Annotated in this window: 46 protein-coding genes (2 of these 46 cut by a window edge); 22 read left to right on the top strand and 24 right to left on the bottom strand. The window is 54.1% G+C overall.

Annotated features, from left to right (window positions below; all coding sequences use genetic code 11):
* The 6 genes in view from napB to napF are tightly spaced (at most 6 nt apart) and all read right to left on the bottom strand, a layout consistent with a single transcriptional unit that may run on beyond the window.
* Nucleotides 1–349, bottom strand: the 5' portion of a protein-coding gene (gene napB / locus WB371_RS06900) for a nitrate reductase cytochrome c-type subunit (protein ID WP_336219349.1). 101 nt of this gene lie to the left of the window's left edge; only the first 349 of its 450 coding nucleotides appear in the window; it begins with the start codon at nucleotides 347–349; the stop codon falls past the left edge of the window.
* Entirely contained in the window at nucleotides 346–1,209 is an 864-nt protein-coding gene (gene napH / locus WB371_RS06905; protein WP_336219350.1) for a quinol dehydrogenase ferredoxin subunit NapH, read from the bottom strand. Before napH ends, napB begins: the two co-directional genes overlap by 4 nt.
* Entirely contained in the window at nucleotides 1,196–1,891 is a 696-nt protein-coding gene (napG, locus tag WB371_RS06910; protein WP_336219351.1) for a ferredoxin-type protein NapG, read from the bottom strand. Before napG ends, napH begins: the two co-directional genes overlap by 14 nt.
* A gap of 6 nt (nucleotides 1,892–1,897) precedes the next feature.
* Entirely contained in the window at nucleotides 1,898–4,384 is a 2,487-nt protein-coding gene (napA, locus tag WB371_RS06915) for a nitrate reductase catalytic subunit NapA (protein ID WP_336219352.1), read from the bottom strand.
* Nucleotides 4,381–4,644 carry a chaperone NapD gene (gene napD / locus WB371_RS06920; protein ID WP_336219353.1) on the bottom strand — a complete coding sequence of 88 codons (264 nt, stop codon included), beginning with the start codon at nucleotides 4,642–4,644 and terminating at the stop codon, nucleotides 4,381–4,383. Before napD ends, napA begins: the two co-directional genes overlap by 4 nt.
* Nucleotides 4,634–5,125: a ferredoxin-type protein NapF gene (gene napF, locus WB371_RS06925; protein WP_336219354.1), complete on the bottom strand. Its 492-nt coding sequence runs from the start codon at nucleotides 5,123–5,125 to the stop codon at nucleotides 4,634–4,636. Before napF ends, napD begins: the two co-directional genes overlap by 11 nt.
* Before the next feature lie 413 nt (nucleotides 5,126–5,538).
* On the opposite strand from napF, the gene eco reads away from it, so the two are divergent.
* Nucleotides 5,539–6,030 (top strand): serine protease inhibitor ecotin, encoded by a 492-nt coding sequence (gene eco / locus WB371_RS06930; protein WP_336219498.1) that lies wholly within the window; start codon nucleotides 5,539–5,541, stop codon nucleotides 6,028–6,030.
* A gap of 133 nt (nucleotides 6,031–6,163) precedes the next feature.
* Here eco and mgtE read toward each other — a convergent pair whose 3' ends face one another.
* The 6 genes from mgtE to WB371_RS06960 form a co-directional block, all read right to left on the bottom strand.
* Nucleotides 6,164–7,600, bottom strand: coding sequence for a magnesium transporter (mgtE, locus tag WB371_RS06935; RefSeq protein WP_336219355.1), 1,437 nt, complete (start codon nucleotides 7,598–7,600; stop codon nucleotides 6,164–6,166).
* Nucleotides 7,601–7,741: 141 nt separating this feature from the next.
* Nucleotides 7,742–9,385, bottom strand: coding sequence for a multidrug ABC transporter permease/ATP-binding protein (locus tag WB371_RS06940; protein WP_336219356.1), 1,644 nt, complete (start codon nucleotides 9,383–9,385; stop codon nucleotides 7,742–7,744).
* 75 nt (nucleotides 9,386–9,460) lie between these two features.
* Nucleotides 9,461–10,111, bottom strand: coding sequence for a DNA oxidative demethylase AlkB (gene alkB, locus WB371_RS06945; protein ID WP_336219357.1), 651 nt, complete (start codon nucleotides 10,109–10,111; stop codon nucleotides 9,461–9,463).
* Entirely contained in the window at nucleotides 10,111–11,175 is a 1,065-nt protein-coding gene (gene ada, locus WB371_RS06950; RefSeq protein WP_336219358.1) for a bifunctional DNA-binding transcriptional regulator/O6-methylguanine-DNA methyltransferase Ada, read from the bottom strand. The genes alkB and ada overlap by 1 nt, the downstream gene beginning before the upstream one ends.
* Nucleotides 11,176–11,258: 83 nt before the next feature.
* Nucleotides 11,259–12,314, bottom strand: coding sequence for an FAD:protein FMN transferase ApbE (apbE, locus tag WB371_RS06955; protein ID WP_336219359.1), 1,056 nt, complete (start codon nucleotides 12,312–12,314; stop codon nucleotides 11,259–11,261).
* Between the two features lie 115 nt (nucleotides 12,315–12,429).
* Nucleotides 12,430–13,545 (bottom strand): porin OmpC, encoded by a 1,116-nt coding sequence (locus WB371_RS06960; RefSeq protein WP_336219360.1) that lies wholly within the window; start codon nucleotides 13,543–13,545, stop codon nucleotides 12,430–12,432.
* Nucleotides 13,546–14,283: 738 nt separating this feature from the next.
* On the opposite strand from WB371_RS06960, the gene rcsD reads away from it, so the two are divergent.
* Both rcsD and rcsB read left to right on the top strand, forming a co-directional pair.
* A complete protein-coding gene (gene rcsD, locus WB371_RS06965) occupies nucleotides 14,284–16,953 on the top strand; it encodes a phosphotransferase RcsD (RefSeq protein WP_336219361.1) in 2,670 nt (889 codons plus the stop codon).
* Nucleotides 16,954–16,968: 15 nt separating this feature from the next.
* Nucleotides 16,969–17,619 carry a response regulator transcription factor RcsB gene (gene rcsB, locus WB371_RS06970; RefSeq protein WP_042290573.1) on the top strand — a complete coding sequence of 217 codons (651 nt, stop codon included), beginning with the start codon at nucleotides 16,969–16,971 and terminating at the stop codon, nucleotides 17,617–17,619.
* A gap of 112 nt (nucleotides 17,620–17,731) precedes the next feature.
* On the opposite strand, the gene rcsC is transcribed toward rcsB, so the two are convergent.
* Nucleotides 17,732–20,578 (bottom strand): two-component system sensor histidine kinase RcsC, encoded by a 2,847-nt coding sequence (rcsC, locus tag WB371_RS06975; protein WP_336219362.1) that lies wholly within the window; start codon nucleotides 20,576–20,578, stop codon nucleotides 17,732–17,734.
* A gap of 173 nt (nucleotides 20,579–20,751) precedes the next feature.
* On the opposite strand from rcsC, the gene atoS reads away from it, so the two are divergent.
* From atoS to WB371_RS07005, 6 genes are all read left to right on the top strand, one after another.
* A complete protein-coding gene (gene atoS, locus WB371_RS06980) occupies nucleotides 20,752–22,578 on the top strand; it encodes a two-component system sensor histidine kinase AtoS (RefSeq protein WP_336219363.1) in 1,827 nt (608 codons plus the stop codon).
* A complete protein-coding gene (gene atoC / locus WB371_RS06985; RefSeq protein ID WP_336219364.1) occupies nucleotides 22,575–23,960 on the top strand; it encodes an acetoacetate metabolism transcriptional regulator AtoC in 1,386 nt (461 codons plus the stop codon). The genes atoS and atoC overlap by 4 nt, the downstream gene beginning before the upstream one ends.
* 188 nt (nucleotides 23,961–24,148) lie before the next feature.
* Entirely contained in the window at nucleotides 24,149–24,811 is a 663-nt protein-coding gene (atoD, locus tag WB371_RS06990) for an acetate CoA-transferase subunit alpha (RefSeq protein WP_336219365.1), read from the top strand.
* The gene (locus WB371_RS06995) at nucleotides 24,811–25,461 is read left to right on the top strand and encodes a 3-oxoacid CoA-transferase subunit B (protein WP_336219366.1); all 651 of its coding nucleotides are present in this window, start codon (nucleotides 24,811–24,813) and stop codon (nucleotides 25,459–25,461) included. Before atoD ends, WB371_RS06995 begins: the two co-directional genes overlap by 1 nt.
* The gene (locus WB371_RS07000; protein ID WP_336219367.1) at nucleotides 25,458–26,780 is read left to right on the top strand and encodes a TIGR00366 family protein; all 1,323 of its coding nucleotides are present in this window, start codon (nucleotides 25,458–25,460) and stop codon (nucleotides 26,778–26,780) included. The genes WB371_RS06995 and WB371_RS07000 overlap by 4 nt, the downstream gene beginning before the upstream one ends.
* Nucleotides 26,781–26,810: 30 nt before the next feature.
* Entirely contained in the window at nucleotides 26,811–27,995 is a 1,185-nt protein-coding gene (locus tag WB371_RS07005; RefSeq protein ID WP_336219368.1) for an acetyl-CoA C-acetyltransferase, read from the top strand.
* 45 nt (nucleotides 27,996–28,040) lie between these two features.
* On the opposite strand, the gene gyrA is transcribed toward WB371_RS07005, so the two are convergent.
* Nucleotides 28,041–30,677 (bottom strand): DNA topoisomerase (ATP-hydrolyzing) subunit A, encoded by a 2,637-nt coding sequence (gene gyrA, locus WB371_RS07010; RefSeq protein WP_336219369.1) that lies wholly within the window; start codon nucleotides 30,675–30,677, stop codon nucleotides 28,041–28,043.
* 146 nt (nucleotides 30,678–30,823) lie between these two features.
* Between gyrA and ubiG the strand changes: the two genes are divergently transcribed.
* The 4 genes from ubiG (at nucleotide 30,824) to yfaE (ending at nucleotide 35,787) form a co-directional block, all read left to right on the top strand.
* Nucleotides 30,824–31,552 (top strand): bifunctional 2-polyprenyl-6-hydroxyphenol methylase/3-demethylubiquinol 3-O-methyltransferase UbiG, encoded by a 729-nt coding sequence (ubiG, locus tag WB371_RS07015; protein WP_336219370.1) that lies wholly within the window; start codon nucleotides 30,824–30,826, stop codon nucleotides 31,550–31,552.
* 452 nt (nucleotides 31,553–32,004) lie between these two features.
* Entirely contained in the window at nucleotides 32,005–34,290 is a 2,286-nt protein-coding gene (gene nrdA, locus WB371_RS07020) for a class 1a ribonucleoside-diphosphate reductase subunit alpha (protein ID WP_336219371.1), read from the top strand.
* A 112-nt stretch (nucleotides 34,291–34,402) separates the two neighbouring features.
* Nucleotides 34,403–35,533: a class Ia ribonucleoside-diphosphate reductase subunit beta gene (gene nrdB / locus WB371_RS07025; protein WP_336219372.1), complete on the top strand. Its 1,131-nt coding sequence runs from the start codon at nucleotides 34,403–34,405 to the stop codon at nucleotides 35,531–35,533.
* Nucleotides 35,533–35,787, top strand: coding sequence for a ferredoxin-like diferric-tyrosyl radical cofactor maintenance protein YfaE (gene yfaE / locus WB371_RS07030; protein ID WP_336219373.1), 255 nt, complete (start codon nucleotides 35,533–35,535; stop codon nucleotides 35,785–35,787). The genes nrdB and yfaE overlap by 1 nt, the downstream gene beginning before the upstream one ends.
* 8 nt (nucleotides 35,788–35,795) lie before the next feature.
* Here the strand turns inward: yfaE and inaA are convergent, their stop codons facing one another.
* The 3 genes from inaA to glpT all read right to left on the bottom strand — a co-directional run bounded on the left by inaA (nucleotide 35,796) and on the right by glpT (nucleotide 39,090).
* Nucleotides 35,796–36,434 carry a lipopolysaccharide kinase InaA gene (gene inaA, locus WB371_RS07035; RefSeq protein WP_336219374.1) on the bottom strand — a complete coding sequence of 213 codons (639 nt, stop codon included), beginning with the start codon at nucleotides 36,432–36,434 and terminating at the stop codon, nucleotides 35,796–35,798.
* A gap of 217 nt (nucleotides 36,435–36,651) precedes the next feature.
* The gene (gene glpQ, locus WB371_RS07040; RefSeq protein ID WP_336219375.1) at nucleotides 36,652–37,728 is read right to left on the bottom strand and encodes a glycerophosphodiester phosphodiesterase; all 1,077 of its coding nucleotides are present in this window, start codon (nucleotides 37,726–37,728) and stop codon (nucleotides 36,652–36,654) included.
* Nucleotides 37,729–39,090, bottom strand: a complete 1,362-nt coding sequence (gene glpT, locus WB371_RS07045; RefSeq protein WP_336219376.1) for a glycerol-3-phosphate transporter — start codon at nucleotides 39,088–39,090, stop codon at nucleotides 37,729–37,731.
* A gap of 271 nt (nucleotides 39,091–39,361) precedes the next feature.
* Here glpT and glpA point away from each other — a divergent pair, with 271 nt between their 5' ends.
* The 3 genes from glpA to glpC are packed head-to-tail and all read left to right on the top strand — an operon-like array spanning nucleotide 39,362 to nucleotide 43,426.
* A complete protein-coding gene (glpA, locus tag WB371_RS07050; RefSeq protein WP_336219377.1) occupies nucleotides 39,362–40,990 on the top strand; it encodes an anaerobic glycerol-3-phosphate dehydrogenase subunit A in 1,629 nt (542 codons plus the stop codon).
* Entirely contained in the window at nucleotides 40,980–42,239 is a 1,260-nt protein-coding gene (glpB, locus tag WB371_RS07055; protein ID WP_336219378.1) for a glycerol-3-phosphate dehydrogenase subunit GlpB, read from the top strand. Before glpA ends, glpB begins: the two co-directional genes overlap by 11 nt.
* Entirely contained in the window at nucleotides 42,236–43,426 is a 1,191-nt protein-coding gene (glpC, locus tag WB371_RS07060; RefSeq protein ID WP_336219379.1) for an anaerobic glycerol-3-phosphate dehydrogenase subunit GlpC, read from the top strand. Before glpB ends, glpC begins: the two co-directional genes overlap by 4 nt.
* A gap of 38 nt (nucleotides 43,427–43,464) precedes the next feature.
* On the opposite strand, the gene yfaU is transcribed toward glpC, so the two are convergent.
* The 6 genes from yfaU to WB371_RS07090 all read right to left on the bottom strand — a co-directional run bounded on the left by yfaU (nucleotide 43,465) and on the right by WB371_RS07090 (nucleotide 49,705).
* Nucleotides 43,465–44,268 carry a 2-keto-3-deoxy-L-rhamnonate aldolase gene (gene yfaU / locus WB371_RS07065; protein WP_336219380.1) on the bottom strand — a complete coding sequence of 268 codons (804 nt, stop codon included), beginning with the start codon at nucleotides 44,266–44,268 and terminating at the stop codon, nucleotides 43,465–43,467.
* A 25-nt stretch (nucleotides 44,269–44,293) separates the two neighbouring features.
* Entirely contained in the window at nucleotides 44,294–45,583 is a 1,290-nt protein-coding gene (locus tag WB371_RS07070; RefSeq protein ID WP_336219381.1) for an MFS transporter, read from the bottom strand.
* Between the two features lie 56 nt (nucleotides 45,584–45,639).
* Nucleotides 45,640–46,845, bottom strand: coding sequence for an L-rhamnonate dehydratase (gene rhmD, locus WB371_RS07075; protein WP_336219382.1), 1,206 nt, complete (start codon nucleotides 46,843–46,845; stop codon nucleotides 45,640–45,642).
* Between the two features lie 14 nt (nucleotides 46,846–46,859).
* Nucleotides 46,860–47,642, bottom strand: coding sequence for an IclR family transcriptional regulator (locus WB371_RS07080; RefSeq protein ID WP_336219383.1), 783 nt, complete (start codon nucleotides 47,640–47,642; stop codon nucleotides 46,860–46,862).
* Between the two features lie 210 nt (nucleotides 47,643–47,852).
* Nucleotides 47,853–49,049 carry a nicotinamide mononucleotide deamidase-related protein YfaY gene (locus tag WB371_RS07085; protein ID WP_336219384.1) on the bottom strand — a complete coding sequence of 399 codons (1,197 nt, stop codon included), beginning with the start codon at nucleotides 49,047–49,049 and terminating at the stop codon, nucleotides 47,853–47,855.
* A 113-nt stretch (nucleotides 49,050–49,162) separates the two neighbouring features.
* The gene (locus tag WB371_RS07090) at nucleotides 49,163–49,705 is read right to left on the bottom strand and encodes a YfaZ family outer membrane protein (RefSeq protein ID WP_336219385.1); all 543 of its coding nucleotides are present in this window, start codon (nucleotides 49,703–49,705) and stop codon (nucleotides 49,163–49,165) included.
* A 311-nt stretch (nucleotides 49,706–50,016) separates the two neighbouring features.
* Here WB371_RS07090 and nudI point away from each other — a divergent pair, with 311 nt between their 5' ends.
* On the top strand, nucleotides 50,017–50,442 hold the full coding sequence (gene nudI / locus WB371_RS07095) for a nucleoside triphosphatase NudI (protein ID WP_336219386.1): 426 nt from the start codon (nucleotides 50,017–50,019) through the stop codon (nucleotides 50,440–50,442).
* A 49-nt stretch (nucleotides 50,443–50,491) separates the two neighbouring features.
* Here the strand turns inward: nudI and WB371_RS07100 are convergent, their stop codons facing one another.
* The gene (locus tag WB371_RS07100; protein WP_336219387.1) at nucleotides 50,492–51,097 is read right to left on the bottom strand and encodes a lipopolysaccharide core heptose(II)-phosphate phosphatase; all 606 of its coding nucleotides are present in this window, start codon (nucleotides 51,095–51,097) and stop codon (nucleotides 50,492–50,494) included.
* Between the two features lie 278 nt (nucleotides 51,098–51,375).
* Here WB371_RS07100 and arnB point away from each other — a divergent pair, with 278 nt between their 5' ends.
* The 5 genes in view from arnB to arnT are tightly spaced (at most 2 nt apart) and all read left to right on the top strand, a layout consistent with a single transcriptional unit that may run on beyond the window.
* Nucleotides 51,376–52,515 (top strand): UDP-4-amino-4-deoxy-L-arabinose aminotransferase, encoded by a 1,140-nt coding sequence (gene arnB / locus WB371_RS07105; protein ID WP_336219499.1) that lies wholly within the window; start codon nucleotides 51,376–51,378, stop codon nucleotides 52,513–52,515.
* 2 nt (nucleotides 52,516–52,517) lie between these two features.
* A complete protein-coding gene (gene arnC, locus WB371_RS07110) occupies nucleotides 52,518–53,498 on the top strand; it encodes an undecaprenyl-phosphate 4-deoxy-4-formamido-L-arabinose transferase (RefSeq protein WP_336219388.1) in 981 nt (326 codons plus the stop codon).
* Entirely contained in the window at nucleotides 53,498–55,480 is a 1,983-nt protein-coding gene (gene arnA / locus WB371_RS07115) for a bifunctional UDP-4-amino-4-deoxy-L-arabinose formyltransferase/UDP-glucuronic acid oxidase ArnA (protein ID WP_336219389.1), read from the top strand. The genes arnC and arnA overlap by 1 nt, the downstream gene beginning before the upstream one ends.
* Nucleotides 55,477–56,379, top strand: a complete 903-nt coding sequence (gene arnD / locus WB371_RS07120; protein ID WP_336219390.1) for a 4-deoxy-4-formamido-L-arabinose-phosphoundecaprenol deformylase — start codon at nucleotides 55,477–55,479, stop codon at nucleotides 56,377–56,379. Before arnA ends, arnD begins: the two co-directional genes overlap by 4 nt.
* Nucleotides 56,376–57,671, top strand: the 5' portion of a protein-coding gene (arnT, locus tag WB371_RS07125) for a lipid IV(A) 4-amino-4-deoxy-L-arabinosyltransferase (protein WP_336219391.1). Its footprint extends 360 nt past the window's final position; 1,296 of the gene's 1,656 nt are visible here — the first part of the coding sequence; its start codon is at nucleotides 56,376–56,378; its stop codon lies beyond the right edge, outside the window. Before arnD ends, arnT begins: the two co-directional genes overlap by 4 nt.

Consider the following 57,671-nt stretch of genomic DNA (forward strand, 5'->3'; position numbering starts at 1 on the left):
CCACTTCCGCCAGCACTTTGCCATCGCTGTCCATAAAGTGGGTTGGACTAATACGCGGCGCGCCCGTTGCCCGGTAGCTTTCCACGCCGTGGCATTGCAGGCAGCGGTTGGTGTTGGTGGTTACCTGGTAACCCTCAACGCTGTGTGGAATCATCGGCGGCTGATTCACGTAATTCAGCGGCATACGCTCTTGCTCTTTCTGAATGCGAATCGCCCCTTCCTGTGTCCCCGACACTTCCGGAGACTGGCTGAGATCCACTCCGTTTGCCGCCCAAACCGCACCACTCACCACCAGGGCCAGCAAGGCCGTCCATTGACACAGCGCTTTCTTCAGGTCATGGCTTTTCATGATTTCGCTCCCGAATTCCATCGTGTAGTTATTGTAAATACATCCTCAGAACAGACATCCACACAGCGACCGCAGGTCATGCAATCGCGGCTGGTGACCTGCACCGGGCTTTGCTCATCCAGCACCGGGGCACGTAGCACATGCGGTTCCGGGCAAACATGAAAACAGTCCATACAGCGGTTACATTTCTGTCTGTCTTTCGCCGCGACGGTCAACGCGCCCTGGCTACCCAGCACGCCATACAGTGCGCCTAAAGGACAAAGATGCCCGCACCAGCCGTGTTCAACGACCAGTAAATCAAATAAAAACAGAGCGATAATCAGCAGTGCGCCGCTACCGAACCCCATCACCAGACTACGACCCAGCAGTGAAACAGGGTTAATCCATTCCCACAGTAGCGTTCCGGTCAGCGCCGAACCCAGCAGCACAACAACCAGAAGCACGTACCGTATATGACGAGGAATTGTTGCGGACTGATTCAGGTCAAACCTTCTGCGTAACCAGGCCGCAAAATCAGTAATCGGATTCAGCGGGCAGACCCAACTGCAAAACAGTCGCTTTCCTGCCAGTGCGTACAGCACCGTAATGATGGCCGCCCCCGTCAGCGCCGCCACAGCAGGCAAATGACCGCTCGCCAGGCTTTGTAGCGTGATTAACGGGTCGGTGAACGGAATCGTATCCAGCAGCAGACTGCTGCTGTAGTTCCCGTGCAGGATCCACACGCCCAACCACGGACCGCTGAGAAACATCCCCAGCACGATAAGCTGGCTCAGACGGCGGAACACCAGCCAGCGGTGACTTCGCCACCAGCCCTTTTTCGCCTGCGCCTCTCGCCCGGTGTCTCGTTTACGATTTGCCATCGCTCCCCTCCAGCCAGCCGAAGCGGTAATGGTGGCCCAACTCCCCTTTCGCCATCGACAGCGGCAACACTTTTATGGCCGGTTGTTCAAGCACACAGACCTTTTCGCATTTCCCGCAACCGGTACAGGCATCGCTATGAACGGTCGGGAGGAATCGCGCATGTTTGCCGGTGCGCATATTGCGATCCAGCTCAAGCGTAATGGCCTCATCGATTTTCGGACACTCGCGGTAACAAACGTCACAGCGCAACCCCTGGAAGTTCAGGCAGTTCTCCTGATCCAACAGCACCGCGAGCCCCATCCGCGAGTCATCAATCGATTCAATATCTTTATCCAGCGCCCCACTCGGGCAAACTTTGGCGCAGGGAATGTCTTCGCACATTTCGCAAGGGATTTCGCGAGCGACAAAATAGGGCGTGCCTGCCGCCAGCCCCGACGCCAGCGTAGCCAGTTTCAACGTGTCATAGGGACAGGCCTGAACGCACTGACCGCAGCGCACACAGGCGCTGGCAAAAGCATTTTCACTCAGCGCGCCAGGCGGACGTAACCGCACGCCCGTTGCGTGCGCGGTTTGTTGCTGTAGCCCCAGCACTACGCCAACGGCAGCCAGTCCGCCCGCTGTGCGAACAACATCGCGCAGAAAGCGGCGGCGGCCATTTTGCGGTTTTGCCGACCGGGACATGACGTGTTACACCTTCGCCAGTTTCACAGCGCACTTCTTGAAATCCGTCTCTTTAGAGAGCGGATCCGTCGCATCCAGCGTCAGGTTATTCACCAGCTGTGCGGCATCGAAGAACGGCATGTACACCAGCCCCTGCGGTGGACGGTTACGCCCGCGGGTTTCGACAATCGAAATCACCTCACCACGGCGCGATACCACTTTGACCTTGTCGCCACGGCGCAGATCGCGTTTTTTCGCGTCCAGCGGATGAATAAACAGGACCGCTTCCGGGAACGCGCGGTGCAGTTCAGGCACACGGCGCGTCATGCTGCCGGTGTGCCAGTGTTCCAGCACACGTCCGGTTGAAAGCCACAGATCGTATTCCTGGTCCGGCGCTTCCGCCGCTGGCTCAAACGGCAGCGCGAAGATCACCGCTTTACCATCTGGCTTACCGTAGAACTTGTAGCCTTCCCCGGCTTTCACATATGGGTCATTGCCTTCGCTGTAGCGCCACTGCGTCTCTTTACCGTCCACCACCGGCCAGCGCAGACCACGGGCTTTGTGATAATCATCGAACGGCGCGAGATCGTGACCGTGCCCACGTCCAAACCAGGCATACTCTTCAAACAATCCTTTTTGCAGGTAGAAGCCCAGCTCACGGGATTCATCGTTGAGCTGATCGTCTTTCAGTTCCGTCAGCGGGAACTGACTGACTGCCGGGGTAGCAAAGAGCACGTCATACAGGGTCTTGCCACGCAACTCTGGTTTTTGCGCCAGCAGCGCTTCCGGCCACACCTCTTCCGTTTTGAACCGGCGTGCGAACTGCACCAGTTGCCACAGGTCAGATTTCGCTTCACCCGGCGCTTTAATCTGCTGACGCCAGAACTGCGTGCGACGCTCGGCGTTGCCATACGCCCCTTCCTTTTCAACCCACATGGCGGTTGGCAGGATCAGGTCTGCGGCCAGCGCGCTGACGGTCGGATACGGGTCAGAGACAATGATAAAGTTGCGCGGATCGCGCCAGCCCGGCATACGTTCCTGATTAATATTCGGACCGGCCTGCATGTTATTGGTACACATCGTCCAGTAGACGTTGAGCTTACCGTCTTTCAGCGCCCGGTCCTGCGCCACCGCATGTAAACCGATTTTCGCCGGAATGGTTCCCGACGGGATATTCCAGTGCTTCTCGCAGATATCACGGTGTTTATCGTTGGTGACCACCATGTCCGCCGGCAGACGGTGAGAGAACGTCCCCACTTCACGCGCCGTACCGCAGGCAGAGGGCTGACCGGTCAGTGAGAACGGCCCACAGCCCGGCTGGGCGATTTTGCCCGTCAACAGGTGAATGTTGTAGACCAGGTTGTTGGCCCACACGCCGCGCGTATGCTGGTTAAAGCCCATCGTCCAGTAGGAGATGACCTTCTTGTTCGGGTCGGCATACAGCTTCGCCAGTTGCTCCAGTTGATCTTTCGGTACGCCGGTCATTTCAGCGGTTTTGTCCAGCGTATATTCGGCGACAAACGCTTTGTAGTCTTCAAAGCTCATCGGCTCAGAGGCGTCAGATCCCGGATTTTTCGCCGCTTTCTCCAGCGGATGCGCTGGACGCAGGCCATAGCCGATATCCGTTACCCCTTTACGCAGGTTGACGTGCTTACTGAAGAAGTCCTGGTTAACCGCGTTGTTCTGAATGATGTAGTTGGCGATGTAGTTGAGGATCACCAGATCCGTCTGCGGCGTAAAGACCATCCCGTTGTCCGCCAGCTCAAAACTACGGTGCTGGAAGGTGGACAGAACGGCGACGTTGACATTGGGATCGGACAGACGACGGTTGGTGATGCGCGACCAGAGGATCGGATGCATCTCTGCCATATTGGCGCCCCACAGAACAAACGCGTCGGCATGCTCAATATCGTCATAGCAGCCCATCGGCTCGTCCATACCAAAGGTACGCATAAAACCAACAACCGCTGACGCCATGCAGTGACGGGCGTTCGGATCGAGGTTGTTGGAGCGGAAACCGGCTTTAAACAGTTTCGCGGCGGCATAACCTTCCCAGATGGTCCACTGGCCGGAACCAAACATACCGATAGATTCCGGGCCTTTCTCTTTCAGTGAGGTTTTGAATTTCTCTTCCATCACGTCGAAAGCCTGATCCCAACTGATCGGCGTAAATTCGCCGTCTTTGCTGTACTTACCGTCGCGCATACGCAGCAGCGGCTGCGTTAAACGGTCGTCGCCGTACATAATTTTGGGCAGAAAATAGCCTTTAATGCAGTTCAGACCACGGTTGACCGGGGCATCCGGATCGCCCTGACAGGCCACGATACGTCCTTGTTGTGTGCCCACCAGTACGCCACAGCCCGTCCCGCAAAAACGACACGGCGCTTTATCCCACTTAATGGCCTCTTCCTGCCCCACAACTGCGCGGGCAACGCCCGGCACGCTTAGCCCGGCAGCCGCCGCAGCGGCCGCAACGGCGTTAGCTTTCATAAAGCTACGACGACTGAGTTTCATGGTGTTTCCTCACCTTGCTCTTCCTGCTGGTGGTAAACCAGCGACACCGCCAGCACGCCCGCAACGTTGCGTACCGACTCAATTGTTTGCATCAGCGTTTCACTCTGTTCTGCTTCCGCCACGACGATAAGCTGCCCACTTTCGCGATCGCTTACCGCCACTTCGCAGCCCGGAAATGTGCATAACTGCGCGCTGATATCCTGTAAATTTTCGCCTTTGGCCTGAACAATCAGGCTACAGACCTGCCAGTTAGTGTGCATGGTTGTACTCCGCGATAATGGCCGACACCGGGCAACTGGCGACACATGCGCCACATCCGTCACACGCCTGATTATCAAGTTGTGGCTGATAAATGCCCGACAGCGTCGGACGAAACGTTATCGCCTGGGGTTCACAGCTATCCTGACAGCGGCGGCACTCGACGGACTGATACGCCAGACATCCTTGCCCGATAGTGAAATTCAAATCCCATGCCCTGGTGTGGCGTGGAGAAAAAAGAGATTCGGGGCAAACCTGCGCACAGGCGTAGCAGAAGCTGCATTCGTTTTGTCTGAAGTTAACGACTGGATAGCCGCCAGAACCGCGCTGTAAAACAGCATTTTCACAGGCCTGAATACAGGCGTCGCAACGGGTGCATTGAGACAGGAAATAAGACGCTTCCTTGCTCCACGGCGGACGAATCCCGATGTTGGCGTTGCGCCAACTGCCAGTCAGTATGCCTCGACGGGATAAATCAACCATGGCATCGCCCTTCCATAAACGACGCTCCCCCAGGCGGGGTGAACGACAATAAAAAAACCACATTACGACTACGTCATTATTATGATCGGTAAGATATTAAAGGATGTGTCAGAGGTGCATACCCCAATTGGGGTAAAACCTGTTGTTGGATCAAAAGAGAGTGAATGAAGCTTCTCAGAGTGTGCTTCTTCGCACATTTCAAAGTGTTATGTAATTTTTTATACATCGAAAAGATTAGCAATAAAATTATCTCATTTTTACGATAAATCTCAGCATAAAAACCCAGGCATTAGCTAAACAGACAGTGAATATACTTTTAAAAATACGTAAAGTCAGATTAATGGATCTGATGAATGTGTTAACCTGCGGTAAATCGTTCATGAGACAAGAAAGGAAACCCTGTGAACTCTAAAATGAAGACCATTGTCCCGGCCGTATTAGTCGCCGCTTTCGCCAGCACTTCGGTATGGGCGGCCTCTGGTGAAACCCAACCGCTGGAAAAAATCGCCCCTTACCCGCAGGCAGAAAAAGGGATGAAACGCCAGGTCATTCAATTACCCCATCAGGAAGATGAATCTACCCTGAAAGTGGAACTGATGATCGGTCAGACGCTGGAAGTCGATTGCAACCGGCATCGTCTGGGCGGCGAACTGGAAAGTAAAACGCTGGAAGGCTGGGGCTATGACTACTATGTCTTTGACAAAGTCACCTCGCCGGTATCGACCATGATGGCCTGCCCGGACGGGAAAAAAGAGCAGAAATTTGTGACCTCGTATCTGGGTGACGACGGTATGCTGCGTTACAACAGCAAATTGCCGATCGTGGTCTATACCCCGGCCAATGTTGACGTGAAATACCGGATCTGGAAAGCAGAAGAGAACGTGCAGAACGCAGTAGTACGTTAATTCAGAATGCCGGATAGCGCTGCGCTTATCCGGCCTACATTGAACAATAGTTCGTCATCGCTCAGCACCACCTGGCTCATCAGGTATTTCACGGGACTGACGCTATCCATCGGCATAATGCCAGACGTCGTGGCTACATCAGAAACAGCGTCGCCAGCCCCAGAAAAATAAAGAAGCCGCCGGTATCTGTAATCGCGGTGATCATGACGCTTGAGCCGACCGCCGGATCGCGCCCGAGTTTCACCATCGTCATCGGGATAATCACTCCCATCAGCGCCGCCATCAGCAGGTTCAGCATCATCGCCAGCGTCATCACCCCACCGAGCGCCATATCGTCATATAACCACCAGGTGATCCCGCCCATGATGCCGCCCCAGACAAGACCATTAACCAGCGCCACGCCCATTTCACGCAGAATCAAAAACGTCAGGTTACCCGGCTGGATATTTTGCAACGCCAGCGCCCGCACAATCATTGTGATGGTCTGATTGCCGGTGTTGCCGCCGATCCCCGCCACAATGGGCATCAGTGACGCTAATGCCACCAGTTGTGAAATGGTGTGCTCAAAACCGTCAATGACGCGCGAGGCGATAAACGCCGTACACAGGTTGATAGCCAGCCACGCCCAGCGCGTTTTCACCGCTTTAGGCACCGGCGCAAACACATCCTCTTCGGCGCTCAAGCCCCCCATCCGGCGCAGGTCGGTATCCGTTTCTTCATACACCACGTCGACGATCTCATCGATCGTTAAGCGTCCCATCAGTTTACCGGCGGGATCAACTACCGCCGCACTGACCAGGTTGTCACGTTCAAAGGTTCGCGCCGCGTTTTCCGCTTTGTCTTCTGGCGCAAAGGTCAGCGGATCGTCATCCATCACCTCGATGACTTTTCGCTGAACGTCATTAAGCAAAATACAGGTCAGGGTTAACTCGCCGACCAGCGTTTTGTCGCGACGCGTCACGAACAATTTATCGGTATTTTCCGGCATCTTGCCCAGCCGACGCAGATAGCGCTGCACCACTTCCAGCGTCACATCCGGACGAACGGTAATGACTTCGAACTCCATAATCGCGCCAACGCGATTCTTTTCGTAGTGCATTACCTGACGCACACGCGCCCGCTCTTCAGGCGGCAACGTGGCCAGTAACCGGCCCGTCAGGTTACGCGGCAGATGCTGAACGAGGTATATCTGTTCGTCGATATCGAGATATTGCAGCGCCTCAAGCAGTTCCCGGTCGGTCATTTCATCGATCAGGTCATCCCAGACGTTTTCGGAGGCTTCCAGCAGTACATAGCCGCGTTTATCACTTTGAACCAGTCGCCAGAGGGCGTGACGTTCCTCTGAAGGCAAGGCTTCAAGGGTATCCGCCAGGTCGGGGGGCGGAAGATGCTCGACCAGCGCGCCTACCTCAGCAATATCGTCGGCTAAAGTTCCGACATCATATTGCTCAGCCAGGGTGAGCTTGCCCAACAGGGTGGAAACAACAGCTTTATCAGTGGTGAGCAGCCAGATCAGGCGCGCACGCTCTTCATCACGCAGCCTTGCGCTGTTTTGGTGTTTTACAGACATTAATCATAAATCCATGATATGAGATACCATTAAGCATGGCGCGGGGTTATGTAAATAACAATAAACAGGTGCGTCAGATGCGTAAAAAAACAGCCATTAACCCGGCAAGCATTGCGCTTGCGGGCTAAACGTTAATTCAGACTAAGCGGTACGCGCCACGGCGTCGCGTGAGGCGGCATCGCGCTCATCACCGACCAGTTCACTTAACTGTCCGTTACGCATTTCCAGCAAACGGTCGGCGTGGATAAAGTAATGATCGTCGTGGCTGATGGCGAAAATCGTTTTCCCCATCGCCTGCATCAGCGGCAACAGCACCTGATAAAACTCACGACGGAAATGGGGATCCTGATCGGCCGCCCACTCATCAAGCAGAATGATGTCACGATCTTCTGCCAGCGCCAGCAGCAACGCCACGCGCTTTTTCTGCCCTTTTGACAGCTTCAGATTCAGTATCCGTCCGTCACTCAACTCCAGCTTGTGCGCCATTTTCAGGTGTTCCAGCCATTTCTCAACCAATAGCGGATCGGCCGGTTTGCCCTCTGGCCCCAGCAGACGATCGAACAGCCAGACGTCGGTAAACACCGCGGAGAAAAGCTTACGATAATCTTCCGGTTTCTCTGCGCTGACCGGCTGGCCGTCCAGCAGAATCTCCCCGGATTGCGGCTGATACAGCCCCGTCAGCAGCATCGCCAGCGTCGATTTACCACTGCCATTACCGCCAATCAGGAACAGCAATTCCCCACGATGAATCGTCAGATTCACCGGACCAATGGCGAACGCATTGTCCTGATAGTGGAATGTCACGTTACGCAGTTCGAGCGTTTTCCATCCCGGAAACGCCTGCGGGCGCGGAAACTCCGCATTAAACGAAGCCAGCGCAAATTTATTCAGTTTGTTGAAAGCGACCTGCGCAGTCAGTAGCGTCGGTAATGCCCCGACCGCCGACAGCAGCGGCGTGCGCAAAAACAGCAGCGTCAGTGAGTAGGTTGCGGCAACATTGGTATCGGCCCAGCCAAGACTGTTTGCCATCCAGAATACCAGGCCAATCGCCCCGAGCATCATAATGTTGGACCAGTTCACAGCGCTCAGATGGAAGGTATCTGCGCGAATGATATGGTGGCGATACTCTTTTGCATCAGGAATATACAGATGGTTGAAGATATGCTCGGCCCGCTCGCGGTTAAGCGTCAGCTCTTTGCGCCCTTCCAGCACCGTCTGGTAATCGTGATACAGCTTGTCCTCGGTTTCACGCAGCGTCGCCATATGCCTGTAAACTCGCGACACCAGCATAAATCCACCCCAGATAGTGATCACCATCCAGACAGCCGTCACCAACAGCATTTTGGTCGACAGCATCGCCAGATACGCAGCGGACCCTACCGTCAGAATGATCCCCTGCACCAGCTCAGGCAGACGCACAAAAGCGATAGTGATATTGCGAATGTCGCTGGTCAGCCCGGCAAGTAACGAGGCGCTACCCAGTTGTTCAATACGTTCAACGTGGGTATCCAGAATGCGCTTGATGAATTCACTGCGCAGGCGAAAGACAAAGTGGTGCCCTAACGTCGTGAGCGCCAGTTGTGAACCCAGCGTCACCGCCATCAGCAGCAACAGTAATCCCAGAAATTCCGGTAAAACCAGCAGAGAAGTATCAGCGGTTTCAATAAGGCGCTGATTGATAAAGGCGATGAGGCCAATCCCCAACGCAGCGCTGACAAGGCTGAGCGCCATCACGCTGATAAATGGCCAGCGATACTGCCGCCAGACAAGAAGAAGTAGTTCCATTCATACAACCCGGACAAGGAATAACAGCCCGCAGTTTAAACATCCCGACGCTTTCATCAATAATAATTCTTATTTTTATTCTTTTTTATCAACCTGCCGAAACGTCAGATTGTAACGACAGTCACCGGTCAGCGGATGAAAGCCGGCCTTCAGCGGCTGAATGCCATGATAAAACAGCCGCGATTCTTCGCCCCAGACCACCACATCACCGTGCTCCAGCAGAACGCGAATCAGCGGATCGTTGCGCCTGAGACCGCCAAACTGGAAGATAGCCGGTAACCCCAGGGAAACGGAAACAATCGGTGCGCGCAGATCCGCTTCATCTTTATCCTGATGCAGTGACAATTTCGCGCCGGGTGCATAACGATTGAGAAGGCAGACATCTGGCTGAAAGTCAGGATAGCCTGCCGCCGCTGCCGCCTGCTGATATAAGTGGATAAACGATGCCGGAAACGGCGGCCAGGCGTGGTTGGTCAACGGATCAATGGGGGAATAAAGGTATCCGTCTCTGTCGGTGGTCCAGCCCCGTTCGCCGCAGTTGGTCATCGCCACCGACATGGTGTAACCACCGGGCGTGACCATCTGACGAAATGGCGATCGGCTGGCGACCGCATCAATATCCTGCACCAGTTGCTGCGCCGCGCTGAAGGCAAAACGACGCAGGATCATAGCACCGGGGCCCAGCGGCTCCTGCCACGGCTGTGAGTCGGCAAAAAGATCGAGCATCAGGTTTCCTCTCCGGGCGATTCACGCCGCAGGAGTTGTGCTTTACGGGATACGCCCCAACGATAGCCAGACAGTGAACCGTCCCCGCGCACGACGCGATGACAGGGGATCACTATCGCCAGTTTATTCGCGCCACAGGCGCTGGCCACTGCGCGAACCGCTTTCGGTTTGCCAATGGATTGCGCCAGTTGCTGGTAGCTAATGGTCTCGCCACAGGGGATTGAGCGCAGCGCCTGCCAGACCTGCTGTTGAAACGCTGTCCCCTGGATATCCAGCGGCAGTGAAAGCGGTACGTTGCGCCCGTCAATGCTGGTAATCACATCGCGAACACGCTGTTGAAAACGGTGATTTGCAGGTTCATCAACGGCAGCGGGAAAGAGCGTATGCAACTCGGCAATCAGCGCCGCATCATCATCCCCCAACAAAATGGCGCAAATCCCGCGTTCACTTTCCGCCACCAGACAGCGGCCAAGCGAGCAGTCCGCCAGCGCATATCGCACAGAGAGTTTATCGCCGCCGCGACGAAACTGTTTTGCCGTCATGCCAAGCGTAGCATCGGCATGACGGTAGTAACTGCTGCTGTCAGGAAAACCGGCATTGAGAATGGCCGTTGTAACGCTTTCACCATGGCTCAACGCCTCACGCAGACGACGGGCGCGGTACGATTGTTGCCACGCTTTGGGCGTCATCCCCGTTGTGGCTTTGAATAACCGGTGAAGATGATACGGGCTCATCGCCACCTGTTCAGCCAGCGCATCCAGCGTAATGGGACGCTCCTGCTCAAGAAGCTGACAGGCATGAGTTATCTTATCCAGCCGATGCTGGCGCGCATTTTCTTTATCCGGCTGGCAGCGCTTGCATGGGCGAAACCCAGCGCTTTGCGCGGCCTGAGCGTCGGGAAAGAAACGAACATTTTTGCGCAGCGCATGTTTCGCCGTACAGGAAGGCCGACAAAAGATGCCGGTTGTCTGCACCGCGAAGACAAACTGGCCGTCTGCGGCTGAATCACGTTCTAACACCGACTGCCAGCGCTCATCGTCATTAACGCACAGAGAATTGTTCATTGTGGACTCCTTCATTAAGCCTGATACCTGCTTAGCTGCAGTGTGTCCGAAACCCAGCCCCCGAAAACCCGCAATCTTGCTTTTTAATTTTGTTCACGGATGAGAAAACTTTCAAACTGCGCAGACATCCAGGTTTTGAACTCCGCCCCTTCTTTCGTGATCATATATACCGCCAGCCCTTCCCGTCGCGCCACTTCTTTGGCTTTCTCCGCGCCGAGAACCATCAACCCGGTATCCCAGCCATCCGCTTCCAGTGCCGTCGGGGCGATCACCGTCACCGACACCAGGTGATGCTCAATGGGACGTCCAGTCTGAGGATCGATGACATGAGAGAGACGCTTGCCATTCAGCTCATAATAGTTGCGATAACTCCCCGACGTGCTAATGCCATGCCCGTTAATGTCCACCACCGCCTGAACCGCGTTCTCACGGTCGGTCGGTTTCTGAATCGCGATGCGCCACGGATGCCCTTCGGCGTTCATTCCACGACTGTTCAGCGCCCCACCGACAGAAACCAGATAGCGGGCAATCCCCTCCTGCTCCATTAACCGCGCCAGATGATCGGCAGCATAGCCCTCGCCAACCGTAGAGAGATCGACATATAAATCCGCCAGATCTTTTTGCAGGTACTGCTGTTTCGCCTGGTTGATCACCGTCAGGTGATGCAGCCCGGTTTTGGCTTTTGCCGCATCAATTTGCGTCTGTGTTGGCGTCTGAACCGGTTGCTTGTCGGGACCAAATCCCCACAGGTTCACTAACGGCCCTACGGTAATGTCCATCGCGCCGTCTGTTTTGTGCCCGATACGCAGCGCTGAGGTGACAATGTCCGCCATTGCCTCGCTAACCGGCCACGGAGAAAGGCTTTTTGACTGGTTAAAGCGCATCAGCGCGGAATCATTTTTGTACGTCGAGAGCAATTGATCGTCCGCATCCAGTTGCGCCTGAATTCGGCTGCGTAACGCCTTTGCCCGCGCCGCATCAATACCAACGACACTCACGCGCCAGAAGGTTCCCATCGTTTTACCTTCAAGCACTACGGGAACAGGGGGCGTTGTTTGCGCTGCATCCGGGGCGCTATCGCACCCGGTAAAAAGGATCGTTGCAGCCAGCAAGGCTACCCGCGCAAAATTCATTTCCATACGTGATTGTCCACCTGCGAAAGAAGCGCAAGATTATACTAAAAACTGGCGCCTGTACGCCGTATAAGCCCATAAAAAAAGGCCCCGCAGGGCCTTATGTCGACATAAAACGAACTTAGAACTGGTAAACCAGGCCCAGTGCAACAATGTCGTCGGTACCGATGCCAGCATCGCTGGTGAAACGGTTGTCATCCAGCAGGTTGATTTTGTAATCAACGTAGGTGGACATGTTTTTGTTGAAGTAGTAAGTCGCGCCAACATCAACATATTTCACGATGTCCTGATCGCCGTAACCGCGGCCCAGGTCTTTACCTTTGGACTGCAGGTAAGCGACGGACGGACGCAGACCGAAGTCGAACTGGTACTGAGCAACCACTTCGAAGTTCTGCGCTTTGTTTGCCCAGCCTAAGCTGCCAGCGCGGGTTGCGTTGTAGGTCTGAGTGTACTGTGCAGCCAGATAGACGTTGTTAGCGTCGTATTTCAGACCGCCGGTGTAGGTTTCAGCGCGATCGCCAGTACCGAAGTCCAGTTTGTTCTGTTCATCAGTACGTTTAGAGCTGGTAACTGCGGTACCCACACCGAAGCCTTCGCCGATGTCATAGGTCAAAGAACCACCGACACCGTCACCGTTCTGACGCAGTGCTTCACGGCCATTGTTGGTTACTCCAGTGTATGGCAAGCCGTCAGCGCCTTCGCCTTCCGGACTGCCGTTTTTGCCCTGATACTGCAGCGCGAAGTTCAGACCTTCAACCAGGCCGAAGAAGTCAGTGTTACGGTAGGTGGCAAAGCCATTACCACGCTGCTGCATGAAGTTGTCAGAACCGTAGGTATCACCACCGAATTCTGGCAGAACGTCGGTCCAGGAGGTGACGTCATAAACCACACCGTAGTTACGACCGTAATCGAAGGAACCTGCATCGCCGAATTTCACACCTGCGAAAGCAACACGGGTCCAGGAGTTGTTCTGGGACTCAGGCGCGTTGCCCTGAATCTGATACTCCCACTGGCCGTAGCCGGTGATTTGATCGTTAACCTGGGTTTCGCCTTTGAAACCGATACGCATGTAGGTCTGATCGCCATCAGCGCTTTTATCATCGGAGAAATAATGCAGACCGTCGACTTTACCGAACAGGTCTAATTTGTTGCCGTCTTTGTTGTAAATTTCAGCCGCATTTGCTGCACCTGCTACCAGCAGTGCTGGTACCAGGAGGGACAGTACTTTAACTTTCATATTATTAACCCTCTGTTATATGCCTTTATTTGCTTTTTTATGCCACTGCATACTGATTAACCCTCATTAACCAGTCGGCAACTTTATTCTCCGCAAAATTACAGAATAATCCAATGCGAATATGATACTAAAACTTTTAAGATGTTTCATTTATCCATATAGATGTTTCAATTTGTAAATATCACGGAACTTTTTTCTTCCTCAAAAAGGCGACAAATAAGCACGATTTCCCAAACAATATAAAAATACATTTAAAAACATATAGATAACCAAGCACCAGCCATAGCACTGAATGATAAAACAAAATCTTCACTCGCAATTAAAATAATCGCGCTATCATCATTAACTTTATTTATTACCGTCATTCATTTCTGAATGTCTGTTTACCCCTATTTCAACCGGATGCACTGCATTCGGTTTTTTTTACCCTTCTTTACACTTATTGTCATTTTATGTGCTACCGCATGAAAACAATAACGACTATTAATCATTTCGCCTTGTTAAATTACCGGGTGATATCAAAAATCAATTTCTTGTTATTTAGTGCTATTTTCAGTCGGGTCCGGAGAATATGTGTACGACAGGCAACGTTCTGTACACCTTTACACCATTCAAAGGATGAATATTTTTCCAGCAAAAAATGCGTGACAGGTATGGCGTGAGAATGTGGAAATTCACACCGTAGCCTTTATACTGCCCTTTCACCTTTTGCGTTGTTTTAACAGGTCATAACCACGAATGAGTCAGTCTGCTACAACGGCTACATCCCGATTTTCCCTTCTGCCGGGAAGCATTACCCGTTTCTTTTTGTTGCTGATCATTGTGTTGCTGGTAACGATGGGCGTAATGGTGCAAAGCGCGGTTAACGCATGGCTGAAAGATAAAAGCTATCAAATCGTCGATATCACTCATGCCATCCATAAACGCGTTGATACCTGGCGCTATGCCACCTGGCAAATCTATGACAACATCGCGGCAACCACCACTCCATCTTCCGGCGAAGGGTTACAGGAAACGCGCCTGAAGCAGGACGTTTACTATCTCGAAAAGCCGCGCCGTAAAACCGAAGCACTGATCTTTGGTTCACACGACAGTTCAACGCTGGAGATGACCCAGCGCATTTCAACCTATCTTGATACCTTGTGGGGCGCAGAGACCATCCCGTGGTCAATGTATTATCTGAACGGGCAAGACAACAGCCTGATTCTTATCTCCACCTTGCCGCTAAAAGATCTCTCTTCCGGTTTTAAAGAGTCCACTATTGGCGGTATTGTTGATTCACGTCGGGCCGAAATGCTCCAGCAGGCCAATGCGCTGGACGAGCGCGAAAGCTTCTCTTCGCTGCGTCGCCTGGCCTGGCAAAACGGATACTATTTCACGTTGCGGACCACCTTTAATCAGCCGGGACACCTGGCAACCGTGGTCGCCTTTGATCTGCCCATTAATGACTTAATCCCGCCGGGCATGCCGCTGGACAGCTTCCGCCTGGAGCCAGACACGACCCCCGCCAGCACGCGCAACGCAGAGAAAGAGTCACCGGACAGCGTCAGCATCAGCTTTAACAGCTCGAAAATTGAAATCTCGTCAGCGCTGAATTCAACGGGAATGCGCCTTGTCTGGCAGGTTCCGTTTGGCACTCTGCTGCTGGATACCTTGCAGAACATCCTGTTGCCGCTGTTGCTGAATATCGGGCTGCTTGCCCTTGCCCTCTTTGGCTACACGACTTTCCGTAATCAGCCAGGACGCTCAACAGAAGTGGCACCGAACACGGCAGCCAATAATGAGCTTCGTATTCTGCGCGCCATTAATGAAGAGATCGTTTCTCTGCTGCCGCTGGGTCTGCTGGTGCATGACCAGGAAGCGAACCGCACGGTGATGAGCAATAAAATTGCCGATCACCTTCTGCCGCATCTCAATCTGCAAAACATCACCAGCATGGCGGAACAGCACCAGGGCATCATTCAGGCAACGGTTAATAATGAGTTGTATGAGATACGCCTGTTCCGTAGCCAGGTAGCTCCGCGCACCCAGATCTTTATCATCCGCGACCAGGATCGCGAAGTGCTGGTGAATAAGAAGCTCAAGCAGGCACAGCGTTTATATGAAAAAAATCAGCAGGGTCGCGCCACCTTTATGCAGAACATCAGTGAAACCCTGAAAGATCCGGTTAAAACACTGGTGGCTGACGTTGCGCAAATAGAGAGTCCAGAGGCACAGAAACTGGCGAACCACGCTGACATATTGGTTCGTATGATCGATGAAATCCAACTGGCGAATATGCTGGAAAACGATGCGTGGAAGAGCGACCCCACCCTTTTTTCAGTTCAGGCGCTAATTGATGAAGTCGTACCAGAAGTACTGCCAGCCATGAAACGTAAAGGTCTGCAGTTACTCATCAATAACCATCTGAAGGCGAACGACGAGCGGCATGGCGATCGCAATGCCTTAAGGCGAATTCTGCTGTTGCTGATGCAATACGCCGTCACCACGACGCAGATTGGCAAAATCACCCTGGAGGTGGATCAGGACGAATCGGTGGCCGAGCGTTTGACCTTCCGCATTCTCGATACCGGTGAAGGCGTGACCCTGAGCGAAATCGACAATCTGCATTTCCCGTTCATTAATGAAACGCAGAAAGATCGCTACGGCAAAGCGAATCCGCTGGCTTTCTGGTTGTGCGATCAACTGGCCCGTAAACTGGGTGGCCATTTGAACATAAAAGCGCGGGAATCGCTGGGTACGCGTTACACTGTCCATGTTAAAATGACGCCGCTTGACCAGCATGTTGAAGACGAGGAACGTCTGCTGGATGATGTGAGCATCATGGTTGACGTGACGTCAAATGAGGTCCGCAACATCGTGCTTCGCCAGCTGGAAAACTGGGGCGCGACATGCCTCACTCCGGATGAAAGATTGATAAGTCAAGAATATGATCTCTTTTTAACTGATAATCCGTCTAATCTTACTGCCTCCGGCTTGCTTTTAAGCGATGATGAGCCAGGCGTGCGAAAAATTGGCCCCGGTCAGTTGCGCGTCAACTTTAATATGAGCAATGCTATGCAGGAAGCTGTACTACAACTAATAGAAGAGCAACTGGCGCAGGAAGACATTCCTGAATCCCCTCTGGGAGGTGATGAAAACGCTGAACTTCATGCCAGCGGTTATTACGCACTATTTGTAGACACAGTACCGGATGATGTTAAGAGGCTGTATACTGAGGCAGCAACCAGCGATTTTGCTGCGCTAGCCCAAACGGCTCACCGCCTAAAAGGCGTGTTTGCCATGCTAAATCTGGTACCCGGCAAGCAGTTATGTGAAACGCTGGAACATCTAATTCGTGAGAAAGATGCTCCAGGAATAGAAAAATATATCAGCGACATTGACGCCTACGTCAAGAGCTTGCTGTAGCAAGGTAGCCTTTACATGAACAATATGAACGTAATTATTGCCGATGACCATCCGATTGTACTGTTCGGTATTCGCAAATCACTTGAGCAAATCGAGTGGGTGAATGTTGTTGGCGAATTTGAAGACTCCACTGCACTGATCAACAATCTGCCAAAATTAGATGCACATGTGTTGATTACCGATCTTTCCATGCCGGGCGACAAGTATGGCGACGGGATTACCTTGATCAAATACATCAAGCGTCATTTCCCGAGCCTGTCGATCATTGTTCTGACCATGAACAACAACCCGGCGATCCTGAGTGCAGTACTTGATCTCGATATCGAAGGTATTGTCCTGAAACAGGGCGCGCCGACTGACCTGCCGAAAGCGCTCGCCGCGCTGCAAAAAGGCAAGAAGTTCACCCCGGAAAGCGTTTCCCGTCTGCTGGAGAAAATCAGCGCGGGTGGTTACGGCGACAAACGTCTCTCGCCAAAAGAGAGTGAAGTCCTGCGTCTGTTCGCAGAAGGGTTCCTGGTGACCGAAATCGCCAAGAAGCTCAACCGCAGTATCAAAACCATCAGCAGCCAGAAGAAATCCGCGATGATGAAGCTGGGTGTCGAGAACGATATCGCTCTGCTGAACTATCTCTCCTCCGTGACGCTGAGTCCGGCAGACAAAGAGTAATCCTCTCTCCACCACAAATGCCTGATGGCGCTGCGCTTATCAGGCCTACGGATTACGGACAAACGTCCCATTCAGTAGGCCGGATAAGACGAAGCCGCCGTCCGGTATTTTTTTATCCCCGCGTTTTCCTGACCCGCTCTGCATATACCGCCAGGGTCTGACTGATAACATCCAGCGTGACGGGTTTCGACAGACAACTGTCCATTCCGGATTCCAGACAACGCTGTTTCTCTTCAGCCAGCGCATTCGCCGTCACCCCGATGACCGGCAAGGTCAGCCCCAACTGGCGGATACGCTGCGTCAGGCGATAGCCGTCCATATTGGGCATATTGACGTCACTCAGCACAATATCAATGTGATTTTTACTCAGCACATTCAGGGCATCCACGCCGTCATTGGCGGTTTTACATTGATAACCCAGCGATCCGAGCTGGTCCGCCAGTAAACGGCGGTTGATAGGATGATCGTCCACCACCAGAATCATCATGTCATCGTTAGCAATCGCCGCTTTTTCCGGCGCTGGCAACGAGGCGGAAAGTTCTTCATTATCCAGCTCAATACGGTAGATACGCGCCAGTAGTGCGGGTAATTCATGAGGCGACGCCACGCTGTGGATCCATTCGCCTGGAGCCCTTTCCAGAGGAATACCAATATGGCGACGACAGAATATCACCGCTGCACGTCCCTGCCACGGCTGCTCCAGCGCATCATCCGTGATCAACAGATCGTCACTGGCAGGCTGCTGGCCTTCATATCGAATAACCTCCATGCCGCTACGCGTCAGGCTGTTTTCGATAAAATGACACAGCGAAGCATTACGCACAGCCAGCCAGCAGCGCTTTCTGGCAAGTCCATCAAGTCCTTTTTTCGCCGGATACTGCGCGCCATACAATGGAATACGCACCGTAAACTGGCTGCCCATTCCCGGTTCGGAATCGACGGAAATGTCGCCATCCATCATGCTAATCAGCTTTTCACAAATCGCCAGTCCAAGGCCTGTCCCCTGGAAATTACGCTGTACGCCCGTCCCGACCTGGAAGAACGGATCAAACAGGCGCACCACCTCTTTCGCCGGAATGCCAACGCCGGTATCCCGTACCCGAATGCTGAGATAGTCGCTGTCACGGCTGACATGCAGCACAATGCAGCCCATGTCGGTGAACTTAATCGCATTACTGAGCAGGTTAGAAATCACCTGCTGTAGACGCATCGGATCGCCATTCAGCGCAACGGGTACATCCGGTTCGATAAAACAGTACAGGCCAAGCTGTTTACGCACCACCAGCGGCAAATAGTTCGCCGTAATGTGACTCATCACTTCGCGAGGGGAAAATTCGCGTGGCTCAATTTTTAACTGCTCAGATTCAATTTTCGAGAAATCGAGGATGTCACTGATGATTTTGAGCAGCAGGCTGGAAGAGTTATTCATCGCCGTCACCAGACGATCCACACCCTTCGGCAGCACTTTGGTCTGCAACAGATCGAGGTTACCGATGATGCCATACAGCGGGGTGCGCAGTTCATGGCTGACCGTAGCAAGGAACATCGATTTCGACTGGCTGGCCTGCTCGGCCGCTTGCGCCATCTCCTGTAACGACTCTTCCATTTTGACGCGCGCAGAGACGTCCACCAGCACGCATATCGCCACGTTTTCATTGCGATAGCGGGAATGAACAAAGCTTATCTGCAGATTGGTATTGTTACTGGTCAGGACATCGACAAAGTTCACCTGCTGCCCGCAGATGATTTGCGTCAGTCGCTGGCGATCCTCATGGGTGAGCATATTGAGATAGGTGTGCGCCAGCTCATTACTCAGAATGTTGATACCGTCAACGGTACGCAGAATGCAGATACCCACCGGTGCCGACGCGACAATCTTCCGGTTAAACTGCTCATGTTCTTCCAGACGCTGGGCGTCGCTTTCCGCCGGTATAAAAATACGGCGTTCATACATCCTTGCGAGCGTAAACAGCGCCGCGCCCACCAGCACATTCAACAGAATGGCATTGAGAATCAGCATCCGAATCCGCTCCAGCACCAGATCAACCGGTACGGAATAGACGATACTAAGCGAAGAGGGCGGCAGGTTTTTCTTCAGCACCAGTTCACGATAGCCTGCCGTATAGCCAAACCAGGATCGCTCCTGCATCCAGCGAGGTTCCGCCTTGATGGCCCCTTCTGGCCCGGCCAGAGAGATCAGCGCATGACCATTTTCATCCAGAATCGTCACCCCCATCGGCAAGCTGCCTGGGGTGAAGAAATTCTCCATCCGGATGGACTGCTCAACGCCCAGCAGCGCCTGCAGACGATTGGCCAGATAGACCGGCGTCAGCGCGTAAAAATAACCAATCCCCGGACGCGCCCCCTGCCCCACCCAATAAAGATTGCTTCCGGACTCATCCTTCGGCGCATTGCGGTACTTCATGATGCGTTCGTGCAGCGTTTTCAATGCGCTGTCGCGCTCGACCGGCATATCGCGCAGGCCGAAATTCGCCATACAGAGATTATCGCTGCCAATCAGAAAGACACGGTTCAGATCATAAGCGGCAGAAAAATTGTCGCGCCAGTAGCGCATAAACCACGCCAGTGACTCCAGCGAGCCGCGCCAGGCGTTACCCATCGCCGCACAGTCGGAGTCGGCAAACAGCGGCTGGAAAGCCGGCACCTCAGTTTTATCGTCACGGGCGCGCGATGAGAGCACACCGTTCTCCGCCGTCAGGCGATTCTCCGCGATGTATTTAAGCTCTTTCATCACATCCGACGTACGCTGAATATAGCGCTGAGCCTGATCGGAACTGAGGTTAAACTCCTGACGTATCTCAGATTCCCGCTGATGCAGGGCATTCACGATGTAGAACACCGAGGCAAAGGCGATTAACAGCCAAACCAATAGCGCTAATGCTCTGAACAGATAGCGCGAGATTTTCAGGGTTGTGCGAAAGGAAGCAAGGTATTTCAAAAGGGCGAAGCTCCGCCTCTGGCGATAAAGTGAGTGTGGTTAAGGTAGCGGTAAATGGGCGACGTCGCAATGCCCGCGCCCCTCTTTGCGGGAATATGATACACCGCTGAGAAAGGATTTCCGCAACCTTCGATAATCGTCGTTTGCCTGAATTGGGCTACAGGGATGACAGTATGCGCTTTTTAAAAAGGTTAACCCCACGACGCTTACGCAATCAGATGATAGTGATGGCGATCCTGATGGTCATCGTGCCGACGTTGTCGATTGGTTATATCGTAGAAACCGAGGGTCGGGCAGCAGTCTTATCTGAAAAAGAGAAAAAGCTCTCCGCCGTTGTTCATCTGCTCGACCAGGCGCTCGGCGACCGCTTTACGCGTTTTGCAGCACTGCCACGGGATGAACGCATTCAGGCGCTGAACGCCGAACTCGGTCCTGTTACCGAACGAATTACCCACGCTTTTCCCGGCATCGGCGCGGGTTATTACAGCAAAGCGTTGGATGCGATCATCACCTACGCCCCCTCCGCGTTGTATCAAAACAACGTTGGCGTGACGATTGCTGCCGATCACCCCGGACGCGAAGTGATGCGTAGCGATGCGCCAGTGGTGTTTTCCGGTCGCCAGGTACGCGGCGACATTCTCAACTCAATGATTCCCATCCGCCGAAATGGTGAAGTCATCGGTTATATCTGGGCCAACGAACTGACAGAAGATATTCGTCGTCAGGCCTGGAAGATGGATGTGCGCATCATTGTAGTGCTGGCGGCAGGTCTGCTGTGTAGCCTGCTACTGATTGTGCTTTTCTCACGACGCCTCAGCGCCAATATCGACATCATCACGGAGGGACTATCGACGCTGGCGCAAAAAACACCCGCACAGCTTCCCAATCTCCCCGGCGAACTGGGGCAAATCAGCCGCAGCGTCAACGCGCTGGCGCAAACACTGCGTGAAACCAAAACGCTTAACGACCTGATTATTGAAAACGCCGCCGACGGCGTCATCGCCATCGACAGACAGGGCGATGTCACCACCATGAACCCCGCCGCTGAAACCATCACCGGCTATACGCTCGACGAACTGGTTGGTCGACCTTATGCCACCTTGTTCTCCGATCCCCATTTTGCCAGCCCTGTACTGGATACGCTTGCTCACGGCACAGAACATCTGGCACAGGAAGTCAGCTTCCCGGCGCGGGACAGAACCATTGAACTCAGCGTCACCACCAGTCGCATTCACAACCCCAACGGTGAATTGATTGGCGCGCTGGTGATTTTTTCCGATCTGACTGCCCGTAAAGAGACGCAGCGTCGGCTGGCGCAAACCGAGAGGCTTGCCACGCTGGGTGAACTGATGGCTGGCGTGGCGCATGAGGTGCGTAATCCCCTGACCGCCATTCGTGGCTACGTGCAGATCATCCGCCAGCAAACGACCTTGCCGGTACATCAGGAATACCTTGCTGTTGTGCTCAAAGAGATCGATTCCATCAATAAAGTCATCCAGCAGCTTCTGGATTTTTCTCGCCCACGACAAAGTCAGTGGCAACACGTACAGCTCAATGCCCTGATCGAAGAGACGCTGATTCTGGTGCAAACCTCCGGCGTTCAGGCACGAATTGTCTTCAACTGCGAACTGGATAAGGATTTACCCGAACTCGTTGCCGACCGTGAACTGCTGAAACAGGTTATCCTTAATATCCTCATCAATGCGGTTCAGGCCATCAACGCGCGCGGGGAAATTCGCATCCGCACGTGGCGATACGACGCCTCACAGCAGGCTGTCACCATTGAAGATAACGGTTGTGGCATTGATCTCGCGCTGCAGAAAAAGATTTTTGACCCCTTTTTCACCACCAAAGCCTCCGGAACCGGCCTCGGTCTCGCGCTCAGCCAGCGCATCATCAACGCCCATCAGGGGGATATTCGCGTTGCCAGTATGCCCGGCTGTGGCGCGACCTTTACGCTTATTTTACCGATTAACCCGCAAGGAAATCTGTCCGCATGAAAACCCGCTACCGCATTCTTATCGTCGATGACGAAGATAACGTTCGCCGCATGCTCACCACCGCGTTTTCGCTTCAGGGACATGAAACCCATTGCGCCTGTAACGGCGAGGACGCTTTACAACGCTTTGCCGACGCGCCCCCGGACGTGGTGTTGATGGATATCCGCATGCCAGAAATGAACGGCATCGATGCCCTGAAAGTCATGCGCACCCGGCAACCGCGCATTCCCGTGATTCTGATGACCGCGTACGCCGAAGTGGAAACCGCCGTCGAAGCGCTCCGCAGCGGCGCGTTTGATTACGTGATCAAACCTTTCGATCTTGATGAACTGAATTTGCTGATCCAGCGCGCATTGCAGTTGCAGGCCATGAAACAAGAAATTCGTCATCTGCACCAGGCACTGAGTACCAGCTGGCAGTGGGGGCATATCCTGACCAACAGTCCCCGCATGATGGATATCTGCAAGGACACCGCCAAAATCGCCCTGTCGCAGGCCAGTGTCCTGATAAGCGGCGAAAGCGGCACCGGAAAAGAGCTGATTGCCCGCGCCATCCATTACAATTCCCGTCGCGCTAACGGCCCGTTTATCAAAATTAACTGCGCCGCGCTGCCGGAGTCGTTACTCGAAAGCGAGTTATTCGGTCATGAGAAAGGGGCTTTCACCGGCGCACAAAGCCTGCGGCAAGGACTGTTTGAACGTGCTCATCAGGGAACCTTGTTGCTTGATGAAATCGGCGAAATGCCCCTGGTGTTGCAGGCAAAGTTGCTGCGGATCCTCCAGGAAAGAGAGTTCGAACGCGTAGGAGGGCACCAGACCATTCAGGTTGATATCCGTATTATTGCGGCGACTAACCGGGATCTTCAGGCGATGGTGAAAGAAGGCACTTTCCGCGAGGATCTGTTTTACCGGCTGAATGTCATTCATCTGCAACTGCCCCCTCTGCGCGAGCGGCGAGAAGACATTCCCCTGCTCGCAAATCACTTTTTACAAAAATTCAGCTCCGAGAATCAGCGCGACATTATCGAAATCGACCCCTCCGCCCTGTCCTTACTCACCGTGTGGCCCTGGCCCGGCAACATCCGGGAACTCTCCAATGTCATTGAACGCGCGGTAGTAATGAATACCGGTGCGGTGATATTTGCCGACGATTTGCCCGCCCCGCTGCGCCAGTCTGTCAGCGGTGTCTCTGAAGCAAAACCCACTCAACACGGCGAGCGAAACCTGAAAGAAGAAATTAAACGCGAGGAGAAACGGATAATTATGGAAGTGCTGGAACAACAGGAAGGAAACCGTACCCGCACCGCCCTGATGTTAGGGATCAGCCGCCGTGCGCTGATGTACAAATTGCAAGAGTATGGTATCGATCCAGCCGGACTCTAGTACCAGAATCTGCTATGCAGAATTTTGCACAGTGCGCAAAGTTCTGCATAGTTCCCGCCCGTTCCTCACGCTCGTCGTTGCAAAATAATTCCTTTTATTCAATAAGTTAAAAATACAAACCCATTCTGGCATCCCGCTTGCAATTCCCTCTGCGTACCCAAAACGGAGTATGCAAAAAGGGAAACATAATGAAAACAAAACTGATTACCTTACAAGACGCCACCCGTTACTTTCGTGACGGCATGACCATCATGGTTGGCGGTTTTATGGGGGTTGGCACCCCACCCCGACTTGTCGGTGCGTTACTGGAATCCGGCGTCAGAGATCTGACTCTTATCGCCAACGATACCGCCTTTGTGGATACCGGCATTGGCCCACTCATTGTTAATGGGCGGGTAAACAAGGTCATTGCGTCGCATATCGGCACCAACCCGGAAACCGGGCGGCGGATGATTGCCAAAGAGATGGACGTTCAACTGGTTCCGCAAGGCACCCTGATTGAACAAATCCGCTGCGGCGGCGCCGGGCTTGGCGGCTTCCTGACGCCTACCGGCGTCGGTACGGTCGTCGAAGACGGCAAACAGACCCTGACGCTTGACGGCAAAACCTGGTTGCTGGAACGTCCACTGCGCGCCGACCTCGCGCTCATCCGCGCGCATCGTGCCGATCCGCTTGGCAACCTGACCTATCAACTCAGCGCCCGTAACTTTAACCCACTTATTGCCCTCGCCGCCGATATCACCCTGGTCGAGCCTGATGAACTCGTAGAAACAGGCGAACTCCTGCCTGACCAAATCGTCACCCCAGGTGCGGTTATCGATCACATCGTCATGCCACAGGAGAGTAAATAATGGATGCGAAACAACGTATTGCGCGCCGTGTAGCGCAGGAACTTCGTGATGGCGACATTGTGAACTTAGGCATTGGTCTGCCGACCATGGTCGCCAACTATCTGCCAGAAGGCATTCATATCACCCTGCAATCAGAAAATGGCTTTCTGGGACTCGGACCGGTGACGACCGCTCACCCCGACCTGGTTAACGCCGGAGGTCAGCCCTGCGGAATTTTGCCCGGTGCGGCTATGTTTGATAGCGCCATGTCGTTTGCCCTGATTCGCGGCGGTCATGTCGACGCCTGCGTACTGGGCGGATTACAGGTCGATGAACAGGCCAACCTCGCGAACTGGGTGGTGCCGGGCAAAATGGTGCCCGGTATGGGAGGCGCGATGGATCTGGTGACCGGGGCGCGCAAAGTGATTATCGCCATGGAGCACTGTGCAAAAGACGGTTCTGCAAAAATTCTTCGCCATTGCACCATGCCGCTGACTGCCCAGCATGCCGTGCATGTCCTGGTGACGGAGCTTGCCGTCTTCCGTTTTATCGATGGCAAAATGTGGCTCACTGAAATCGTCGAAGGGTGTGACCTTGGCACCCTGCGGGCTAAAACAGAAGCGCATTTCGAGGTGGCTGTCGACCTGTTGATCCAGCGAGGTGATGCATGATTGGCCGTATCTCGCGTTTTATGACGCGCTTCGTCAGCCGCTGGCTTCCGGATCCCCTGATTTTCGCCATGCTGCTGACATTGCTGACGTTCGGTATCGCACTGTGGTTAACGCCGCAAACACCGATCAGCATGGTGCGCTTCTGGGGTGACGGCTTCTGGAACCTGCTGGCCTTTGGCATGCAGATGGCGTTAATCATCGTAACAGGTCATGCACTGGCGAGTTCGGGTCCGGTGAAAAACCTGCTGCGTACCGCCGCCTCTGCCGCGAAAACGCCCGCACAGGGGGTCATGCTGGTGACCTTCTTTGGATCCGTCGCCTGCGTCATTAACTGGGGGTTTGGCCTGGTGGTTGGGGCGATGTTTGCCCGTGAAGTCGCCCGTCGCGTCCCGGGCTCCGATTATCCGCTGCTGATTGCCTGCGCCTATATCGGTTTTCTGACCTGGGGCGGCGGCTTCTCCGGCTCGATGCCTCTGCTGGCGGCAACGCCGGGTAACCCGGTTGAACATATTGCGGGCTTGATTCCAGTCAGCGATACCCTGTTCACTGGCTTCAACATTTTCATCACCGTCGGGCTGATTGTCGTTATGCCGTTTATCACCCGCATGATGACGCCAAAACCGTCGGACGTTGTCAGCGTGGATCCGAAACTGCTGATGGAAGAACCCGATTTCCAGAAGACCTTGCCGGCAGATGCGCCCCCGTCTGAAAAGCTGGAAGAGAGCCGTATCCTTGCGCTGATCATCGGGGCGTTAGGTATCGCCTATCTGGTGCTCTACTTCGCCGAGAAAGGGTTCAATATCACCATCAATACCGTCAACCTGATGTTTATGATTGCCGGTCTGCTGCTGCACAAAACGCCGATGGCCTATATGCGCGCCATTAGCGCTGCCGCACGCAGTACCGCTGGTATTCTGGTGCAGTTCCCGTTCTATGCCGGGATCCAGTTGATGATGGAGCACTCCGGTCTTGGGGGGCTTATCACCGAATTCTTCATCAACGTCGCCAATAAAGACACCTTCCCGGTCATGACCTTCTTCAGCTCTGCGCTGATCAACTTCGCCGTGCCCTCAGGGGGCGGTCATTGGGTTATCCAGGGTCCATTCGTGATGCCTGCGGCCCAGGCGCTGGGAGCCGATCTCGGAAAATCAGTCATGGCTATCGCCTATGGCGAGCAGTGGATGAATATGGCGCAACCCTTCTGGGCTCTGCCCGCATTGGCCATCGCCGGGCTTGGGGTCCGGGACATTATGGGGTACTGCATCACCGCCCTGCTTTTCTCCGGCGTCATTTTTGTTGTCGGCCTGACCTTTTTCTGACCGCAACGACTCACTCTTAAGGAACAGAAGATGAAAAATTGTGTCATTGTCAGCGCGGCACGTACCGCAATCGGCAGTTTCAACGGCGCACTGGCGACCACCAGTGCTATCGATCTGGGCGCCACGGTCATTAAAGCCGCACTGGAACGCGCACAACTCGACCCGCAACGCGTCGACGAAGTGATCATGGGAAATGTGTTGCAGGCCGGTCTGGGACAAAACCCGGCACGCCAGGCGCTGTTAAAAAGCGGACTTAGCGAGACGGTCTGTGGTTTTACCGTCAACAAAGTTTGTGGTTCAGGACTTAAAAGCGTCGCGCTGGCTGCCCAGGCGATTCAGGCGGGACAAGCACAAGCACTGGTCGCCGGCGGTATGGAGAACATGAGTCTGGCCCCCTACCTGCTGGACGCGAAAGCCCGCTGGGGCTATCGCCTGGGTGACGGTCAGTTGTCAGATGTCATTCTGCGCGACGGTTTACTCTGCGCCACCCACGGCTATCACATGGGGATCACCGCCGAAAACGTTGCCCGTGAATATGGCATCAGCCGCGAAATGCAGGATGAACTCGCGTTGCGCTCTCAGCAAAAAGCGGTGGCGGCGATCCATTCCGGCGCATTTCAGGCTGAAATTGTGCCAGTCAGCGTTACCTCACGCAAAAAAACGGTGGTCTTCGAACGCGACGAATTCCCCAAAGCCGATTCAACAGCAGAAGGTCTTGCCGCGCTGCGCCCGGCCTTCGATAAAGCGGGCACCGTCACTGCCGGTAACGCCTCGGGGATCAACGACGGCGCGGCGGCGCTGGTGGTGATGGAAGAATCTGCCGCGCAGGAGGCGGGGTTGAAACCGCTGGCGCGCATTAAGTCATGGGCGAGTGGCGGCGTCGCACCTGCGTTAATGGGGATGGGGCCGGTACCCGCTACGCAAAAGGCGCTGAAACAATGTGGGCTACAGCTTTCTGACATCGACCTGATTGAAGCCAACGAAGCCTTTGCCGCGCAGTTCCTGGCAGTCGGGAAAACGCTGGGATTTGATCCGCAGAAGGTGAACGTTAACGGCGGCGCGATTGCGCTTGGGCATCCTATCGGCGCCAGCGGCGCGCGCATTCTGGTGACGTTGCTGCATGCGCTTCGCGCACGTGATAAAACGCTGGGACTGGCGACGCTGTGCATCGGCGGCGGTCAGGGTATTGCGATGATTGTGGAAAGGATGAATTAAATAAAAAGGGCCGGATACTCTCCGGCCCTTTTTTGTTAGGACTTATTACTCGTCAGCGTCATCTGCTGCATCGTCGTCGGTTTCCGCTTCCGGGGCGATATCATCATCCCCTTCCGCTGCGCTACCGTCGATGGAATCAAGCTCTTCATCATCCACCGGTTCAGCCACGCGTTGCAGACCGACCACATTTTCATCTTCCGCCGTACGGATGAGGATCACGCCCTGGGTGTTACGACCGACTACGCTGATTTCCGATACGCGCGTACGTACCAGCGTACCCGCATCGGTGATCATCATGATCTGGTCACAATCATCCACCTGTACCGCGCCAACAACGGAACCGTTACGCTCGGTCACTTTGATGGAGATAACGCCCTGGGTCGCACGCGACTTGGTCGGATACTCTTCGGCGGCGGTACGTTTGCCGTAACCGTTTTGCGTCACCGTCAGAATCGCGCCGTCGCCACGTGGGATAATCAGAGAAACAACTTTGTCTTCACCCGCCAGCTTGATGCCACGCACGCCCGTTGCAGTACGCCCCATTGCACGCACGGCGTCTTCTTTAAAGCGCACCACTTTACCGGCAGCCGAGAACAGCATGACTTCGTCTTTACCTGCGGTCAGATCGACGCCAATCAGTTCATCGCCTTCGTTCAGGTTCACCGCGATAATCCCGGCAGAACGCGGACGGCTGAATTCAGTCAGCGCCGTTTTCTTCACTGTACCGCTGGCGGTCGCCATAAAGACGTTTACGCCCTCTTCGTACTCGCGTACCGGCAGGATCGCGGTAATACGTTCGTCGGCTTCCAGCGGCAGCAGGTTAACGATCGGACGACCACGCGCGCCACGGCTCGCTTCAGGCAACTGGTAGACCTTCATCCAGTACAGGCGGCCCCGGCTGGAGAAGCAGAGGATCGTGTCATGGGTGTTCGCCACCAGCAGGCGATCAATAAAGTCTTCTTCTTTGATACGCGCAGCCGACTTGCCTTTCCCGCCACGACGTTGTGCTTCGTAGTCGGTCAGCGGCTGATACTTCACGTAGCCCTGGTGAGACAGGGTCACAACCACATCTTCCTGGTTGATCAGATCTTCAATATTGATATCGGCGCTGTTGGCAGTGATTTCGGTACGGCGCTCATCGCCAAACTGCTCGCGGATCAGTTCCAGCTCTTCGCGGATCACTTCCATCAGACGATCGGCGCTGCCCAGAATGTGCAGCAGTTCCGCGATCTGTTCCAGCAACTCTTTGTATTCGTCGAGCAGTTTTTCGTGCTCAAGGCCGGTCAGTTTCTGCAGACGCAGATCCAGAATCGCCTGGGCCTGCTGTTCCGTAAGGTAATACTGACCGTCACGCACGCCAAACTCGGGCTCCAGCCACTCCGGACGCGCGGCGTCATCACCGGCACGTTCGAGCATTGCCGCCACGTTGCCCAGATCCCACGGACGCGCGATCAATGCCGCTTTCGCTTCGGCAGGGGTCGGTGCACGACGGATAAGTTCAATGATCGGATCAATGTTCGCCAGCGCAATCGCCAGCGCTTCAAGGATATGCGCACGATCGCGGGCTTTACGCAGTTCGAAAATAGTACGGCGGGTCACCACTTCACGACGGTGGCGCACAAACGCTGAAATGATGTCTTTCAGGTTCATGATCTTCGGCTGACCATGGTGCAGTGCCACCATGTTGATACCGAAAGAGACCTGCAATTGAGTCTGGGAGTAGAGGTTGTTGAGTACCACTTCCCCGACCGCGTCGCGTTTGACTTCAATTACGATGCGCATACCGTCTTTATCAGACTCGTCACGCAGCGCGCTGATGCCTTCAACACGTTTATCTTTGACCAGTTCCGCAATTTTCTCGATCAGGCGCGCTTTGTTCACCTGATACGGAATTTCGTGGACGATAATGGTTTCACGACCGGTTTTCGCGTCCGCTTCCACTTCCGCGCGGGCGCGAATGTACACTTTGCCGCGACCAGTACGATAGGCTTCTTCAATACCGCGACGACCGTTGATGATCGCCGCCGTCGGGAAATCCGGGCCAGGAATATGCTCCATCAGGCCTTCAACGCTGATCTCTTCGTCATCAATATAGGCCAGACAGCCATTGATCACTTCCGTCAGGTTGTGTGGCGGAATGTTCGTCGCCATCCCTACCGCGATACCGGAAGAACCATTCACCAACAGATTCGGAATTTTGGTCGGCATAACGTCAGGAATTTTTTCCGTGCCGTCATAGTTGTCGACAAAATCAACCGTCTCTTTTTCAAGATCGGCCATCAGCTCATGGGCAATCTTCGCCAGACGGATTTCCGTATAACGCATTGCCGCCGCAGAGTCACCATCGATAGAACCGAAGTTACCCTGGCCATCCACCAGCATATAACGCAGCGAGAACGGCTGAGCCATACGAACAATGGTGTCATATACCGCAGAGTCGCCGTGCGGGTGGTATTTACCGATGACGTCGCCAACGACACGGGCCGATTTCTTATAGGCTTTGTTCCAGTCATTGCCCAATACGTTCATGGCGTAAAGAACGCGACGGTGTACCGGTTTCAGGCCATCTCGGACATCCGGCAGCGCACGGCCAACAATGACCGACATCGCATAATCCAGATAAGAGTTCTTCAGCTCTTCCTCAATGTTGACCGGTGTAATTTCTCTCGCAAGGTCGCTCATCTAACCGCTATCCCTCTACTGTATCCCGGATTCAAAGGTCGCAAATTATAACACAACCACGCAGATTGAGGTAAACCTTCACACTTTATTCGGAGTGAATGCCTGATATACTCATTCGTCTTGCCAAATAAGGAGTAAAAGCCCCGATGAATGCCGAAAAACACCCGGTAAACCACAACGTTGACCACGAGGAAATTGCGAAGTTTGAAGCAGTTGCGTCGCGCTGGTGGGATCTGGAAGGCGAATTTAAGCCGTTACATCGCATTAACCCACTGCGACTGGGTTATATTGCCGGGCGTTCTGGTGGTCTGTTTGGTAAAAAGGTGCTCGACGTCGGTTGCGGCGGCGGCATTCTGGCAGAGAGTATGGCACGCGAAGGCGCCAGCGTAACCGGTCTGGACATGGGCTTCGAGCCGTTGCAGGTTGCAAAGCTGCATGCGCTGGAGAGCGGGATTCAGGTCGATTACGTGCAGGAAACGGTGGAAGAACACGCGGCGAAACACGCGCATCAATACGATGTGGTGACCTGCATGGAAATGCTGGAACATGTGCCCGATCCGCAATCGGTGGTCAGGGCCTGCGCTCAACTGGTGAAGCCCGGCGGCGACGTGTTTTTCTCGACCCTCAACCGTAACGGTAAATCCTGGCTGATGGCGGTAGTCGGCGCAGAGTACATTCTGCGCATGGTGCCAAAAGGCACGCATGATGTGAAAAAATTCATTAAGCCGGCTGAACTGTTAGGCTGGGTGGACCAGACGGTGCTGCAAGAGCGCCATATGACGGGTCTGCATTATAACCCCATCACCAACGCCTTTAAACTTGGCCCTGGTGTGGATGTGAACTATATGGTGCACACTACCGCCAGGGTTGGTTAACCGCTCCTGTAGGCCGGATAAGGCGTTCAACGCCGCCATCCGGCATGCTAACGGGAACAATGCCTGATGGCGCTGCGCTTATCAGGCCTACGGCCGGATAAGACGTTTACGCCGCCATCCGGCATACAAAATTTGCGCCAGGTCATAAGAACTTTCTTTACCTTCGATGAAGAAATCAGCACTCGATCAAATTATCTATTTTTTTTATCGATTGTTGACATCCCCACCAGGCCTTATAAGACGCGCACTTAGCCTTTCTTACCCTTTTGCAACCTCAATTTAACCTCAAAATCAACTCTTGTACTGAAAAGAATCCCAACTAGAATACTCACCATATAGCGTTTATTTTAACACTGAACCCCTACATATAGTATTTATCCACAGAGTTAGTCACAGGGTGGCATTGTGGATAATGCAGGGGATATTTTTCTCTCACGGACAGGTAAAATCACATGAATCAGAGTCTGCTGGTGACAAAGCGCGACGGTAGCACAGAGCGTATCAATCTCGACAAAATCCATCGGGTTCTGGATTGGGCGGCAGAAGGACTGAATAACGTCTCGATTTCCCAGGTCGAGCTGCGCTCCCACATCCAGTTTTATGACGGTATCAAGACCTCTGATATCCATGAAACTATCATTAAAGCCGCCGCCGATCTGATCTCCCGCGACGCGCCGGATTACCAGTATCTGGCGGCGCGCCTGGCGATTTTCCACCTGCGTAAAAAAGCCTACGGTGAGTTTGAACCGCCAAAACTGTTCGACCATGTGGTGAAAATGGTTGAAATGGGCAAATACGACAATCATCTGCTGGAAGACTACACGGAAGAAGAGTTCAAGCAGATGGACTCGTTCATCGTTCACGATCGCGATATGACCTTCTCTTACGCTGCCGTTAAGCAACTCGAAGGGAAATACCTGGTTCAGAACCGTGTGACCGGTGAGATCTACGAAAGCGCCCAGTTCCTCTATATTCTGGTGGCCGCCTGCCTGTTCTCAAACTACCCGCGTGAAACCCGTCTGGAATATGTAAAACGCTTTTATGACGCCGTTTCCACCTTCAAAATTTCGTTGCCAACGCCGATTATGTCCGGCGTGCGTACCCCAACGCGTCAGTTCAGTTCCTGCGTCCTGATCGAATGCGGCGACAGTCTGGACTCAATCAACGCCACCTCCAGCGCAATCGTGAAATACGTCTCCCAGCGTGCCGGTATCGGTATCAACGCGGGACGCATCCGCGCGCTGGGCAGCCCAATTCGCGGCGGCGAAGCGTTCCACACGGGCTGTATTCCTTTCTATAAACACTTCCAGACGGCGGTGAAATCCTGCTCTCAGGGCGGCGTGCGCGGCGGTGCGGCGACGCTGTTTTACCCGATGTGGCATCTGGAAGTTGAAAGCCTGCTGGTGCTGAAGAACAACCGTGGCGTAGAAGGCAACCGCGTGCGTCACATGGACTACGGCGTGCAGATCAACAAACTGATGTACACCCGATTGCTGAAAGGTGAAGACATCACCCTGTTCAGCCCGTCTGACGTCCCGGGCCTGTACGATGCGTTTTTCGCCGATCAGGATGAGTTCGAACGTCTGTACACAAAATATGAAAAAGACGACAGCATCCGTAAACAGCGCGTGAAAGCCGTTGAGCTGTTCTCACTGATGATGCAGGAACGCGCCTCTACCGGCCGTATCTATATTCAGAACGTTGACCACTGCAACACCCACAGCCCGTTCGATCCTCAGGTTGCACCGGTTCGCCAGTCCAACCTGTGTCTGGAAATCGCGCTGCCGACCAAACCGCTGATGGATGTTAACGACGAAAACGGTGAAATCGCGCTGTGTACGCTCTCCGCGTTCAACCTGGGTGCGATCAGCAGCCTTGATGAACTGGAAGAACTGGCGGTGCTGGCCGTTCGTGCGCTTGATGCGCTGCTCGATTACCAGGATTATCCGATCCCTGCCGCCAAACGCGGTGCAATGGGTCGTCGTACGCTGGGTATTGGCGTGATCAACTTCGCTTACTATCTGGCGAAACACGGCGTGCGTTACTCCGACGGCAGCGCCAACAACCTGACGCACAAAACCTTCGAAGCCATTCAGTACTACCTGCTGAAAGCCTCTAATGAACTGGCGATTGAGCAAGGCGCCTGCCCGTGGTTTAACGAAACCACCTATGCGCAGGGTATTCTGCCGATCGATACCTATAAGAAAGATCTGGACGCGATCACCAGTGAAGCGCTGCACTACGACTGGGAAGCGCTGCGCGAATCCATTAAGACTCACGGCCTGCGTAACTCTACGCTCTCTGCTCTGATGCCGTCGGAAACCTCTTCGCAGATCTCCAACGCCACCAACGGCATTGAGCCGCCGCGCGGATATGTCAGTATTAAAGCGTCGAAAGACGGTATCCTGCGCCAGGTGGTGCCGGACTATGAGCATCTGGGTAACGCCTACGAACTGCTGTGGGAAATGCCGGGTAACGACGGTTATCTGCAACTGGTTGGCATCATGCAGAAATTTATCGATCAGTCGATCTCTGCCAATACCAACTACGATCCGACCCGCTTCCCGTCAGGAAAAGTGCCGATGCAGCAGTTGCTCAAAGACCTGCTCACCGCCTATAAATTTGGCGTCAAAACGCTGTACTATCAGAACACCCGTGATGGCGCGGAAGATGCCCAGGACGATCTGGTGCCATCCATTCAGGACGATGGCTGCGAAAGCGGCGCATGTAAGATTTAATATTGTATTGCCGGATGGCGCTTCGCTTATCCGGCCTACACTATCACGGCTTCAAGGCCGGATCAGGCGCTCGCGCCGCCATCCGGCATGACATTCCAGACAGGACTCATTCATGGCATACACCACTTTTTCACAGACGAAAAATAACCAGCTTCTGGAACCGATGTTTTTTGGTCAGCCGGTAAACGTTGCGCGTTACGATCAGCAAAAATATGACATCTTCGAAAAGCTGATTGAGAAGCAACTCTCCTTCTTCTGGCGTCCGGAAGAAGTTGACGTTTCCCGCGACCGCATCGACTATCAGGCGTTGCCCGAGCATGAAAAACACATTTTCATCAGTAACCTGAAGTATCAGACGCTGCTGGACTCGATTCAGGGACGCAGTCCGAACGTGGCGCTGCTGCCGCTGATTTCTATCCCGGAGCTGGAAACCTGGGTCGAAACCTGGGCTTTCTCTGAGACGATTCATTCGCGTTCATACACCCATATCATCCGCAATATCGTTAACGACCCGGCGATTGTGTTTGATGACATTGTCACAAATGAGCAGATTCAAAAACGTGCTGAAGGCATTTCCAGCTATTACGATGAGCTGATTGAAATGACCAGCTACTGGCATCTGCTGGGCGAAGGCACGCACACCGTGAACGGCAAAACCGTCACCGTGAACCTGCGCGAATTGAAGAAAAAACTCTATCTGTGCCTGATGAGCGTCAACGCGCTGGAAGCGATCCGTTTCTATGTCAGCTTCGCCTGCTCTTTTGCGTTTGCCGAGCGTGAACTGATGGAAGGTAACGCCAAAATCATTCGTCTGATTGCCCGTGACGAAGCGCTGCACTTGACCGGGACTCAGCATATGCTGAACCTGCTGCGCAGCGGCGTTGACGATCCAGAAATGGCGGAGATTGCCGAAGAGTGTAAGCAGGAGTGCTACGATCTGTTTGTTCAGGCGGCGCAACAGGAAAAAGAGTGGGCGGATTATCTGTTCCGCGACGGGTCGATGATCGGCCTGAACAAAGACATTCTTTGCCAGTATGTCGAATACATCACCAATATCCGCATGCAGGCCGTGGGTCTTGATCTGCCCTTCCAGACCCGTTCAAACCCGATCCCGTGGATCAACACCTGGCTGGTGTCTGATAACGTCCAGGTTGCCCCACAGGAAGTGGAAGTGAGTTCTTATCTGGTCGGCCAAATCGATTCAGAAGTCGATACCGACGATCTGAGTAACTTCCAGCTCTGATGGGACGTGTCACGCTGCGCATCACTGGCACACAGTTGCTGTGCCAGGATGAACACCCTTCCCTGCTCGCCGCGCTTGAATCGCATGACGTTGAAGTGGAATATCAGTGCCGCGAAGGCTATTGCGGTTCCTGCCGAACCCGCCTCGTCGCCGGTCAGGTCGACTGGATCGCGGAACCTCTGGCGTTTATTCAGCCCGATGAAATTTTGCCCTGTTGTTGCAGGGCAAAAGGCGATATCGAAATTGAGATGTGACGCACGCGTTACATCGCGTAGTAATACGCTTTGACCTGTTCCCAGTCTGCTTTCGGAATGGGACTCAGGTATTTCTCAAGCTGAGAAAAGTCGTGCTGTGCCGCTTTATGGCGACGCAAACGGCGACGGCTTTTTTCCAGATCCAGGAATCCGGCTTCTACTGTCCCTTCCGTTTTCACATAGATATGCCGGACATAACAACAGCCGTGCTGACGATTTACGCTGTGCATCTTTTTAAAGGCGAGTGCCACCGCTTTAAGCATCGCATCACGCACCTCATCAGGATAAGGCGCGATCGCATGCTGCTTATACCACTCGTCAATGCTCACAAACCCCTTCATATCTTCGGTGATCAGCAGCGCACGCCACTCGCCGTTAACTTTTGTCGCCTGACCATAGACAATTTTCGGGACGATGACGCCCGCCCGTTCGAGTTCACGAATCACCTGGATTTCGCGCACAATGGTTGGGCGACCAAAGGGATAGCGCGCGGAGTGAAAAAGATGCTGCGTCATCCGCTTCACATATAATTTCTTTCCGTCACGTTCGATGCATTGCACACCGCTCATCCCTTTGCGTCGATAATTCGGTTCTTCGACCCAATCGCCTTCCGTTGCCCACCAGTGATTAAACTCTTCCTGCACCATTTCGGCCTCATCCGTTACAATAACGGCATAAACTATTCAGACGTTTAATATAAATCTTCTGATTAAGGATTTCTTAAGATATTTATGCTATGGGCTGAATTTCTTGATCTGGTGCGTGCTTTTTAGCCTTTAGCAGGCAGGAAAAAAGATAAAAAAACTGCACCTTACTCAGCGGTTGTCCGCCTTTGGGGTGCAGTGGAGAGGGATAACGCGATTTTTACTCTTTACGTAAGAACATCACCGCTTTATCGGGGAAGTCGGTGAACAGCCCGTCCACTCCCGCTTTGTTATACAGAATGTCGTACAACTGGTTCACGTCCGTCGTGTAGTCCGGCAATTGATCGGCACGCACTGTATAAGGATGAACCGTCATCTTGTTCTGATGGGCATCCTGCACCATGCCAGTCAGCACGATATTGCCTTTCGTCGACTTCGCATCAATCAGCATGTGGTAATCCGGACCAATACCATCCGCATACTCTGCCACCTGCTTCATCGCCCCCGGTTTAAACATCCAGTCGTAGTTGTAATTCACCCAACTGCCGTCCGGCTTCTTCTCCTGGGTTTCATTCCAGTCGGTATACGCAATCAACTGTACCAGGTTAAGGTCCATCCCCATTTTGGGTTCCAGCTCATTTTTGATGCGCTTGAGTTCCGCCACATCAAAACTTTGCAGATACACTTTGTCCTGTTTGTTGCTGTAACCATACTTTTTCAGCACTTCCAGCGTTTTCGCCGCGATGTCTTTTCCTTCCTGATGATGGAACCAGGGCGCTTTGATTTCCGGATAGATTCCGATGTTCTTACCGGTAGAATGGTTCAGCCCCTGAACAAACTCGATCTCCTCTTCAAAGGTATGAACGCGGAAATCCGATTTTCCCATTGGGAAACGGCCAGGGTAAGTTTGCACTTTCTTGCCATTTTCCAGATCAAACCCTTCAGTGAACTTCAGGGATTTGATCTCATCAAGGGTAAAATCAATCGCATAATAGCGGCCATCTTTGCGCGCCCGATCGGGGAAACGCTCCGCAACATCCGTGACGCGATCCAGGTAATGGTCATGCAGAACGACCAGATGGTCGTCTTTGGTCATCACCAAATCCTGTTCCAGATAGTCCGCTCCCTGCGCGTAGGCCATCGCTTTTGCCGGCAGCGTATGTTCCGGCAAATATCCACTCGCGCCGCGGTGCGCAATCACCACTTTATCGGTGTTGCTGGCCGCCAGCGCATGGCTGCCCATTACCGTGCCCGCCATCAGCAGCGCCAGGCTGAGGTTTTTCAATGTTGTTTGCATTTACTGAGCCCCGTTGCGTTTCAGTTGCATCTCATCGTGATGGCGTTTTTCACCGATCATGACCACAACCAGCAGGATAACCGCCAGGATACTGCCGCCGATCATCACCATGAAGCCGCCGTCCCAGCCGAAGAAGTCAACCGTGTAACCGACGATGGCGCTTGCCGCCACAGAACCGCCAAGATAGCCAAACAGGCCGGTAAAGCCCGCTGCAGTACCTGCCGCTTTTTTCGGTGCCAGTTCCAGCGCATGCAGACCAATCAGCATCACCGGGCCGTAGATCAGGAAGCCGATAACAATCATACAAATCATATCGACGGTGGGGTTACCGGCCGGGTTCATCCAGTAAACGATGGTCGCGATAGTCACCAGCGTCATAAAGAACACACCGGTGGCGCCACGGTTGCCACGGAAGACTTTATCCGACATCCAGCCGCACAGCAGAGTGCCAGGAATACCGGCGTACTCATAGAAGAAGTAGGCCCAGGAGGATTTATCCAGCGCGAAGTGTTTTACTTCCTTCAGATAGGTCGGAGACCAGTCGAGGATGCCGTAGCGCAGCAGATAAACGAAGACGTTAGCAATAGCGATGTACCACAGCAGTTTGTTCGGCAGGACGTACTGCATGAAAATCTGCTTCGCAGTCAGTTCTTCTTCCGCTTTTTCGTTGTAGTCATCCGGATAATCGTTTTTGTACTCTTCGATAGGCGGTAAGCCACAGGACTGCGGCGTATCACGCATCAGCGCGAAAGCGAAAATAGCCACGAGGATCGCCCCGAAAGCAGGCATATACAGCGCGGCTTTCCAGTCGTTAAACCAGGCCATCCCGAGCAGGAACAGCAAAGGAGGGATCCCGCCGCCGACGTTATGCGCGCAGTTCCAGACGGAGACAATTCCGCCACGCTCTTTCTGCGACCACCAGTGCACCATGGTGCGTCCGCACGGCGGCCACCCCATTCCCTGGAACCAGCCACACAGGAACAGCAGCACAAACATAATAGCAATGCTCGATGTCGCCCATGGCACAAAGCCCATGAACAGCATGACTGCGGCTGCCAGAATCAAACCAGCGGGCAGGAAGACGCGCGGATTCGAGCGATCCGAGACCGACCCCATGATGAATTTCGAAAATCCGTAAGCGATGGAGATCCCCGACAGCGCGAAACCCAGATCGCCACGGGAAAAGCCCTGCTCAACCAGGTACGGCATCGCCAGCGCAAAGTTCTTGCGTACCAGATAGTACGCGGCATAGCCAAAGAATATCCCCAGAAATATCTGCCAGCGAAGCCGACGGTAAGTCGGATCGATCTCCGCTGCTGGCAAGCGAGCTTTGTGCGCCGCTGGTTTAAAAATACTCAACATAATGTAGCCTCCGTGGCCCGTCTTTTATAAGTGGTAAACACCGCAGGTAGTACAAACAACCCCGCTGCTTCCAGTGTGGTCGCGATGTTATGCAAAGATACCTGTCGTGAATGTGAATTACAGCACAAATTGTTACAGATTTATGACAAATGTTCAGAAAGGCGCACGAAATCACGTTTCATTTTCGAATAATGAGCGAATATGCGCGAAATCAAACAAACCATGCTTTTTATGTGGCTAAATGATAAAAAACGAACTGTGAGGGAAAACAATGAAAACTCGCGACTCGCAAACAAGTGACGTGATTATCATTGGCGGGGGGGCCACAGGTGCAGGGATCGCCCGCGACTGTGCGCTGCGCGGACTGCGCGTGATTTTAGTCGAACGCCATGATATTGCGACCGGCGCAACGGGGCGCAACCATGGCTTGCTGCACAGCGGCGCGCGTTATGCCGTGACCGACGCTGAATCCGCCCGTGAATGCATCAGTGAAAACCAGATTCTGAAACGTATCGCCCGCCACTGCGTTGAGCCAACGGACGGTCTGTTTATTACCCTGCCCGAAGATGAGCTTTCCTTTCAGGCGACCTTTATCCGCGCCTGCGAAGACGCGGGCATTCGCGCCGAAGCGATCGATCCGCAGCAGGCGCGGATCATTGAACCGTCAGTCAACCCGCAGTTGATTGGCGCGGTGAAAGTACCTGATGGCACTGTTGACCCGTTCCGCCTGACCGCCGCCAATATGCTGGATGCCAAAGAGCATGGCGCCGTCATTCTGACGGCCCACGAAGTGACCGGACTGATTCGCGAAGGCGCGACCATCTGCGGTGTTCATCTGCGCAACCATCTCAATGGCGAAACGCAAACCCTGCATGCGCCGGTGGTGGTTAACGCCGCTGGCATCTGGGGACAGCGTATCGCGGAATATGCCGATTTAAGTATTCGCATGTTCCCGGCGAAAGGGTCGCTGCTTATCATGGATCACCGCATCAATCAGCACGTGATCAACCGCTGTCGTAAGCCATCGGATGCCGACATTCTGGTGCCTGGTGACACCATTTCGCTGATTGGCACCACCTCCACCCACATTGATTACAATGATATCGACAGCAACCGCGTCACCGCTGATGAGGTTGATATCCTGCTGCGCGAAGGGGAAAAACTGGCGCCGATAATGGCGAAAACCCGCATCCTGCGCGCCTATTCCGGCGTTCGTCCGCTGGTTGCCAGCGATGACGATCCCACAGGGCGTAATGTCAGCCGCGGTATCGTGTTATTCGATCACGCGAAACGCGACGGTCTGGAAGGATTTATCACCATCACCGGCGGCAAACTGATGACCTACCGCCTGATGGCGGAATGGGCCACTGATGCGGTCTGCCGCAAACTCGGCAACACGCGTCCTTGCGTCACCGCCGACACGCCGCTGCCGGGTTCGCAAGAGCCAACGGAAAGCACGCTGAAGCGCGTGATCTCCCTGCCCGCGCCACTGCGTGGCTCAGCCGTCTATCGTCACGGCGATCGCACGCCTGCATGGTTGAGCCACGGCCGTCAGCACCGCAGCGTGGTATGCGAATGTGAAGCGGTCACCGCCGGTGAAGTGCAATATGCGGTTGAAAATTTAAACGTGAACAGCCTGCTGGATCTGCGCCGTCGAACCCGCGTGGGGATGGGAACCTGTCAGGGCGAACTCTGCGCCTGTCGCGCCGCCGGTTTACTGCAACGCTTTAACATCACCAGCGCAACACAGTCTGTCACCCAGCTTTCTGACTTCCTGAACGAACGCTGGAAAGGCGTACAACCCATCGCCTGGGGCGATGCCCTGCGTGAAAGCGAATTTACCCGCTGGGTGTACCAGGGATTATGTGGTCTGGAAAAGGAGCCCCACGATGAGATTTGATACGGTGATTATGGGCGGTGGTCTCGCCGGACTCCTGTGTGGTTTGCAATTGCAAAAAAGCGGCTTACGCTGCGCGGTGGTGACACGCGGGCAGAGCGCGCTGCACTTCTCTTCCGGATCGCTGGATCTGCTCAGCGCGCTGCCGGATGGAAATCCGGTGAACGACATTACAGCCGGTCTGGAGGCGTTGCGAGAACAGGCGCCTGCGCATCCTTACACAACGCTCGGCTCGCAACGTGTTCTGGCGCTCGCCGGGGAGGCACAGGCGCTGCTGACAGCTTCCGGCGCGCATTTACAGGGTCACGTTCAGCAGTCACATCAGCGAGTTACGCCTTTAGGAACGCTGCGTTCCACCTGGCTTAGTTCACCGGAAGCGCCGGTCTGGCCGCTCAGCGCAAAACGTATCTGCGTGGTGGGGATTAGCGGATTACTGGATTTTCAGGCGCATCTCGCCGCAGCCTCTTTACGCCAGCGCGAACTGGAGGTGGAAACGGCTGAAATCGATTTGCCGGAACTGGACGTGTTGCGCGATAACGCCACCGAATTTCGCGCCGTGAACATTGCCCGTTTTCTGGATAACGAAGATAAATGGCCTCTGTTGTATGACGCGCTTTTACCGATCGCGAAAACCTGTGAAATGATCATTATGCCCGCCTGTTTTGGCCTCACGGATGACAGCCTCTGGCGCTGGCTCAATGACCGTCTCCCCTGCGCGCTCACGCTTTTGCCAACGCTACCGCCCTCTGTACCAGGTATTCGTTTACACAATCAGCTTCAGCGTCAGTTCGTCCGTCAGGGCGGTATCTGGATGCCAGGCGATGAGGTGAAAAAAGTCACCTGTAAAAACGGCGTGGTGAGTGAAGTCTGGACGCGCAATCATGCGGATATCCCGTTGCGTCCACGTTTTGCCGTACTCGCCAGCGGAAGTTTCTTTAGCAGTGGGCTTATCGCTGAACGTGACGGGATCCGCGAACCGATTCTGGGTCTGGATGTTCAGCAAACGGCGACGCGCGCCGAATGGTATCAACGTGATTTCTTTGATGCGCAACCCTGGCAGCAGTTTGGCGTCACCACCGATGAGACACTGCGCCCGTCGCTGGCGGGGAAAACCATTGAAAATCTGTACGCCATTGGATCTGTTCTCGGCGGATTCGATCCGATTGCCCAGGGATGCGGAGGCGGCGTTTGTGCGGTCACCGCGCTACATGCCGCCCATCACATTGCAGCACGTGCAGGAGGTGAGCAATGAGTGATACGCGTTTTGAAAGTTGCATCAAATGCACGGTGTGCACCACCGCATGCCCGGTCAGCCGCGTTAATCCGGGCTATCCCGGTCCGAAACAGGCCGGTCCCGATGGCGAACGCCTGCGTCTGAAAGACGGCGCTCTGTATGACGACGCACTGAAATATTGCATTAACTGCAAACGCTGCGAAGTGGCCTGTCCGTCCGATGTCAAAATCGGCGATATCATTCAGCGCGCGCGGGCAAAATACGACACCACCCGTCCGTCACTGCGTAATTTTATCTTAAGTCATACCGACCTGATGGGCAGTGTCTCCACGCCGTTCGCCCCGGTCGTCAATACGGCGACCTCGCTGAAACCGGTTCGTCAGCTACTTGATTACGCGTTGAAAATTGATCATCGCCGCACTTTGCCTAAGTACTCTTTTGGCACCTTCCGCCGCTGGTATCGCAGCGTGGCGGCTCAACAGGCGCAGTACAAAGATCAGGTTGCGTTTTTCCACGGCTGTTTTGTTAATTACAACCATCCGCAGCTTGGTAAAGACCTGATCAAGGTGCTGAACGCAATGGGGACCGGCGTTCAGTTACTGAGCAAAGAGAAGTGCTGCGGCGTGCCGCTGATTGCCAACGGGTTTACCGACAAAGCGCGTAAACAGGCGGTGACTAACGTCGAATCCCTGCGCGAGGCCATTGGCGGGAAAGGGATCCCGGTTATTGCGACGTCGTCAACCTGCACTTTCGCGTTGCGCGACGAGTATCCGGAAGTGCTGGATGTTGACAACAGCGGTCTGCGGGAACATATCGAACTGGCCACCCGCTGGCTGTGGCGGAAACTGGACGAAGGCAAAACGCTGCCCCTGAAGACGTTGCCATTGAAAGTGGTTTACCACACGCCATGCCATATGGAAAAAATGGGCTGGACGCTCTACACCCTTGAACTGTTGCGGCGCATTCCTGGCCTGGAACTCACCGTACTGGACTCTCAGTGTTGCGGAATTGCCGGCACCTACGGCTTCAAAAAAGAGAACTACCCCACTTCGCAAGCTATCGGCGCGCCACTATTTAAACAGATTGAAGATAGCGGTGCAGATATCGTGGTGACCGACTGCGAGACCTGCAAATGGCAAATCGAGATGTCCACCAGCAAGCGCTGCGAACACCCGATCACCCTGTTGGCGAAAGCATTAGGTTAAGTGCATAGCCCGGTGGCGCAATGCCACCGGGCGTTTTCTTAATAGCTGTTTTTCACCGTTTTCCCCGTCGGGACTGACTTAAACATCGCCAGCCTTCTGTCCAGCGCCTCGGTATACAGCATAGTGTCGACGCCCACGGCAACAAAGTTTGCCCCCCATTCCAGACATTTCTGCGCCATCGCCGGATCGACCGCCAGGAAACCCGCCGCTTTCCCGGCACCGCGAATTCGCTTGATACTCGCTTCGATTATCCGCTGCACTTCCGGATGCCCGGCATTATCCGGGTAACCCAACGATGCCGAGAGATCCGCAGGTCCGATAAACACGCCATCGATCCCGTCCACATCGAGAATTTCATCCAGATTATCCAGCGCGGTTTTACTTTCCACTTGTACCAACAGGCAGAGCGACGCATTGGCCTGCGCCATATAATTTTCGATACGTCCCCAGCGCGCCGCCCGCGCTACGCTTGCCCCTACGCCTCGTTCACCCAACGGCGGATACCGGGTCGCAGCCACAATCTGGCGCGCCTGCTCAGCGCTATCGACCATCGGGATCAACAGCGTTTGCGCGCCAATGTCCATCACCTGCTTGATCAGGGCTTTCGTTCCTTCGACCGGGCGGATCACCGGCTGGCTGGCATAGGGCGCAATCGCCTGCAACTGATGATAGAGATCCTGCACCGTGTTTGGCGCATGTTCACCGTCGATTAAGAGCCAGTCATAGCCCGACGTTGCCGCGATTTCCGCCATGTAGGAGGTGGTCGAACTCAACCACAGTCCTATTTGTTCTTCCCCTTTACGAAGCGCTTCCTTAAAAGGGTTTACTAACAATGCGTTCATAATGATCCTTACCACATGGATAAAACTATTGATGCGCAGCACCCGGTTGCGACGCGGAACGATTCACGCTCAGCGAGAAGATAATCAGCGAGCCAATAATGGCGACACCCGCCAGCGTCAGCAGACCTGCGGCATCACTGGCAAACAGGGTTTCCGCTTTCACCCGCAGGATAGGCGCAATAAACCCGCCTACCGCGCCAAACAGGTTAACGAAGCCGATCCCCGCCGCCAGCGCCGTACCGGAAAGCAGTTGCGTTGGCATCGTCCAGAAGACCGGTTGTACGGCGATAAACCCGACCGCCGCCACGCAGAGCGCGAGGATAGCCAGCACCGGTGACACCAGGCCGGACAAACCAATGCCAATCCCTGCGGCAAGCAACGTCAGCGCAGCAACATTGCGACGATCGCCGGTTCGGTCGGAGTAGCGAGGGATAAGCCAGGTCCCGAACAACGCCGCCACCCACGGAATCGCGGTGACAACTGAGGCCGTGAATCCCACTTTGGTCCCCAGCAGCGCAGCAACCTGGGTGGGTAAAAAGAAGATCAGGCCGTAGACCGCCACCTGAATGGTCAGATAGATAATCGCCAGTTGCCAGACACGACCGTTACGCAACGCATCCGACAGTTTTGACGTTACCTTTTTCTCTTCTTCACTTGCCAGTTGGCTGATAAGCACCGATTTTTCTTCTGTACTGAGGAAACGCGCCTGTTGCGGCGTGTCATCCAGCCAGAAGAAGGTGAATACGCCTGCGCCTACTGCCAGCAACCCTTCGATAACGAACATCCAGAACCAACCAGGGTGACCCATAAAACCGTGCATTTCCAGCAGCGCACCGGAAAGCGGTGAGCCCAGCGTCAACGCCAGCGGCGCTCCCATGTAAAACAGCCCCATGATGCTGGCGCGGTTACGCTGCGGGAACCATTGCGAGGTGAGATAGATCATCCCCGGGAAGAAACCGGCTTCGGCGGCCCCCAACAGAGTGCGGATAATCAGGAATTTCGCTTCGGTGTCCGCCCACGCCATCGCCGCAGAGAGAAAACCCCATAGCAACGTGGTGGCGCCAATCCAGGTTCTGGCCCCCAGTTTGCGCATCAACAGGTTGGCGGGAACGCCAAGAAAGGCATAGACCACAAAGAAAATCCCCGCCCCGAGCGCATAGGCTTCATTGCTCAGCCCGGTATCAATCTGGTAGGTCTCTTTGGCAAAACCGATGTTTGAACGGTCCAGAAACGCCAGGACATACAGCGCCAGCATGAACGGAATTAAACGCGCGCGGTTTTTCTTCACCACGCCGTCAAGCAAAGTGGTACTCATAGCAAGTTCCTCAAAGAGATGAGGGCGTTGCCGTCAGTGCGGCAACGCACAGGTCATTAGTGGCTATAGGGGCGCTTCAGGTTGCAGTCCCGGTTGAGCTCAACGCCGAATCCAGGCTTATCCAGAACGGACTTGTGAATGCGGCCATTCACCGGCACTGGCTCATCCAGCAGAATTGGGTCGAATTGTGGACGCAGGGTCGAGCAGTCCGGGCTGGTCATCAGGAATTCGCTGAACGGCGTGTTCGTGAACGTGATCACCGCATGGTGCGAATAGACCGACGAGCCATGAGGCACAACCAGTTGCCCGCGCGATTTGGCAATCGCCGCGATCTCGACCAGCGTCGTTAAACCACCGCACCAGCCCACATCCGGCTGCATGATATCGATGCCGGTTTCTGCCAGCGTGCGGAAGGATTGCAGCGTACCGTGGTGCTCGCCGCTGGTGACCATCATGCCTGCCGGCACGTTGCGTTTCAGTTCCCGATAGCCCTCGTATTGCTGAGGCGGCAGACACTCTTCAATCCACTTCAGGTTGGACGGCGCGCAGGCGTAGGCCAGTTTCGTGGCGTAATTCACATCCTGGCTCATCCAGCAATCGAGCATCAGCCAGAAATCCGGGCCGCACTTCTCGCGCATGCCGGCCACCATGGCCGCATCTTGGCGAATCCCCGCATCGCCGTCATGCGGCCCCCAGTGCGTAGGCATTTTGCCGCCAATAAAGCCCATCTCTTTTGCCAGATCCGGACGTGCACCCGTGGCATAAAACTGAATTTCATCACGCACCGCGCCGCCCAACAGTTTGTAGACCGGCAGCCCCACCACTTTGCCAAACAGATCCCACAGCGCCAAATCGACGCAAGAGATGGTGTTCATCACCAGACCGCCAGAGCCGGAGTAGTACATGGTCGCGCCGAGCATCTGATCGTGAATGAGTTTGATATCGCTGACGCATTTTCCTTCGATAAAGCGGTTGAGGTGCTTCTCAACGATAAAGCAGCCCATCTCCCCTGCCGTGGAAACGGCAAACCCCGTCTGGCCGTTCTCGGCTTCCACTTCAACAATCAGCGTACCTAACACGTTGATCCCAAAAGACTGGCGTGATTGCTCGTACTCGCGGTATTTGCTCATTGGCGTGGCGATATGATCGTCAATCCAGTGGTTGGCGCCCTGATCGTGATAATCACCGCCGCCGGCACCTTTTTCTGCGGTAGCACCGCCGGTGAACCAGGCGCGAACGTGTTTAATTTTGGGTAGGGTCATGATGTTCTCCATTCTTATGAGGCGAGTGAATCGAAGGGACTTTTCCATCCCAACAGGCGTGAAATATCTTTCGCACAGGCAATGGCCTTGCCCGCCAGATAATCACGATTCTCTTCGTTGATTTGTAATCGGGTACCGACCACCGAAATGGCGGCGGCAGGGTCATTGTTGGCATTAAAAACGGGGGCAGCGACGCAGCGGACATCCGGATAATCTTCACCGTTGTCGAAGCTCCAGCCGCGCTGGCGGATGCGTTCCAGTTCCTCGTTGAGCTGCTGGGGTTGAGTGATTGTGGTCGGTGTCGCTTGTTCCCACACCAGTTGCTCAATGATGGCTTTACGCACCGCAGCAGGCTGCCAGGCCAGCAGACATTTACCAATGCCTGAGCGATACAGTGAAAGACTCTTCCCTTCATGGGAGCGCACGCTGATAGTCGATGGCGATTCCACCTTCAGGATGTAATAGGCGCTTTCATGATCGATGATCCCCAGATGGCACAACATCCCGGTCTCATCCATCAGTTGTGTCAGACGCGGTCGCGCCAGTTCACGCAGATCCATTTTGCTGAGCGCGTGACCGGAAAGCTCCACCAGCTTGGTCCACAGGCAAAAATTCTCCTGATGATCGACGCTAACGAATCGCTGACGCTTCAGCTCATTGAGCAGCAGATACGCGGTGCTCTTGGGGATCTTCAACGTTTCAATAATCGTCGCTGCGCTGCACGGGCCAATGCGGGCAATTAAATTGAGAATATCAATGGCCCGGGTGAGCGCCGGGACTTTACTTGATTCCAACATACTGGACTCCAGTCTGAGATACTGGAATCAGTGTGATCGGTCATCGGGCGTAAAGTTGTGAAGCGTGTCAAATCGTGCCCTTCTTCCAGCAGACTGGAAAAGTTACGGGCAGAAATGTGAATTAACGCACGGATTTTTTTACGGGGAGTACAACAGGTTGGACAAAAACGTATCGGCCCGGTCAGCGGCGCGCGACCGGGCGATGCCAGACTACAGGGTTAAGGACTCAACCACGTCGATCCAACCGTGCTCACTGGCAATATCCTGCTTATTCAGCCAGCGACGAAGCATGTTAAGGGCCATCATCGCGCAAACTTCCTGACGCACCTGCAGGCTGTGGCGCGTCACGCTGAAATGAACCCGCAGCGCAAACGTCCCGTCCGGCGTGGCGAGCGCAAAATTCAGGTGTTCGTTTTCCAGTCCGGAAACCGCCAGCGCCAGGCCGGCATAATGGTTACCACGCCGTTCCGACGTCCAGTGCGCGGTCTGCGCCAGCGTCTCTTCCTGGGAAGGCACCACTTCGCTGGCTAATAACGGCGCACCGACGCGAGAAAGCTGAAGCGCCAACAACCCGCCGGTAAACTGCTCGCTGAGCGTCAGACTGAGCTGTCGTTTCTGCAACTCACGCGCAATTTGCAGGGGGAGTCCTTCGGTGCCTTCAAAAATAAGGCTTTGCCCGGCTACGCGCTTCACCTCCTGCCACAGGCTGCGCATCGCTTCGCGCTGAGCCCAGGGACCGGTAAGCTTCAGCTCAATAATCGGCATGGATGAGCGATAGCCGAGAGTGACACCTTCGGGTAAGGACAGTGAATCAAGGCGTTGCGCCAGATCGCTTTCCGAGCGGCCAAAGGTGGTCAAACGCAGGCACAGCGGCGGTTCAGTGAGTGAGAATCGCTCACGTAAACGCGGCAGGATCTCATGCTCAACCATCACTTTGAATTCTGACGGTACGCCCGGGGTAAAAAACATCAGGCAACGATTGAGCTGTACGGCAAACCCGCAGGCGGTACCAACGGGATTATTGATAAATTCAGCGCTGGCGGGCAGTTCTGCCTGTTTGCGATTGCTGGGCGCCATCACCCGGCCCCGCTCACGGAAAAAGCGCTCCATCTCAGCAAGCCATGCCTCATGCAGCACCAATCCTTCGCCCTTCGCCGTCGCCGCAGCGAGCGCGCTGAGATCATCGCTGGTTGGCCCTAGTCCGCCGTTGACGATCAGCACATCAGCCTGCTGGCTGCGTTCGCGCAAAATGGCGACCAGATCGTCGAGGTTATCGCCCACCGTATTTCGGCGGGTCAGAGGTAATCCCTGATTAAAGAAAAAATCGGCCAGCCAGGCAGCATTCGTGTCGACGATTTGCCCGTGCAACACTTCATCCCCGGTGGACAACATTTCGACCTTTAGCATCGTGTTCTCCTGCTCTTATGATGAAAACACTATAACGCAAAGGGGGAAGTGGCGTGGTAGAGAAATATCCGCAAGGAAGTAAAGCGGCGCGACAGGACGTCGCGCCATCGGGATTAGAAGCTGGCGTTGACCCCGACATACGGGCCGTCAGCAAGGGCGTTGTCACGATTGCCGTCTTTCCCCGCCAGATTCAGGTAGCGGTAACCGGCCTCAATGCTCAGCGGACGCATGATCAAAAGGCGCGCGCCAGCATTCGCTTCCTGATAGCTCTCAATACCGCTGGAGAGCGAATCCGGAGAGTAATAGTACTCGCCGAACAGACGAACGCTGTCGCCAATAGGCCATTGTAATCCGCCACCGACTGCGGCGGCATAACCTTCATTACCATCGTTCGGATTGGTGTAAAGCCCTTTGCCACCCACCGTCGCCAGAAACGGTCCAAGTGGGAGATTCAGACCCAGGCCCAGGCCTGCGACGTCACCGTCGTCATCACTATGCGTCCAGTCGCCGCTCATCGCCAGCCCGGAGGATTCTGTACCAAACCCAACCGCCACGTTGGTATATTCTTTCCCCGCCTGGCCGCTAATGCTCATTGCACTCACAGAAGCAGAAATGAACAGCATTCCCGCCATTCCAAATAATACGCTCTTCTTCATTTTTACCGTTTCCATCAAGCAAATATGTAAACTGCTCCAAAACTGATGGATTGTACTGCCAGAGACAAAGGAATCAATGAATTAAAAAAGCGATAACCTATCGTTTTGTAAGAAAATAATACCAATAACAACCATGAATAGTACACTCCAAAACCATTTACGGAACGTTTGATTGGGAAAACGCTTTTTCTGTTCATAACCCCTTATAACAGTGAATTTTGCATCTCAATGGAAAATAAACATTTTTTCTTAGGTTATCAGGAGATAAACTTTTCCGTTTCCATGTTACCTCTGCTCTAAGGAATATTATTGTGCGCCAAAGGACTATTGTTTGCCCCTTAATAGAGAATGATGGATGTTATCTCCTGTGCCAGATGGCCGACGATCGGGGAGTTTTTCCGGGTCAATGGGCGCTGTCTGGCGGTGGGGTTGAGCCGGGAGAGCAGATTGAGGAGGCGCTGCGTCGTGAGATTCGTGAAGAACTGGGGGATGAACTGGTTCTGACTGCTATCAAACCCTGGACCTTCAGCGATGACATTCGTACCAAAACCTATCCTGACGGTAGCCAGGAAGAACTCTACATGATTTACCTGATATTCGATTGTGTCGCCGCCAATCGCGCCGTACATATCAACGAAGAGTTTCAGGCTTTCGCCTGGGTCCGACCGGAAGAGTTGTCGAAGTACGATTTAAATATCGCAACACGAAAAACCCTCACCCTTAAAGGGTTATTGTAATTATCGATGACAGCCGTTACGGCTGTCATGATGAATTGATCATTGCTGATTACGATGCCACATATTTACCATCAAGAAATAATTTCCCGTTCTGGACATGCATCACCAGTCCATCGAGATAATCCGGCGTAATTTTTACCCCACGCATATTTTTTGCGAGGTATGTCAGACAATGATTATGGGTAAAAATAACCACATTCTTATCTGCAGACATACTCGCGATACGTTTAATCGCCGACGCTGTCTGCCTCCCGCACTGGTGCATATCTTTATTCACAATCACTTTTTGTCCTGTAGAAAACCAGGTGGCTGACTGAATGGTGCGCACCGTATCACTGGCATAAAGATCATAGTCTTTTACCTCCTGACCAAACGACTGCCCAAGCATCCGGGCCTGTCTGGCTCCATACTCAGTGATACCAGTTTTATCCGACAGGCAGGTATTGTCTGAACGATCGCAGCGCTGCGCATGACGAAACAGCACGATAACCGGGTGCTGTTTTTCCAGACGGCCCAGCGTGCGGGAATCGATTCTCGGTAACCCATTACTGCTCCAGGCGTAACCACTACTCAGGCCGATTAACATGCCCAGCACAGACAACAGAGTAAACAGGCCTTTTCTGTATTTAACAAAAGAATGTGTCAATTTAAACACATAAAACCCCACATATTACCGATAAATAGAAATATAAAAACAGCAAACTGTTTAATGAGAACATGAAAGATGATGTGAGGAAAATGCCCTAAAATCACCGTCAATGCAAATATAAAAAAGTCAAAATAGTTTATTTATCTGCGACCTTAAGTTCTTAAGGTTAAATTAATATTCCTCTATTAGCATCTCGCTCCAGATGGGGTAATCCTTATTTAGCCTCCTGTTTAGCATTTAATAAATAAGAGGATCGCAGCATCCAAATGGCTAAAGGAAATATGATGTCTGACTTTCTGCCTTTCTCTCGCCCGGCGGTAGGTTCAGAAGAACTTAACGCGATCAAAGCGGTTCTCGACTCTGGATGGATCACCACCGGTCCGAAAAACCAGCAACTGGAAGACGCTTTCTGCCAGCTAACCGGAAATCAACACGCGATTGCCGTCAGTTCGGCAACGGCGGGAATGCATATCACACTGATGGCGCTGGGTATTGGCGCTGGCGATGAAGTCATTACGCCGTCAATGACGTGGGTTTCCACGCTAAATATGATCGTTTTGCTGGGGGCGACGCCGGTGATGGTGGATGTCGACCGCGACACGCTGATGGTCAGCGCAGAACAGATCGACGCCGCGATAACTCCCCGCACCAAAGCGATCATTCCCGTTCATTACGCGGGCGCGCCTGCCGACCTTGATCCGATTTACCGCCTTGCAAAACGCCATGGCATTCCCGTCATCGAAGATGCCGCCCATGCCGTGGGCACCCGTTACAAAGATCGCCACGTCGGCGCGCAAGGTACGGCGATTTTTTCCTTTCACGCCATCAAAAATATCACCTGCGCGGAGGGGGGGCTCATCGTCACTGATGACGAACACCTCGCCCAACGTTTGCGCAGCCTGAAATTTCATGGTCTCGGCGTCGATGCTTATGACCGTCAGACTTATGGCCGAGCCCCGCAGGCAGAAGTGCTGACACCGGGATACAAATATAATCTGACCGATATTAACGCCGCTATCGCCCTGGTTCAGTTAAGCAAACTTGAGGAAATAAATCGTCGACGCGCTGCGATTGCGCTGGAATATCAACACGCGCTGGCCGACCTTCCCTTTCAGCCGCTTAGCCTGCCGTCATGGTCGCATGTTCATGCCTGGCATCTGTTTATTATTCGCGTTGATGAAACACGATGCGGCATCAGCCGTGATGCGCTGATGGAAGCCCTCAAAGCACAGGGGATTGGTACCGGCCTGCATTTTCGCGCCGCGCATACCCAGAAATATTATCGTGAGCGCTTTCCTCATTTATCACTTCCCAACTCCGAATGGAACAGCGCACGGATCTGCTCCCTGCCGTTGTTTCCCGATATGACCCCGGCGGATACCACCCGCGTTATCAGCGCGCTTCGTCAGATTGCAGGTAAATAACGATGTTTGAAGCGACTCCGATTAAAAAAGTGTCAGTGGTGATCCCGGTTTACAACGAGCAGGAGAGCCTGCCGGAATTGCTTCGACGGACCACTGAAGCCTGCGAAAGCCTCGGAAAAGCCTGGGAAATCCTGTTAGTGGATGATGGCAGCAGCGATTACTCAGCACAGATCTTAAGAGAGGCATCAGAAGCTGAAGGCAGCCATGTCGTTGCGATTCTGCTCAATCGCAACTATGGGCAACATTCCGCCATTATGGCCGGATTCAGCCACGTAACCGGCGACCTGATCATTACCCTTGACGCCGATCTGCAAAATCCCCCGGAGGAGATCCCCCGACTGGTGGCGAAAGCCGATGAAGGTTATGACGTGGTGGGAACGGTGCGCCAGAATCGCCAGGACAGCCTGTTCCGCAAGACGGCGTCGAAGATGATCAACCATCTGATTCAACGCACAACGGGCAAAGCGATGGGCGACTATGGCTGTATGCTGCGCGCCTATCGACGCCACATTATTGACGCCATGCTGCATTGCCACGAACGCAGCACTTTTATCCCCATTCTGGCGAATATCTTTGCCCGTCGCGCAACAGAAATCCCGGTCCATCACGCGGAACGTGAATTCGGCGATTCCAAATACAGTTTTATGCGCCTGATTAACCTGATGTACGACCTGGTAACCTGTCTGACGACAACCCCTTTGCGCATGCTCAGCCTGCTCGGCAGCGTGATCGCGATAACCGGTTTTACCCTGTCGATATTGCTGGTCATTCTCCGACTAACGCTGGGACCGCAGTGGGCAGCGGAAGGTGTGTTTATGCTGTTCGCTGTCCTGTTTACCTTTATTGGCGCGCAGTTTATTGGGATGGGATTACTCGGTGAGTACATCGGGCGAATCTACAATGATGTCCGCGCCCGTCCCCGCTATTTTGTCCAGCACGTTATCCGCCCGGAAAGCCTGAATTCGACTGAGGAAAATCAATAATGAAAGCTGTTGTCTTCGCATATCACGATATGGGATGTCTGGGCGTTCAGGCCCTGATTGACGCGGGTTATGACATTGCCGCTATTTTTACCCATACCGATAATCCGGGAGAAAACGCCTTTTTTGGCTCCGTTTCTCGTCTGGCGGCTGACGCGGGCATTCCCGTTTACGCGCCCGATAACGTCAATCACCCGATCTGGGTTGAGCGCATTCATCAGCTTGCACCTGAGGTGATTTTCTCGTTTTACTATCGTCATTTGCTGAGCGATGCCATTTTAGATCTGGCCCCGGCCGGCGCGTTTAACCTGCATGGATCGCTGCTGCCGAAATATCGCGGCCGCGCGCCGCTGAACTGGGTGCTGGAGAATGGCGAAAGCGAAACGGGCGTTACCCTGCACCGCATGGTGAAGCGTGCCGATGCAGGCGCCATTATCGCGCAGCAGCGCGTTGAAATATCACCTGACGATATGGCCCTGACGTTACACCACAAACTGTGCCAGGCCGCGCGACAGATGCTGGGGCAGACGCTGCCCGCCATCATGCAAAAAGAGATTCATGAGGTGCAGCAAAACGAAAGCGAAGCGACCTGCTTTGGTCGCCGCACGCCCGAAGACAGTCGTCTTGACTGGAGTAAACCCGCGTCTACGCTGCACAACATGGTGCGTGCCGTGTCAGCCCCCTGGCCTGGCGCATTCAGCCATTCCGGTACGCAAAAGTTTACCGTCTGGTCGTCCCGTGTTCATCCTCAGACAGACGCCGCCCTGCCCGGAACGGTAATTTCGGTGTCTCCTTTGCTGATTGCCTGTTCGCAAGGTGCGCTGGAGGTCGTGACCGGACAGGCAGGTGATGGCATCACCATGCAAGGCGCACAGTTAGCGCAGGTGTTGGGGCTGGTGACAGGTTCACGTTTAAACAGCTCGACACTGGTCGCCAGTAAGCGCCGTACCCGCGTGCTGATTCTGGGCGTGAATGGCTTCATCGGTAATCATCTTACCGAACGCCTGCTGCGGGAAGATAACTACGAAATCTATGGTCTGGACATCGGTAGCGATGCGATTGACCGTTTCCTCAGCCATCCACGCTTTCACTTTGTTGAAGGGGATATCAGTATTCACTCTGAGTGGATCGAGTACCACGTTAAGAAGTGCGATGTGGTGCTACCGCTGGTCGCTATTGCGACGCCGATTGAATACACCCGCAACCCGCTGCGCGTCTTTGAACTGGATTTTGAAGAGAACCTAAAAATCATTCGTTATTGCGTGAAATACCGTAAGCGCATCATTTTCCCGTCAACGTCGGAAGTGTATGGGATGTGTACTGACAAGGTGTTCGATGAGGACAGTTCAAATCTGATTGTCGGCCCGGTCAACAAACCCCGCTGGATTTACTCTGTGTCCAAGCAGCTTCTGGACCGCGTTATCTGGGCATATGGCGAAAAAGAAGGGCTTCGCTTTACCCTTTTCCGCCCGTTCAACTGGATGGGGCCGCGTCTCGATAGCCTGAACTCCGCACGAATTGGCAGCTCACGCGCCATTACTCAGTTGATCCTCAATCTGGTGGAAGGTTCGCCAATCAAGCTTATCGACGGAGGCAAACAAAAACGCTGCTTTACGGACATTCGCGACGGCATCGAAGCGCTCTACCGGATCATCGAAAATGAAGGGGGACGCTGCGAGGGTGAAATCATCAATATCGGCAACCCGACAAACGAAGCCAGTATTAAAGAATTAGCAGAGATGCTGCTGGAGAGTTTCGACAAGCATCCGCTGCGCCATCACTTCCCGCCATTTGCCGGATTAAGAGTTGTCGAAAGTAGCAGCTATTACGGTAAGGGCTATCAGGATGTGGAGCACCGTAAGCCCAACATTCGCAATGCCAAACGCTGCCTGAACTGGGAACCCACTATCGACATGCGCGAGACGGTTGAAGAAACCCTGGACTTCTTCCTGCGCAGCGTGGAACTCACGGATCAAACATCATGACAAACGTGGGCTTGCGCATTGATGTCGATACCTTTCGTGGCACCCGCGAAGGCGTACCTCGTCTGTTAGAGACATTGAACCGATATAATATTCGGGCAAGTTTTTTCTTCAGCGTTGGGCCAGACAATATGGGACGCCATCTCTGGCGTCTGATAAAGCCTCAGTTTCTGTGGAAAATGCTGCGTTCCAACGCCGCATCGCTCTATGGCTGGGATATTCTGTTAGCGGGCACGGCCTGGCCGGGCAAAGAGATCGGCCGGGCAAATGCCGCGATTATCCGTGAAACGGCGCGCCATCATGAAACCGGGTTGCATGCCTGGGATCATCACGCCTGGCAATCCCGCAGTCCCCACTGGAGCGAGCAGCAGCTCACCGAGGATATTTCACGCGGTATCTCGGCGCTGGAGGCCATAACCGGCCAGCCGGTCACCTGCTCGGCGGTTGCAGGCTGGCGCGCTGACCAGCGCGTCGTGCGGGCCAAACAGCCGTTCTCGCTGCGATACAACAGCGACTGTCGCGGCAGTGCGCCGTTTCGCCCGCTCCTCGGGGATGATCTCTTTGGCACACCGCAAATTCCGGTGACGCTCCCCACCTGGGACGAGGTTGTTGGCGTCGAGGTTCATGCTGAGGATTTCAATCCCTGGATCCTCGCGCGTATGCAGCGGGATAGAGGCACGCCGGTCTATACCATTCATGCCGAAGTCGAAGGCTGCGCATACCGCAGCCAGTTTGAAGATCTCCTCCAGCGCGCCGTTGATGCAGGCATTACGTTCTGCCCGCTTGGCGATTTATTGCCTGACGATCGACAGACATTACCGCCCGGGCAAATTGTCCGCGGGAAAATGGCAGGAAGAGAAGGCTGGCTTGGCTGTCAGCAATCTGTGAGCATCAGACAATGAAGAATATACGTCACTCACTGGCATTGATTGCATTTATCGCGTTGGGTTATCTGATCCCTGTCAACCTGCGTCTGCTCTGGCAGCCGGATGAAACACGCTACGCCGAAATCAGCCGTGAAATGTTAGCCTCCGGCGACTGGCTGGTCCCCCACTTTTTGGGACTGCGATATTTTGAAAAACCGATTGCTGGCTACTGGATCAACAGCATCGGGCAATGGCTGTTTGGCGCAAACAACTTTGGCGTTCGTGCTGGCGCGATTTTTGCGACGCTACTGACCGCCCTGCTGATCGCCTGGCTTGCAATGCGTTTATGGCAGGACAGACGAACAGCGCTGTTATCAGCCATTATCTTCCTGTCGTTGTTTATCGTGTATAGCATCGGCACCTACGCGGTACTCGATCCGCTGATTGCGCTCTGGCTGGTGGCAGGAATGTGCAGTTTCTGGCTGGCAATGCAGGCCACCACGTGGAAAGGCAAAAGCGCCGGATTTCTGCTGCTGGGGCTCACCTGCGGGATGGGGGTGATGACCAAAGGTTTTCTTGCGCTCGCCGTCCCGGTGCTCAGCATCTTACCGTGGGTAGCGGTCCAGAAACGCTGGAAAGATCTGTTTCTGTTTGGTGGCCTGGCTGTCATCAGTTGTGTCGCCATTATCCTGCCGTGGGCGCTGGCCATCGCCCGCCGCGAGCCCGATTTCTGGCACTATTTTTTCTGGGTCGAGCATATCCAGCGTTTCGCGAAAGACGACGCGCAGCACAAAGCGCCGTTCTGGTACTATCTGCCCGTGCTGATCGCCGGAAGTTTGCCGTGGCTTGCGCTACTGCCGGGAGCACTGAAAACTGGCTGGCAGTCGCGCGATGAGTCCCGTAGCGCCCTGTATCTGCTGGGCTGGATTGTGATGCCGCTTGTCTTTTTCAGCATCGCCAAAGGTAAGTTACCCACCTATATTCTCTCGTGCTTCGCGCCGCTGGCGATGCTGATGGCGAGATACGGACTGAGCGCCGCAGAAAAAGGAGGTAAGGCACTACGCATCAACGGCTGGCTCAACATTCTGTTCGGTATCATCGGGATTATCGCCACGCTGGCCATCTCCCCTTGGGGGCCGCTCAAGTCGCCTGTCTGGGTTTATATTGAGATTTATAAAGTCTTTTGTTCACTGGGTATTTTCTCGGTGTGGGCATTCTTCGGCTGGTATACGTTGAGCAACCCCGAAAAAAGCTGGATTTACTCAGCGCTTTGCCCAACCGGGCTGGTGTTGCTGTTTGGTTTTTCCATACCGGACAGGGTGATGGAA

It is taken from the genome of Citrobacter amalonaticus, assembly GCF_037053465.1.
GTDB lineage: Bacteria > Pseudomonadota > Gammaproteobacteria > Enterobacterales > Enterobacteriaceae > Citrobacter_A > Citrobacter_A amalonaticus_H.

Excerpts from the sequence above, each read along its gene's own strand:
- nrdA (WP_336219371.1), top strand. The coding sequence starts at position 32,005 with ATGAATCAGAGTCTGCTGGTGACAAAGCGCGACGGTAGCACAGAGCGT.
- glpT (WP_336219376.1), bottom strand. The coding sequence starts at position 39,090 with ATGTTGAGTATTTTTAAACCAGCGGCGCACAAAGCTCGCTTGCCAGCA.
- atoD (WP_336219365.1), top strand. The coding sequence starts at position 24,149 with ATGAAAACAAAACTGATTACCTTACAAGACGCCACCCGTTACTTTCGT.
- napA (WP_336219352.1), bottom strand. The coding sequence starts at position 4,384 with ATGAAACTCAGTCGTCGTAGCTTTATGAAAGCTAACGCCGTTGCGGCC.
- WB371_RS06940 (WP_336219356.1), bottom strand. The coding sequence starts at position 9,385 with ATGGAACTACTTCTTCTTGTCTGGCGGCAGTATCGCTGGCCATTTATC.
- arnB (WP_336219499.1), top strand. The coding sequence starts at position 51,376 with ATGTCTGACTTTCTGCCTTTCTCTCGCCCGGCGGTAGGTTCAGAAGAA.
- atoS (WP_336219363.1), top strand. The coding sequence starts at position 20,752 with ATGCGCTTTTTAAAAAGGTTAACCCCACGACGCTTACGCAATCAGATG.
- WB371_RS07080 (WP_336219383.1), bottom strand. The coding sequence starts at position 47,642 with ATGTTGGAATCAAGTAAAGTCCCGGCGCTCACCCGGGCCATTGATATT.
- rcsD (WP_336219361.1), top strand. The coding sequence starts at position 14,284 with ATGAGTCAGTCTGCTACAACGGCTACATCCCGATTTTCCCTTCTGCCG.
- eco (WP_336219498.1), top strand. The coding sequence starts at position 5,539 with ATGAAGACCATTGTCCCGGCCGTATTAGTCGCCGCTTTCGCCAGCACT.
- napD (WP_336219353.1), bottom strand. The coding sequence starts at position 4,644 with ATGCACACTAACTGGCAGGTCTGTAGCCTGATTGTTCAGGCCAAAGGC.
- glpQ (WP_336219375.1), bottom strand. The coding sequence starts at position 37,728 with ATGCAAACAACATTGAAAAACCTCAGCCTGGCGCTGCTGATGGCGGGC.
- yfaU (WP_336219380.1), bottom strand. The coding sequence starts at position 44,268 with ATGAACGCATTGTTAGTAAACCCTTTTAAGGAAGCGCTTCGTAAAGGG.
- atoC (WP_336219364.1), top strand. The coding sequence starts at position 22,575 with ATGAAAACCCGCTACCGCATTCTTATCGTCGATGACGAAGATAACGTT.
- nrdB (WP_336219372.1), top strand. The coding sequence starts at position 34,403 with ATGGCATACACCACTTTTTCACAGACGAAAAATAACCAGCTTCTGGAA.
- alkB (WP_336219357.1), bottom strand. The coding sequence starts at position 10,111 with ATGCTCGATCTTTTTGCCGACTCACAGCCGTGGCAGGAGCCGCTGGGC.
- napF (WP_336219354.1), bottom strand. The coding sequence starts at position 5,125 with ATGGTTGATTTATCCCGTCGAGGCATACTGACTGGCAGTTGGCGCAAC.
- ubiG (WP_336219370.1), top strand. The coding sequence starts at position 30,824 with ATGAATGCCGAAAAACACCCGGTAAACCACAACGTTGACCACGAGGAA.
- napH (WP_336219350.1), bottom strand. The coding sequence starts at position 1,209 with ATGGCAAATCGTAAACGAGACACCGGGCGAGAGGCGCAGGCGAAAAAG.
- WB371_RS07070 (WP_336219381.1), bottom strand. The coding sequence starts at position 45,583 with ATGAGTACCACTTTGCTTGACGGCGTGGTGAAGAAAAACCGCGCGCGT.
- inaA (WP_336219374.1), bottom strand. The coding sequence starts at position 36,434 with ATGGTGCAGGAAGAGTTTAATCACTGGTGGGCAACGGAAGGCGATTGG.
- WB371_RS06995 (WP_336219366.1), top strand. The coding sequence starts at position 24,811 with ATGGATGCGAAACAACGTATTGCGCGCCGTGTAGCGCAGGAACTTCGT.
- WB371_RS07085 (WP_336219384.1), bottom strand. The coding sequence starts at position 49,049 with ATGCTAAAGGTCGAAATGTTGTCCACCGGGGATGAAGTGTTGCACGGG.
- glpB (WP_336219378.1), top strand. The coding sequence starts at position 40,980 with ATGAGATTTGATACGGTGATTATGGGCGGTGGTCTCGCCGGACTCCTG.
- WB371_RS07000 (WP_336219367.1), top strand. The coding sequence starts at position 25,458 with ATGATTGGCCGTATCTCGCGTTTTATGACGCGCTTCGTCAGCCGCTGG.
- arnA (WP_336219389.1), top strand. The coding sequence starts at position 53,498 with ATGAAAGCTGTTGTCTTCGCATATCACGATATGGGATGTCTGGGCGTT.
- arnD (WP_336219390.1), top strand. The coding sequence starts at position 55,477 with ATGACAAACGTGGGCTTGCGCATTGATGTCGATACCTTTCGTGGCACC.
- glpA (WP_336219377.1), top strand. The coding sequence starts at position 39,362 with ATGAAAACTCGCGACTCGCAAACAAGTGACGTGATTATCATTGGCGGG.
- arnC (WP_336219388.1), top strand. The coding sequence starts at position 52,518 with ATGTTTGAAGCGACTCCGATTAAAAAAGTGTCAGTGGTGATCCCGGTT.
- gyrA (WP_336219369.1), bottom strand. The coding sequence starts at position 30,677 with ATGAGCGACCTTGCGAGAGAAATTACACCGGTCAACATTGAGGAAGAG.
- WB371_RS07005 (WP_336219368.1), top strand. The coding sequence starts at position 26,811 with ATGAAAAATTGTGTCATTGTCAGCGCGGCACGTACCGCAATCGGCAGT.
- glpC (WP_336219379.1), top strand. The coding sequence starts at position 42,236 with ATGAGTGATACGCGTTTTGAAAGTTGCATCAAATGCACGGTGTGCACC.
- rhmD (WP_336219382.1), bottom strand. The coding sequence starts at position 46,845 with ATGACCCTACCCAAAATTAAACACGTTCGCGCCTGGTTCACCGGCGGT.
- WB371_RS06960 (WP_336219360.1), bottom strand. The coding sequence starts at position 13,545 with ATGAAAGTTAAAGTACTGTCCCTCCTGGTACCAGCACTGCTGGTAGCA.
- apbE (WP_336219359.1), bottom strand. The coding sequence starts at position 12,314 with ATGGAAATGAATTTTGCGCGGGTAGCCTTGCTGGCTGCAACGATCCTT.
- ada (WP_336219358.1), bottom strand. The coding sequence starts at position 11,175 with ATGAACAATTCTCTGTGCGTTAATGACGATGAGCGCTGGCAGTCGGTG.
- WB371_RS07090 (WP_336219385.1), bottom strand. The coding sequence starts at position 49,705 with ATGAAGAAGAGCGTATTATTTGGAATGGCGGGAATGCTGTTCATTTCT.
- rcsB (WP_042290573.1), top strand. The coding sequence starts at position 16,969 with ATGAACAATATGAACGTAATTATTGCCGATGACCATCCGATTGTACTG.
- mgtE (WP_336219355.1), bottom strand. The coding sequence starts at position 7,600 with ATGTCTGTAAAACACCAAAACAGCGCAAGGCTGCGTGATGAAGAGCGT.
- napG (WP_336219351.1), bottom strand. The coding sequence starts at position 1,891 with ATGTCCCGGTCGGCAAAACCGCAAAATGGCCGCCGCCGCTTTCTGCGC.
- yfaE (WP_336219373.1), top strand. The coding sequence starts at position 35,533 with ATGGGACGTGTCACGCTGCGCATCACTGGCACACAGTTGCTGTGCCAG.